The organism is Mycobacterium sp. 1164966.3, assembly GCF_001665395.1.
Classification (GTDB): domain Bacteria; phylum Actinomycetota; class Actinomycetes; order Mycobacteriales; family Mycobacteriaceae; genus Mycobacterium.
Genome location: NZ_LZSG01000050.1, coordinates 1 through 55962 on the forward strand (window position 1 = coordinate 1; position 55962 = coordinate 55962).

Consider the following 55962-nt stretch of genomic DNA (forward strand, 5'->3'; position numbering starts at 1 on the left):
CCGCTGCGCTAGCCGCTCGCCGGGTCAGTCAGGCGCACGCTGCGGCGACGACGTTCCCGCCGGGTTGTTGTTGCAAAGCAGCTTGCCTCGCTGCGTCGACCGAGCCGCCATAACCTATTGCGGATAAGTGAGGGCCGTTGGGGGCTTGCACATTTGCTGGGGCGGCCAACGCGCCACACGCGTGCTCGGTGCCGCGGTGCAGCGACGTGACCGCAGTGCATGTGGAGCTGGTCTTTGCTTGACAATTACTAGCGGCCGAATTCAAGGCGGTTGTCTCATCATTGGCACCACTTGCTGTCCCGCCGGTCTTGCCGTCCGCCGAAACCGCGAGCGCGCCCCAGTCCCCGGCGGCGTATGCCGTGGGCGCCCCGGTGACGGTCAGCGCGGTCACCGCCGCAGCGCCCGCCGCGAAAATTGCGGCGCGAGTGACAAAACTGTTCTCTTTCATGGTGGTTCCTTGCCTGTGCTGAAGATCCCGTAAAGGTGGACATAATGGTCGCTTAGGTTGTTTGGCCTTCTCTGGCCGGTATTTAGCCTTGTGAACCGCAGTCGGGTCGAGGTGGGGCGCGCGTAGTACAGCAAGGACGAACAATCACGAAGACGACCACAAGTCGACAAGAGATGAAATTTCGCTTCGCGCTGACACTCCGCTCTTGCATACTCATTGACACCTCCTTCGAGGTTCAAAGAATGCGCTCGACGAGAGGTCAATCGCCGACGTTAATAGAACTGTTGGGAGCCACTGGGTTTCCCTCATTCTCACACTGCCCACCGCCCCGAGGCGATGGACCCGTAATCCTTTTGTGTTGTGTCCGCAAATCGTATGTCATGATAGGCGGCGAATCAATGATCCATAAGCCGTCTTTGCCAGGTCGCCCGTAATGCCAGGCAGCTTGGGTAGATAGCTGACCTAATGTCTTAGCTCGCTAGCTTATTCCGTTCGTTGCTACGCGACGTCAATGCAATCCAGCAAACATTGAACAGCTATGCTCTGGTTCAAACACACGTCGATAGGATCGAAACCCAGGAAGTGTTGCCCGACTTGTGCACCATTCGCGTGGGTGGGCGTCAATTTGGTTCCCCCGCCGCTTGTTCGTGAATATTGACGTCAGCCCCAGACAAAACGCCGGCCCCCAGTCGGATCGTCGATAAGTCCGAACGGCCTTCCAGGCGCCCGAGGACGATCCGACTCCGAGACGGGCGGCTCCGCTGACCGCGTAACCGAAGCTCCGCGCCGGGGGCGCGCAGCGGGCAGGCCCGCCGGTCCACCGATCCACGCCGACCAGCAAATTCCGGCCCACCGTTTAAACCCCACCGGGGGAGTTGGCGTGCGACGATAAGCGGTGATTACATCGGTAACGGCAGCCTCAGGTAATTAGTTGGGGTCCGCACGTAAGGAGTGGTGGATGAGGGGGAAATGGCTTCGGGAGTGCGCGGCGCGTTGACCAAAACCGTTGTGGCCGCGGCATTCGGACTAGGAATAGCCGTGGTGGGCGCGACCGTTCACGCGAACGCGACGCCCGCAGCCGGCTTCGGCACGCGCGCCTTTTTCGACGATCCTGATCCTGGTTGGCCCACGGGCCCGGATGATCCCCGGTGCGTGACGATGTCCTGGGCAGCCCAGTGTCAGGGTGGCCCCTACGCCTCTCCTCCTCGTCCCGCTGGGCTCGACAATCCTGGTGGTCCCACCGGCCCGGCCGATACAAAATGCATTTCCATGCCCAACGACCCGGTGTGCGCCGGGGGCCCGTACGCCCCGCCGGCGGCAGCCGCCCCTTCGATCGATGCACCACCGGCCGAAACACCGCGAGACCCGTTTGCTGGCGGGCCGCCCGACGAGCACATCGGTGGCGGGCCGCCCGACGAGCACATCGGTGGCGGGATTCCCGACGAGCACATCGGTGGCGGGATGCCCGACGAGCACATCGGTGGCGGTATGCCGGGACATATCGGTGGTGGCGGAATGCCGGGACACATCTAGCTCGATGTTCTAGGTCACTCTCGGCAGTTTGACCCTGTAGCCGCTGGTCACGTACCCTTGGTCAGTTGTCGCCAGGCTGGGCGAATAGCGTTCGGCCGGCGAGCGGGAGATATGGCCCCGCGCCACAAGACCCACCACGCGCCCGGCCCGTTGGCCGCGCGCGAGAAGCTGAGCAGAGTTAAGGCAGGAGCAACGATGGCGACCTACGCAATCGTCAAGACCGGCGGCAAACAGTACAAGGTCGCCGTCGGAGACGTGGTCAAGGTCGAGAAGCTGGAATCCGAGCCCGGAGCCAAGGTGTCTCTGCCGGTCGCGCTCGTCGTCGACGGCGCGAAGGTGACCAGCGACGCCACGGCGCTGGCCAAGGTCGCGGTGACCGGCGAAGTGCTCGAGCACACCAAGGGCCCGAAAATCCGGATCCATAAGTTCAAGAACAAGACCGGCTACCACAAGCGGCAGGGACACCGTCAGCAGCTGACCGTCCTCAAGGTCACCGGCATCAAGTAGCGGGAGGCGACAGACATGGCACACAAAAAGGGCGCTTCCAGCTCGCGTAACGGGCGTGATTCGGCAGCTCAGCGGCTGGGCGTGAAGCGGTTCGGCGGCCAGCTCGTCAAGGCTGGCGAGATCCTGGTCCGGCAGCGCGGCACCAAGTTCCATCCGGGCGTCAACGTGGGTCGCGGCGGTGACGACACCTTGTTCGCCAAGGCGGCCGGTGCCGTCGAGTTCGGGGTCAAGCGCGGACGTAAGACCGTCAGCATTGTCGGGGAGACCGCCGACTAAGCGGCCAGGGGTGTGTGCCTAGCTACACACTTGGCGATTGAGGGGAAGCCCGATGCCTCGGTTCGTCGATCGGGTCGTCATCCACGCACGGGCAGGTTCCGGCGGTAACGGCTGCGCGTCGGTGCACCGCGAGAAGTTCAAGCCGCTGGGCGGTCCGGACGGCGGCAACGGCGGGCGCGGCGGCAGCGTGGTGTTCGTCGTCGACCCGCAAGTGCACACCCTGCTCGACTTTCACTTTCGTCCGCACATCGCCGCCCAGTCGGGCAAACAGGGGATGGGCAACAACCGGGACGGCGCAGCGGGTGCGGACCTGGAAGTGAAGGTGCCCGACGGCACCGTGGTGCTGGACGAAAACGGCAGGTTGCTGGCGGACCTGGTCGGCGCGGGCACCCGCTTCGAAGCTGCCGCCGGTGGCCGCGGCGGTCTTGGCAATGCCGCGCTGGCCTCCCGCGCCCGCAAAGCGCCGGGCTTCGCGCTGCTCGGCGAGCCAGGCCAGGCCCGCGACCTCACCCTGGAGCTGAAGACCGTCGCCGACGCCGGGCTGGTCGGCTTTCCGTCGGCCGGAAAGTCCTCGCTGGTGTCGGTGATCTCGGCGGCCAAGCCCAAGATCGCCGACTACCCATTCACCACGCTGGTTCCCAACCTCGGGGTGGTATCTGCCGGAGAGCACGCCTTCACCGTCGCCGATGTGCCCGGTTTGATTCCGGGTGCGTCGCAGGGGCGCGGCTTGGGTCTGGACTTCTTGCGGCACATCGAGCGCTGCGCGGTGCTGGTGCATGTCGTGGACTGCGCCACCGAAGAACCGGGCCGCGATCCGATCTCCGACATCGATGCCCTGGAGGCCGAACTTGCTTCCTACACACCCACATTGCAAGGGGACGCGGCGCTCGGCGACCTGGCCGAGCGGCCCCGGGCGGTGGTGCTGAACAAGATCGACGTGCCGGAGGCCCGCGAGCTCGCCGAGTTCGTCCAAGAGGACATCGCCGCGCGGGGCTGGCCGGTGTTCCTGGTATCAACGGCGACCCGGGAAGGCTTGCAGCCGTTAATCTTTGGTCTCTGGAAGATGATCTCGGACTACAACGCGCAACGCCCGCCAGTGGTGGCCCGACGGCCGGTGATCCGCCCAGTGCCGGTGGACGACAGCGGCTTCACCGTCGAGCCCGACGGGCACGGCGGTTTCGTGGTCAGCGGCGCGCGGCCCGAGCGCTGGATCGGCCAGACGAACTTCGACAACGACGAAGCCGTCGGCTATCTCGCCGACCGCCTGGCCCGGCTGGGAGTGGAGCAGGAGCTGCTGCGGCAGGGTGCGCATCCAGGATGCGCGGTGACCATCGGCGAGATGACGTTTGACTGGGAACCGCAGACACCCGCCGGCGTTGATGTCGCGTTGTCCGGCCGCGGCACGGACACGCGCCTGGAGAGCAGCGATCGTGTCGGGGCCGCCGAACGCAAGGAGGCCCGTCGCCAGCGCCGTGAGCGGCGCTCATGAACAGTCCTCACCGCGAAGCCATCCGGACCGCGCGCAGCGTCGTCGTCAAGGTCGGCACCACCGCGCTGACAACCCCGAACGGCATGTTCGACGCCCGCCGCCTGGCCGGGCTGGCCGACGCAATCGAAGGACGCATGAAGGCGGGCTCCGACGTCGTCATCGTGTCCTCGGGTGCGATCGCCGCGGGCATCGAGCCGCTCGGACTGTCCAAGCGGCCCAATGATCTGGCCACCAAGCAGGCGGCGGCCAGCGTCGGGCAGGTGGCGCTGGTGAACGCGTGGAGCACGGCGTTCGCCCGCTATGGCCGCACGGTGGGGCAGGTGTTGCTGACCGCGCACGATATCTCGATGCGCGTGCAGCACAACAACGCTCAGCGAACCCTGGACCGGTTGCGGGCACTGCATGCGGTGGCCATCGTCAACGAAAACGACACCGTGGCCACCAACGAAATCCGGTTCGGCGACAACGACCGGCTTTCCGCGCTGGTGGCCCACCTGGTCGGCGCGGACGCATTGGTGCTGCTGTCCGACATAGACGGCCTCTACGGCTCGGACCCCCGAAAGTACAAGGAGGCCAGGTTCATTGCCGAAGTGGGCGGGCCGGCTGATCTCGATGGTGTGGTGGCCGGACAAAGCAGCCACCTGGGCACGGGCGGGATGGCATCGAAGGTGTCGTCAGCGTTGCTGGCCGCCGATGCAGGTGTGCCGGTGTTGTTGGCGGCCGCCGCTGACGCCGCAACCGCGCTGGCTGACGCCTCGGTGGGCACGGTGTTCGCCGCGCGGTCCGACCGGATGTCGGCGCGGCGGTTCTGGGTCCGGTACGCCGCCGACGCCGCCGGTTGGTTGCGGCTCGACGCCGGCGCGGTCCGGGCAGTCGTGGGGCAGCGCCGCTCGTTGCTGCCCGCGGGTATCACCGGGGTATCGGGCGGGTTTTCGGCGGGCGATGTCGTCGAATTGCGCGGACCGGACGAGGCCATGATCGCCCGCGGCGTGGTCGCTTACGATGCAATGGAGCTCGCATCGATGATCGGCCGGTCCACCTCCGAGCTGCCCGGCGAGCTGCGCCGTCCCGCGGTACACGCCGACGACCTGGTGGCCGTCTAAAGCCCGCCGAAGTTCCGCTCCAAGAATTTGTGAAGGATCCTTGAAGCCCTGCCCCTGACCCTTTTCTCAAGCAAGCGAGAAAAGGGAGTCACCATGTGGGCACTCACAACATCCAACGGCCAGCGTGTCGACGGTATCCGCGTTGAGCAAGACGGCCGCGCCGCCGTTCAGATGCTGGGCTACTCCCAACTCATCGGCCCCTACGCCTGGCAGGTGACCGACAACCAGGGACGGCGCTTCGTCGCCGAGCTGCGCAGGGCGCGCTGACCTTTCGGCGTCACTGCGTGGCCGACCTTAGATACAATGCGCCCCAAGCGATTTCGGTCAGTGCGCTGACCAGCTCCGGGTCGTAGTCGGGCGGTTCGTTCGGCAGGTTCTGCTGGCAGGCCCGCTCGACCATCCAGACCAAAGCACTGGCGGTGGTGGCCGCCGGAAGTTCCGAGCGGATCGATCCGTCGGCTTGGCCGGCCTCGATGACCTGTGCCATGCGTCCGGAAATTCCGGTCAGCAGATCGCGATAGGTCTGCGCCGTCGCCGGGTCGTAACCGGCCATCTCGTTGAGCGCGACGAGCACCGGTTGATGACGGCGAAAGCTCGCGACGATCCCGGCCAGCGCGGCGCGCAGGTCGTCCGGATCGTGACGTCCGGCCACGCCCCACCAGCGTTCCCCGCCGCCGACCAGCTCCGCGAACACCTCGGTGGCCAGCCGGCGCAGCAGATGGCCTTTGTCTTCGAAATAGATGTAGAAGCTGGCGCGCGAAATACCTGCCTCGGTGGACAGCCGGTCCACGCTGAGTTCGGTGAAGCTGGTGCCATCGCCCATCAGGCGTTCGGTCGCTTCCAACAGCCGGCGTTCCATCTGCTCTCGCCGCTGTCGGCGGTTGGCCTGCGGCTTGCGGGTGACGGACGGCATTTGCTGAGCATAACTCGTAGATCTACATCTTGACTAGACATCATGTCTAGACATAAGGTCACCAGCATGACCGAGGCGACAGGACTGTCCGGCAAGAGCCGCAGCTACGACCCGATCGACCTTTCCTCGCGTGCGTTCTGGTCGACGACGGCTGACGACCGCGAACGCGCGTTCGCCATCTTGCGCGCCGAACGGCCGGTGAGCTGGCATCCCCCTGTCGAAGACGCGATGCTGCCCGATCCGAACGACCGCGGCTATTGGGCCGTCACCCGTCGCTCCGACATCGTCGCGGTGAGCCGCAACAACGAGGTGTTCGTCTCCGGCAAGGGAGTGATGTTCGAGAACTATCCCGAGGAGCTACTCGAGGCGTCGCAGTCGTTTCTGGCGATGGATCCGCCGCGGCACACCAAGCTGCGCAAGCTCGCCCACGCCGCCTTCACCCCCAGGCAGGTTCGGCGCATCGAAGAGTCGATCAACCAGAACGCCAAGGCCATCGTCGAGGAGCTGCGGGCCGTCGGCGCGGGCGCTGATTTCGTGGAACATTGCGCCAAGGAACTGCCCATCCGGACCTTGTCGGACATGATGGGGATCCCGGAATCCGAGCGCCAGCAAGTGGCGCACGCCGCCGACGCCCTGGTGTCCTTCGAGGACCCGGACTTCCTGAACGGCCGCAATCCCCTCGAAGTCGCTTTCGAGAACCAGGTTTACCTGCATCAAGTCGCCGGCTCGTTGGCCGCACAGCGTCGTGACGATCCCCGTGACGACCTCTTCAGCAGTCTGGTCAACGCAGAAGTCGACGGTGACCGGCTGACCGACGCCGACGTGTCCGCATTCTTCGTGCTACTTGCCGTGGCGGGAAACGACACCACGCGCCAGACCACCAGCCACGCCTTGAAAGCCCTCACCGACTTTCCGAAACAGCGAGACTGGCTGCGAGAGGATTTCGAGAACCGGATCGGAACCGCGGTCGAGGAATTCATCCGCTGGGCCACTCCGGTCATGACCTTCCGCCGCACGGCCACAACGGATTTCGAGCTGGGCGGGCAGACCATCTCGGCCGGTGAGAAGGTGGTGATGTTCTACGCGTCTGGGAACCGGGACGACGAGGCGTTCGACTATCCGGAGCGGTTCGACCTGGGCCGCAGCCCCAACCCGCATGTAGGTTTCGGCGGTGGCGGAGTGCACTTCTGCCTTGGAGCCCACGTGGCCCGAGCGCAACTGCGCGCCATTTTCGGCGAGCTCTTGCGACAGGTGCCAGATATCGAAGCGGGCGAACCCACATATGTCACAGGCAATTTCATCCACGCCATCCGCCGCTTGCCCTGCCGCTTCTAACCCATCTTGGCGGGCACTGGAAGCTCGGGATTTACGCCGAAAGCCTCCGCTCGACGACACCGCGGCCATCGTGATAGCACCCGCGCTATCACATTGAAGACCGCAACATATCCCTGCTTTTTGGTAGCGGAGCGACAGATGTGACGAGCCCGCGACACGTCTAAAACAAAGCGGCCCCGGCAAATTCGGAGGCAAGCAGCGTGAGTAGTTCCGAGCAGCCGCCGTCGACCTTGACCGTGGCCAGGTCGTCGCCGCGGGTGCGGCCGCGGTTGACGATGGCGACGGGAATGCCAATGGCGGCGGCGTGTCGGACGAACCGGTAGCCGGAGAACACCGTCAGCGACGAGCCCGCGACCAGCAGCGCCTCGGCCTGATCCACCAGCGAATAGGCTCCAGCGACAACGTCTTTGGGGACAGATTCGCCGAAGTAGACGATGTCGGGTTTGAGCATGCCGCCGCAGCGAGGGCAGTCGAGGTACCGAAACGAGCTGGTGTCGGCGACGAGGGCGTCGGCATCCGGGGCCACGGCCAGACCCCCAGTGGCTTCGGCGCGCTCGGTGAAGCCCGGGTTGAGTGCCTCCAGCCGTTCGGCGAGCGCGGCCCGGCTCATGGTGTAGCCGCAACCCAGGCAGGCCACCCGCGCGTAGCTGCCGTGCAGGTTGACGACGTTGCGGCTGCCCGCCTTGGTGTGCAGCAGATCGACGTTCTGGGTAATCACACCCGTCACCAGTCCGGCGTGTTCCAGCGTGGCCAGCGCCCGGTGGCCGGCGTTGGGCTGGGTGTCGTCCATGTGCCGCCAGCCGACGTGGTTGCGCGCCCAGTACCGCTGCCGAAACGCCTGATCCGAGGTGAACTGCTGGATCGTCATCGGATTGCTCGGCGGCGAATCGGGTCCGCGGTAGTCGGGAATTCCCGAGTCGGTGGAGATTCCCGCGCCTGTGAGCACGGCGAACCGGCGACCGGCCAGCAGGGCCACCAGTTCCGGCGATTCCGTCACCTGTTCGAGGCTAACGCAGGCAGTCTGCCGCCGTCGTGAGCTCTGCGGACATGTTCTGCTCCATCATCTTCAGGGCGGCCTTGCCCAGCTCGGCGTCGAGATGGGCCACCGTGTCGGCAGGGACCACGACCTGAAAGTGGCGCACGTAGGCATCCAGGGCGGTGTACAGGATGCACTGCTCGGTGACCTGCCCGGTGAGTATCACCCGCTTCGTTTCCAGGCGGCCGAGCAGATACGCCAGCGGCGTGGCGTAGAAGGCGCTGTGGCGAACCTTGGTCAGGAGGCGGCTGCCTTCCGCGGGCACGATCGGCTTGACCAGGTCAGGCCGTGCGCCGTTGACTGCCGCGCGGACGATATCGGAAAACTCGGCGGTGAAATCTCCGTAGTTGTCGTTGACGTACACCAGGTCGACGGACTCGGATTTCCGAGCGCGTCCGACCAAATCGGCCAGCGGATCGATGATCTTGGCGACATTGGGTATCAATTCTTCGGCGTCGTCATGCTCGTACGTGTTCAGCATGTCGATAACCAGGACAGCGGTGTCGCTCATGTTGTGTTGATACCCGACGACCCGGTGTTGACACCAGCCGGGTGAGAATGGAGGGCAATGAATTCCTACAAGGACTTTTACAACGCCTACAGCCAGGGTTTCGTCCGGGTCGCCGCATGCACGCACCACACCACGATCGGCGATCCGGCGGCCAACGCCGCGGCGGTCTTGCGGTTGGCCGGCGAATGCCATGACGACGGCGTCGGGTTGGCGGTCTTCCCGGAGCTGACCTTGTCGGGCTATTCGATCGAGGACATTCTGCTGCAGGATTCGTTGCTGGACGCCGTCGAGCTCGCACTGCTCGACATCGTCGCGGCGTCCAGCGCTCTGCTACCCGTGCTGGTGGTCGGCGCGCCGCTACGTCATCGCCATCGCATCTACAACACCGCGGTCGTCATTCACCGCGGGGCCGTGCTCGGTGTGGCGCCCAAGTCCTACCTGCCCAACTATCGGGAGTTCTACGAGCGACGCCAGATCGCGCCCGGCGACGAGGAGCGCGGCACCGTCCGAATCGGGGAGCTGCAGGCATCGTTCGGCCCCGATCTGCTGTTCGCGGCGTCCGACGTGCCCGGCTTCGTGCTGCACGTCGAGATCTGCGAGGACATGTTCGTGCCGGTGCCACCCAGTGCCGAAGCCGCGCTGGCGGGTGCGACGGTGCTGGCCAACCTGTCCGGCAGCCCGATCACGATCGGCCGCGCCGAGGACCGCTGCCTGCTCGCCCGCTCGGCGTCCTCGCGGTGCCTCGCCGCCTATGTCTACGCCGCAGCGGGAGGGGGCGAGTCGACGACCGACCTGGCATGGGACGGCCAGACCATGGTCTGGGAAAACGGGGTGCTGCTCACCGATTCCGAGCGCTTCCCCAAAGGAGAGCGCCGTTCGGTCGCCGACGTCGACATCGAGCTGCTCCGATCCGAGCGGCTGCGGATGGGAACCTTCGACGACAACCGGCGTCACCATCGCGTGTCGTCAGAGTCGTTCCGGCCCATCGAGTTCCGCCTGGATCCGCCGGCCGGCGACATCGGGCTGCGGCGAAAAGTCGAGCGGTTCCCGTTCGTCCCGGCCGATCCGCAACGGCTGGAACAGGATTGCTACGAGGCCTACAACATCCAGGTTGCCGGACTGGAGCAGCGGTTGCGCGCGCTGGACTATCCGAAGGTCGTCATCGGGATTTCCGGCGGTTTGGACTCGACGCACGCGCTGATCGTCGCCGCCCGTGCCATGGACCGGGAAGAGCGGCCGCGCAGCGACATTCTGGCGTTCACGCTGCCCGGGTTCGCGACGGGCGATCGCACCAAGAAGAATGCGATCGAGCTGTGCCGCGCACTTGGCGTCACGTTCTCCGAGATCGACATCACCGAGACCGCAAAGCTGATGCTCAAGGAGATCGATCATCCCTTCGGGCGCGGCGAAAAGGCCTACGACGTGACCTTCGAGAATGTCCAGGCCGGTTTGCGCACCGACTACCTGTTCCGGCTGGCCAACCAGCGCGGCGGGATAGTGCTGGGCACCGGTGACCTTTCCGAGCTGGGCCTGGGCTGGTCGACGTATGGTGTCGGCGACCAGATGTCGCACTACAACGTCAATGGCGGGGTACCCAAGACGCTGATTCAGCACCTGATCCGCTGGGTGATCTCGTCGGGGCAGTTCGAGTCAGATGTGACCGACGTGCTGCAGTCGGTGCTGGACACCGAGATCACTCCCGAACTCGTGCCCAGCGGCGAAGAGGAAGAATTGCAGAGCAGCGAAGCGAAGGTGGGACCGTTTGCCCTGCAAGACTTTTCGCTGTTCCACGTGCTGCGCTTCGGGTTCCGCCCGTCGAAGATCGCGTTCTTGGCGTGGCACGCCTGGAATGATCCCGATCACGGCATCTGGCCGCCCGGATTCCCAGAGGACAAGCGACCGTCGTACTCGCTCAAAGAGATTCGGCACTGGTTGCAAGTCTTCGTGCAGCGGTTCTACTCGTTCAGCCAGTTCAAGCGCTCGGCATTACCCAACGGTCCCAAGGTGTCTCATGGTGGTGCGTTGTCCCCGCGCGGCGATTGGCGCGCCCCGTCGGACATGTCCGCGCGGATCTGGCTCGACGAAATCGAGCGCGAGGTTCCCAAGGAGTAGGACGGCTCAGGCTCGGCCGGCAGCGATCGCGGCGTCGATCGCTTCGGCATCCGGTGCGCAATTCCCGGCACCTTGCACCAGCGTCGCCAGCGCGCCGGCGGCAGCCGCCCGCCGCAGGGCGTGCAACCGCTGCGCCGCGTCCGAGGTGTGCGGCCAATTGGCGGCCAGGACTCCGGCGAACACATCGCCGGCCCCGGTGGTGTCCACCGCCGTAACCGCGGGAGCGGATACCTCGAATTCGCCGTCGGCGCCGACGTACCGGACGCCGCGCGCACCGAGGGTGACGACCAAATGGGCTGGCCGCCATGGCCATTCGTCGGCCTCGGATTCGTTGACCACAACGACGTCCGCGACGGCCGCGAGCTCGGCCAGCGCGCCGGAATCTTGGCCGGCGGGCGAGGCGTTGACCATGACGACCGCACCGGCGGACCGGGCTTGGCGCGCCGCGGTAAGTGCCGCCGCGACTGGAATCTCGAGCTGGGTCAACAACACCTCGCAATCCCCGATCGCTGCGCGCACATTTTCGTCATCCAAAACGAGTCGCCCGTTGGCCTCCGGGGCCACCACGATCGTGTTCTCGGCGTCGGCGTCCACCACAATGATCGCCGTGCCGCTGGGTCCGGGCACGGTCACCGTCCCGTCGAGTCCAACGCCGTTGGCGAGCAGGTGAGTACGTAACTGCTCGGCGGCGGCATCGTCGCCGAAAGCGCCGACGAACTGGACCTGCGCGCCGGCCCTCGCCGCGGCCACGGCCTGATTGCCACCCTTGCCGCCGGGTGAGTGGGTCAGCGACGACGCCAGCACCGTCTCACCCGGGCGTGGCAGGGTTTCGACGTGCGCCGTCAGGTCCATGTTCACGCTTCCGACCACGCACACCCGTGCCGCCATACGGTCGACGTTAGTGCTAGCACGCGAGGCAACCCGATGTTGTGGCCAGCGATTAGTTTCGCCATGGCTTTCGGTCTGTATCCCCGACACGGGCATCGACCGCATACAGAGGAGAGCACCATGACCGCTACCTACACCTTCGACGTCTTTTCCAGCCTCGACGGCTTCGGCGGTGTCAGCGGCGGCGACTGGGGCGGCTACTGGGGGAAGCAAGGCCCCGAACTGCTCGGCCACCGCCTCGCCGTTTACGAGGAGAAGCAGCGAATGGTATTCGGCGCCAACACATATCGGCTGTTCACGCAAATGCTCGCCGAAAGTTCCGATGAGTCCGAGGTGCATGACCCGTGGGTCACCCGGATGAGGCACCTGCCGGCGACGGTGGTGTCGACCACCCTCGACGGACCTCTCGACTGGCCTGACGCGACCGTCGTGAGTGGCGACGCCGTCGACGTCGTCGCCCGGCTCAAGGAGGAGTCCGAAATGCCGTTGCGCTCGCACGGCAGCCTGTCGGTGAACCGGGCGCTGATGGCGGCCGGCTTGGTCGACCGTATCCAGGTGACGCTGTTTCCCGTGATCACCGGTCAGAACGGCGATGATCCGATCTTCCGCGGTGCGGCCGACTTCGACCTCGAGCTTATCGAGAGCCGCACACTCGACCGCAATATCCAGGAGCTTATCTATCGGCCCACTCTGCATGGGTGAGTCCACCCGAGGCCCGCGAATAACTAATTTGCTGTGGTGTGTGCTTTGACGAAGTTGTTCCGGCGCGCGAATCCGTTTTGCGCAGTAATTTGCGTAGCCATGTTTGAGATTTCCGTCGGTGGTTATGCCAATTCGAGCGCGGTTTTGCCCCGTTCGGGTAACCGCTCGACCCACATGGAGAAGACGAAGGAGCCATCGTGAAGTTCACAACGACTACGGTCAAGACGGCAATCGCTGCCGCGGGAATAGCGGCGGTGAGCGCTTTTACCGCGGCAAGCGCGTCTGCCGCACCGAACATCCAGGGATTTGGCACCCCTGAATCGCTGGTCGACGGGCCAATGGTTACCACTTACACGGTGACCAACCTTGTGCGCAGTAACGTCGCGATCCCCGGCTACACGCCCAAGGGAACGCTTTACCAGGCAGACATCACCGCCAGGTCGGACGGCGGCACTGTCACGCCCATGGTCAGAGACTTCATGGCCCGGGGGCCCAACGGTCAGAACTACAAGCTGATCGACAAAGTCGAGGTTCCTAATGGCCTCAACCCGGCGCCCATCCCACAAGGCAGCGAGTCGACAGGCACCCTGTATTTCGACGTGACGGGCGCACCGCCGAATGGTGTCGTCTACAACGACGGATTACAAGACATCCTGATCTGGACATCAAACGTGCCTGCGGAAGCTTCGCCCAGCCCATCCCCGGGCGCGAGTCCCGCACCCGGCGGGCTTCCTGCGCCGGCTCCAAATAGCTGATCCTCCGATAAATACCTCCCCGTGCCATTGCTTGGTGGCGCGGGGAGGTTTCGTATGCGGGCCGCACGCCTAATGGCGAACGTCAGTTTTCCGCAATCGTGATTATCTTGCGGTCGTCCCGTTAGTCTGCGCGTTATCCGCCTGACGTAGAACAAGCTCAGGCTCTTAAGGGCGCGTAACGGAGAGGAAACCGATTGACATCGGAAGAGCCGACGGACTCAGTTCCTGAAGGCGAGACCACCCCCGTCGGCAGAACGCGCGGCCGTCGGCCTTTGCTGCGGCGGCGTTTCCGGTTCGGCATCCAGTCCAAGATCATGGTGGCGTTGCTGTTATCCAGCATCCTGTCGGTGGCCGTTATTGGCCTTATCGGGGGCGTGTCCGGGCGCAGCGCATTACGGGAAGTCGAGTCCGAGCGGCTGATCGAATTGCGCGAGGCGCAGAAGCGGGGTGTGGAGGCGCTGTTTCGGGAGGTGACGAATTCGTTGATCGTGTACAGCGGCGGGTTCGGCATTGTCGAGGCAACGACGGCGCTCACCGCAGGGTTCGGGCAATTGGCCGGTGCCACGATCAATCCCGCCCAGCAGCACGCGCTCGTCACTTACTACGAGAACGAGATGATCAAGCCGATCAAACGGATAACCGGTGACGCTCTTGATCTGAACGCCGTCCTGCCCAGTTCCAATGCGCAGAAATACCTTCAGGCGTATTACACGGCCGCGCCGAGGACCAACTCGATGCCGGTCGAAGATGCCGGTGACGGTAGTCCCTGGTCGGCGGCCAACGCCCGGTTCGATTTCTACCTGCGCGAAATCACCAGCCGTTTCGACTATCGGGACGCGCTGCTGCTGGACATGCAGGGCAATGTCATCTACTCGGTGCAGAAGGGTCCCGACCTCGGTACCAACATCCTCACCGGCCCCTATCGCGAATCCAAATTGCGTGATGCGTACCAAAAAGCGTTGTCCTCCAACGACGTAGATTTCGTGTGGATCACCGATTTCCAGCCGTACCAACCGCTACTCGACACCCCTACGGCGTGGGTGGTGTCGCCGGTCGGCATGAACGGCAAGATCGACGGCGTCATGGCCTTGCCGGTGCCGATTGCGAAGATCAACAAGATCATGACCGCCAATAAGGACTGGCAGGCCGCTGGCGTTGGCGCCGCAACGGAAACCTATCTGGCGGGGCCCGACAACCTGATGCGTTCCGACTCAAGGCTTTTCCTGGAGGACCCGAAAGCCTACCGGCGCGACGCCATCGCCGCGGGCACCCCGCCCGACGTGGTGGACCGGGCAATCCGATTGGGCGGCACGACGCTGGTGCAACCGGTCGGAAGCGCGGGTCTCCGTGCGGCTCAGCGCGGCGAGAGCGGCGTCGTCGGCGCAATCGACTACACCGGCAACAAAGAGCTCGAGGCCTATGCTCCGTTGGACATACCCCAACTCGGACCTGCACTGGTCGATCCTGGCGACGCGGGACGACTCCAATGCCTTTGCGCGGCTAGGAAGATTCAGCAAGCGGCTCGCGATCGCAGTCAGTGGGATGATCTTTGTCATCTGTGTGGCGTCGATGCTCGTCGCTCAAAGAGCGGTACGGCCCATCCGGCGGCTCGACGAGGGCACCCGAAAGATCAGCTCTGGCGACTACGACATCAATATTCCGGTAACCAGGCGCGACGAAATCAGTGACCTCACAGCGGCTTTCAACGAGATGAGCCGAAATCTGGCGATCAAGCAAGAGCTGCTCGACGAGCAGCGGCGGGAAAACGATCGCCTACTGCTGTCGCTGATGCCGGAGGCGGTGGTCCAGCGGTATCGCGACGGAGAGACGCCGATCGCGCAGAAGCACCAGGACGTCGCCATCATCTACGCCGACGTCGTCGGCCTCGACGAGATGTCCAGCGTTCTGCCGGAGAAAGAATTGGTGGGGAACGTCGACGAGCTGTTCCGGCAATTCGACGCCGCGGCTGAAGCCCTTGGCGTGGAACGGATCCGGACGTTCCACACCGGGTATCTCGCCAGCTGCGGCGTGGTTACTCCGCGACTGGACAGTATCCACCGAAGCGTCGATTTCGCCCTCCAGATGGACCGCATCGTCGATCGCTTCAACACTCAAACCGGCCATCAGCTGGGGCTCCGCGTCGGCATCAACACCGGTGACGTCATCAGCGGACTGGTGGGCCGATCCAACCTGGTCTACGACATGTGGGGCGGGGCGGTGAGCCTGGCTCATCAAATGCGAAGCGGCGCACCACAACTGGGCATCTTTGTCACCTCGCAGGTGTATGAGACGTTGCGGGAGGCGCGGCACTTCACGCCTGCCGGCCAGCTTTCGGTCGACGGGACCGAAAGGCAGATCTACCGCTTGTCGGAGCGGTAATGAACGTATTCAGCTCCTCGTGGTTCTACTGGGCGATCGGGATCGCGATCGGCCTGCCGATAGTACTCATCGCGCTGACCGAATTGCATGATCTGCTGGCCCGTCGCAACCACCGGATGGCCAGGCAGGTAAGACTGCTGCGCAATTACGTGGTGCCACTGGGCGCGCTCTTGTTGCTGCTTGTCAAGGCCTCCGAGATCCCGGCCCGAGAGGGCGCGGTGCGGGCGCTCACGACGGTATTCGGTTTCCTGGTGCTGGTGCTGTTGCTGTCCGGGCTTAACGCAACCGTGTTCGAGGGCGCCCCGGAAGAGAGCTGGCGAAAGAAGCTGCCCGCCATCTTCGTCGACGTGGCGCGTTTCGCGTTGATCGGCATCGGCCTGGCGGTGATCCTGTCGTATGTCTGGGGGGTTCGGGTCGGCGGGCTGTTCACCGCGCTGGGCATCACGTCGGTCGTCATCGGTCTGATGCTGCAGAACTCCGTCGGCCAGATCGTGTCCGGCCTGTTCATGCTGCTCGAGCAGCCGTTCCGGATCAGCGATTGGCTGGACACCGGGACTGCGCGGGGCCGCGTCGTCGAGGTGAACTGGCGGGCGGTGCACATCGACACCGGCAGCGGCATTCGGGTCACCCCGAATTCGATGCTGGCCAGCACTTCGTTCACAAATCTCAGTCGCCCTACCGGCTTGCACAAATTGGCGATCACCACCACCTTCTCGGCTGTCGACCCGCCCGATCAGGTGTGTGCGACCTTATCGCGGGTTGCCCGCACGCTGCCGCAGCTCAAGCCGGGCAGCGTGCCCCAATCGGTCCCGCTCGGCGGGGCCGAGTACCGCACGACGATCGTGCTGGACTCGCCGGCCGACGAAGGCGCCGCGCGCTCAACCTTCCTGCGCTGGATCTGGTACGCCGCGCGGCGCGAGGGGTTCCGTCTCGACGACGCCGATGACGACTACTCGACGACCCAGCGCGTGGAGAGTGCGTTGCGGACCGTGGTAGCGCCCGCGTTGCGGCTCAGCCTCGACGAACAGCGGTCACTTCTGTCCTGCGCGAGGCTTATTCGATACGGCGCCGACGAAGTCGTGGAGGCGGTCGACCAAGTGCCAGAGGGCATGACCTTCCTGGTCGCCGGGCGCGTCCAGCTGACAGCGCGAGCCGACGACGGGTCCGTGGTGCCGTTCAGCACGCTGGAAACGGGCTCGTTCTTGGGCCTCACGGCGCTGACGCGGCAACCGAACCTGGCGACGGCCTACGCGCTGGAGGAGGTCACCGCGCTGGCGATCGATCGCGAACACCTCGAGCATCTCGTGACGCGTGAACCGCTGCTTCTGCAGAACTTCGGCCACATTCTCGACGAGCGGCGGAGCAAAGTGCGGCAGCTGTCCAGGCGTGAACGGGTGGGGTGAAACTCCAGCTCTCGCTTATCGCCGATACCCTGAGTAAATGAGTCTGCAAGCCCCATCCCAGAGCGGGACGGCCCAGCAGCCGAAGCCCGACTTGCGCCAGGAAGTCCACGACGCCGCACGGCGGGCCCGGGTCGCGTCACGCGCCCTCGCGTTGTTGCCGACGGTGGCCAAGGACCACGCGCTGAAGGCCGCCGCTGAGGCGATCGTGGCCCACGCCGAGCAGATACTCGCGGCCAACGCCGAAGATTTGGCTGTCGCCCGCACCGCCGGCACGCCGGCCGCGATGCTGGACCGGCTGGCGCTGAACCCGCAGCGTATCGACGGAATCGCCGACGGTCTGCGCCAGGTTGCGGGGCTGCCGGACCCGGTCGGTGAGGTGCTGCGCGGGTACACCTTGCCCAACGGACTGCAGCTGCGCCAGCAGCGGGTTCCGCTCGGTGTGGTGGGCATGATCTACGAGGGACGGCCCAACGTCACGGTGGATGCTTTCGGGTTGGCGCTCAAGTCCGGCAATGCGGTGCTGCTGCGCGGCAGCTCGTCGGCGGCGAAGTCGAACCAGGCGCTCGTCGAGGTGCTGCGTGCGTCGCTGGTCAGCGAGGATCTGCCGGCCGATGCGGTCCAGCTGCTTTCGGCGGCGGACCGCGCCACTGTCACTCACCTGATCCAGGCCCGGGGTCTGGTCGATGTGGTAATCCCGCGCGGGGGAGCCAGCCTGATCGACGCGGTGGTCCGCGAGGCCCAGGTGCCCACCATCGAGACCGGCGTCGGCAACTGTCACGTCTACGTCCACGAATGCGCCGATCTCGACGTGGCCGAGCAGATCTTGTTGAACTCCAAGACCCGGCGGCCCAGTGTGTGCAACGCCGCCGAGACGCTGCTGGTCGACGCCGCGATCGCCGATCAGGCGATGCCCCGGCTGCTGGCCGCCCTGCAGGACGCCGGGGTGACCGTCCACCTGGACCCCGATGAAGACGCGCTGCGCCGCGAATACCTGTCGATGGACATCGCGGTGGCGGTGGTCGAGGATGTCGACGCCGCGATCGCGCACGTCAACGAATACGGCACCGGACACACCGAGGCCATAATCACCACCAATATGGCTGCCGCCCAACGGTTTACCGACGGCGTCGACGCGGCCGCGGTGATGGTCAACGCGTCGACGGCCTTCACCGACGGCGAGCAGTTCGGCTTCGGCGCCGAGATCGGCATCTCCACGCAGAAGCTGCACGCGCGCGGCCCGATGGGACTGCCGGAATTGACCTCGACCAAATGGATCGCGTGGGGAGACGGCCAGACTCGTCCGGCCTGACGCCCGTATTTAGGAGAATTCGATTGTGAGTGTGCCCGCACGGCCCGCGCCGCTGTTCGCCGACATCGACGACGTCTCGCGACGGCTGGCCGAGACCGGCTACCTGCCGGACACCGCCACCGCGACCGCGGTGTTCTTGGCCGATCGGCTCGGCAAGCCGCTGCTGGTGGAAGGCCCCGCGGGCGTCGGCAAGACGGAGCTGGCCCGCGCCGTCGCCCAGGCCACCGGATCGGGTCTGGTCCGGCTGCAGTGCTACGAGGGCGTCGACGAGGCCCGCGCGTTGTACGAGTGGAACCACGCCAAACAGATCCTGCGCATCCAGGCCGGGTCCGGAGACTGGGAGGCGACGAAAACGGACGTGTTCAGCGAGGAGTTCTTGCTGTCCCGCCCACTGCTGACCGCGATCCGGCGCACCGAGCCGACGGTGTTGCTGATCGACGAGACCGACAAGGCCGACATCGAGATCGAGGGCCTGCTGTTGGAGGTGCTGTCCGACTTCGCCGTAACCGTCCCCGAATTGGGCACGCTCACCGCCGAACGCGCCCCGTTCGTGCTGTTGACGTCCAATGCCACGCGTGAGCTGTCCGAGGCGCTCAAGCGGCGCTGTTTGTTTCTGCACATCGACTTTCCCAGCCCGGATCTGGAACGCCGCATCCTGCTGTCCCGAGTTCCCGAGCTGCCCGAGCACCTCGCCGAGGAGCTGGTGCGCATCATCGGCGTGCTGCGCGGGATGCAGCTCAAGAAGTTGCCGTCCATCGCCGAGACGATCGACTGGGGCCGCACGGTGCTCGCGCTCGGACTGGACACGATTGACGATGCGGTGGTGGCCGCGACACTCGGCGTGGTCCTCAAGCACCAGTCCGATCAGCAGCGCGCAGCGGGGGAATTGAGACTGAACTAATGGCCACCCGCCGTATTCGTCCGACCCGGCCGCTCGCCCCGCACGGGCTGACCGGTCATCTGGTCGGGTTCGTGGAAGCGCTTCGGGGAGCAGGGATCTCAGTAGGTCCGTCGGAGACCGTTGACGCCGGGCGGGTGATGGCCGCTCTCGGCTTAGGCGATCGCGAGGTGCTGCGCGAGGGCATCGCCTGTGCGGTGCTGCGCCGGCGCGACCATCGGGAGACTTTTGACGCCATGTTCGATCTGTGGTTCCCCGCGGCGTTGGGTGCGCGCGCGGTGGTGTTGGACGAGGAGGGGGGCTCGGGTGAAGCGGACGGCGCCCTGCCCCCCGATGACGTCGAGGCGATGCGGCAGATGCTGCTGGATCTGCTCACCGACAACCCCGAGCTCGCCGACATGGACGAGCGGCTGGTCGCGATGATCGCGCGGATCGTGGAGGCTTACGGAAAGTACAACTCCAGTCGGGGACCGTCGTTCTCGTCGTATCAGGCGCTCAAGGCCATGGCGCTGGACGAGCTGGAAGGCAAGTTGCTGGCGGGACTGCTCGCGCCGTACGGCGACGAACCCACGCCGACGCAGGAGCAAATCGCCAAAGCCCTTGCCGCACAGCGAATCACGCAGTTGCGCAAGATGGTTGACGCGGAAACCAAGCGGCGCACCGCCGAGCAGCTCGGCCGTGACCACGTCCAGATGTACGGCATCCCACAGCTTTCCGAGAACGTCGAGTTCCTGCGGGCCTCGGGGGAGCAACTGCGGCAAATGCAACGGGTGGTGGCACCCCTGGCGCGCACCCTTGCCACCCGTTTGGCCGCTCGGCGGCGACGCAGCCGGGCCGGGGTGATCGATCTGCGCAAGACGCTGCGCAAGTCGATGTCCACCGGCGGGGTACCGATCGACGTGGTGCTGGCCAAGCCGCGCCCGGCGCGTCCGGAGCTGGTGGTGCTGTGCGATGTATCCGGTTCGGTGGCCGGGTTCAGCCACTTCACCCTGCTATTGGTACACGCTCTGCGGCAACAGTTTTCGAGGGTTCGCGTATTCGCCTTCATCGACACCACCGACGAGGTGACCCACATGTTCGGCCCTGAGGCCGACCTCGCGGTGGCGATTCAGCGGATCACCAGGGAGGCCGGCGTCTATAGCCGCGACGGACATTCCGACTACGGCAACGCGTTCGCTTCGTTCGTGCAGGCGTTTCCGAATGTGCTGTCGCCGCGCAGTTCGCTGCTGGTGCTCGGGGACGGGCGCACCAACTACCGCAATCCGGAGACCGACCTGCTGGCCCACATGGTTACCGCCAGCCGACATGCGCATTGGCTCAACCCCGAGCCCAAACATCTTTGGGGCAGCGGTGATTCGGCAGTGCCGCGCTACCAAGAGGTGATCACGATGCACGAGTGCCGGTCCGCCAGTCAGCTGGCCACCGTCATCGACCAGCTGCTGCCGGTGTGACGGGACGCAGTGGTCGCCGCCCTCGCCGAGCGTGGGTGCTATGGACGAAAAGTGATCAAAACGCGTACATATCCCCCACGTTCGACGCCATAATCGCGTCGCAGACCCATGCTGATGTCCAACGCATGACTCAGGACGCCAGCTAGTGTGACGCTCTCAAGGGCATCGGGTTTCAGGAGGCGGGGCATGGCGCGGCCATCGGCGTTCAAGTCCGAGGAAACGCGGGCTGCCTACTACAGCCTGTACGACGAGGCGATCAGGCTCTCGGAGGTGCCCGTCAAGGAATCGGACGTCGAAACCTCGTTCGGCACAACGCATGTCCTGACCGCGGGGGACTCGTCGAAGCCGCCTCTCGTGGCACTGCACGCCATGTCGACCAGCTCGACAATGTGGTTGCCGCTGCTTCCTGCCCTGACGGCCGTGCGCCACGTGTGGATGCTCGATACGGTTGGCGACGTTGGTAAGAGCACGGCGAAGAGCGTCCTGTCCTCGCCGGTTCGGGTAGTGGACTGGATTGACGAGGTTCTGGACCGGCTCGGTGTCGAGCGCGCAGCACTGGTGGCGGCCTCGCTGGGTACCTGGATGGCGACGCACTATGCGATGGCGCGACCGGATCGCGTAGAACGGCTCGCCCTCGTCGGCCCCGCAGGCATCGTTAGCCCACAGCACCTCAGCTGGACGTTGCGCGCGATCGTCGACGTCCGCGTTCGGGGGACGCCCCAGACGATCGAGGCCTTCCTCGACTCGCATGGGCCGGCGCGAACCCGCCAGCTCATGCGAACCGACCCTTGGCGTCCGATCATGCAGCAGCTGATCACCGGATTGGCGGCTTTCCGGCGGGGCCTGCGAGAGCCCCGTCCGGTGCATTGCAACCTCGGGCGGCTCGCCGACAGCGGCGTTCCCGTTCTCGTCATCATTGGCCGCGACGAGACGCTGCACGACGGCGCAAGGATGGCAGAACGGTTCCGTCAGGGGCTGCCGACCGCGCAAGTGATCTTGGTCAACGATGCCGGCCACTTCATCTTCATCGACCAGCAGGAACTAGTGGCCGACGAGGTGCGCGCGTTTCTCGCAAAGTAAGGCTTGATCCCGGGCTCCAGTAAGCTGGCACACCATGCAAAAGCAGCTTCGCAGGCTGGGCGTCATGGGCGGGACGTTCGATCCCATCCATTACGGCCACCTGGTTGCTGCCAGCGAGGTGGCTCACCTGTTCAAGCTCGACGAAGTGGTGTTCGTGCCCAGCGGTCAACCCTGGCAGAAGGGCCGCCGCCGGGTCTCGGCGGCCGAGGACAGGTACCTGATGACGGTGATCGCCACTGCGTCGAATCCGCGGTTCTCGGTGAGCCGGGTCGACATCGACCGCGACGGCCCCACCTACACCCGCGACACCCTGCGCGACCTGCACGCGCTGAACCCCGATTCCGAGCTGTATTTCATCACCGGCGCCGACGCGCTTGCCACCATCCTGTCTTGGCAGGGCTGGGAGGAGATGTTCGATTTGGCGCGGTTCATCGGGGTCAGCCGGCCCGGGTACGAACTGCGCCACGATCACATCACCGGCGTCCTCGGTGAGCTGGCCGAGGACGCGTTGACCCTGGTCGAGATACCCGCCCTGGCGATCTCGTCGACCGACTGCCGGCAGCGGGCCGAGCAGCGCCGCCCCCTGTGGTACCTGATGCCCGACGGCGTCGTGCAGTACGTCTCCAAACGCCGGCTGTACCGCAAACCGGAGGGGCAGATAAGTGCGGCGCCGCTGGCCGCGGGGAACAACACATGACAGCCACCCCTGAAGCCATCGACATGGCGACGGTTGCCGCCGCAGCAGCCGCGTCCAAGCTGGCCGACGACGTCGTCGTCATCGACGTCTCGGGCCAGCTGGTCATCACCGACTGCTTCGTCATCGCCTCCGCGTCCAACGAGCGGCAGGTGAACGCCATCGTCGATGAAGTCGAGGAGAAGATGCGCCGCGCGGGTTACAAGCCGGCGCGCCGTGAGGGCGCCCGGGAGGGCCGGTGGACGCTGTTGGATTACCGCGACATCGTCGTACACATCCAGCATCAGGACGAACGCAATTTCTATGCGCTGGACCGGCTGTGGCGTGACTGCCCGGTGGTCGAGGTGGACTTGAGCCCCGACGACGCGGCGAGCGCCCAATGAGAATTCGTCGACTGGTGATGCTGCGGCACGGGCAAACCGACTTCAACGCGGATAGCCGCATGCAGGGACAGCTGGACAGCGCGCTCACCGACTTGGGTCGCGCCCAGGCGGTCGCTGCTGCCGAGGTGTTGGGCAAGCTGCAACCGTTGCTGATCGTCTCCTCGGACTTGCATCGCGCCTCCGACACCGCGTTCATGTTGGGGGAGCGGACCGGGCTACAGGTCTGGGTTGACGAGCGGTTGCGAGAGACCCACCTCGGCGACTGGCAGGGCATGACTCACACTCAGATCGACGCCGAGGCACCCGGCGCCCGGCTAGCCTGGCGCGAAGACGCGACGTGGGCACCGCACGGTGGGGAGAGCAGGGTCGACGTCGCCGCGCGCAGTGTGCCGTTGGTTGCCGAAATCGTCTCACGAGAGTCCGAATGGGGCCTGAACAGCGGGGCGGCCGAACCCGCGCGGCCGGTGGTGCTGGTGGCCCACGGCGGACTGATCGCAGCGCTGTCGGCCGCGTTGCTGAAGCTGCCGGTCGCCAACTGGCCGGTGCTCGGTGGGATGGGCAATGCCAGCTGGGTGCAGCTGAGCGGGCATTCCGACGATGCAGCAGATTTCGAGGCTATCCGCTGGCGCCTCGACGTGTGGAACGCTTCGGCACAGGTGTCCAACGATGTCCTCTGAAAAGCGGGGGTCCTCTGACACCCGCCCCACCCTGCTGGTTTTCGCCGACTCGCTGGCCTACTACGGGCCCACCGGCGGCCTGCCCGCCGACGACCCTCGGATCTGGCCCAATATCGTTGCCTCACAATTGGATTGGGACTTGGAACTGATCGGCCGTATCGGCTGGACCTGCCGCGACGTCTGGTGGGCGGCGACACAGGACCCGCGGGCCTGGGCGGCCCTGCCCAGGGCGGGCGCGGTGGTCTTCGCCACCAGCGGGATGGATTCGCTGCCATCGGTGTTGCCAACGGCGCTCCGCGAACTGATCCGTTACGTGCGTCCGCCGGTGCTGCGGCGCTGGGTCCGCGACGGCTACGGCTGGGTGCAGCCGCGGTTGTCGCCGGTGGCGCGGTCCGCCTTGCCGCCGCACTTGACTGCCGAATATCTCGAACAGACTCGTGGCGCAATCGATTTCAACAGGCCGGGTATCCCGATCGTGGCGTCGCTGCCGTCGGTGCACATCGCGGAGACATACGGCAAGGCGCACCACGGCCGTGCGGGGACCGCGGCCGCGATCACCGACTGGGCGCAGCGCCACGACATCCCGTTGGTGGATCTCAAAGCCGCTGTGGGCGAACACATTATGAGCGGACATGGCAATCCCGACGGCATTCACTGGAATTTCGAAGCGCACCAGGCAGTGGCGGAGCTGATGCTCAAGGCGCTGGCCGAAGCCGGTGTGCCGGAACAGAAATCACGCGGCTGAATAATGACCGTCATTGTGGTCACCGACTCGTCGTCGCGACTGCCGGCCGAGGTGTGCGAAAAGCTGGGGATACGGGTGGTCCCGTTGCATATCCTGCTCGACGGTAGCGATCTGCGCGACGGTGTCGACGAGATTCCCGATGACGTGTACAAACGTCATGCCACCACCGCGGCGGCCACCCCAACTGAACTCTGCACCGCCTACCAGCAGGCGCTGGCCGACAGTGACGGCGATGGCGTTGTCGCGGTGCATATCTCGTCAGCGCTCTCAGGAACCTTCGGCGCTGCGGAGCGAACTGCCGGCGACCTCGGCCCGGCCGTGCGGGTAATCGATTCCAAATCGGCTGCGATGGGCACCGGTTTCATCGTGCTGGCTGCTGCGCGGGCGGCCGCCGCCGGCGGCGACCTGGACACTGTCGCGTCCGCCGCCGCTGCGGCAACTGAGCGCAGTCACGCGTTCATTGTTGTGCACCGGCTGGACAACTTGCGGCGTAGTGGGCGGATCGGCGGGGCCCAAGCGTGGCTAGGCACCGCACTGGCGCTCAGGCCACTGTTACGCGTCGACGACGGCAAACTCGTTCTGGCCCAACGGATACGCACCGTCAAACACGCGACGGCAGTGATGATCGACCGGGTCTGCGAACTGGTCGGCGACGGTCCGGCGGTTCTTGCCGTGCACCACGTCGCGAATCCGGACGGCGGTAACGAAGTTGCGGCGGAACTGGCCCGACGACTACCGGCGTGCGAGCCGGCGACCCTCACTCCGCTGGGTCCGGTGCTGGCGGTGCATGTCGGCGCTGGAGCCCTCGCGGTCTGCGTGGATGTCGGCGCCTCGGCTTGACAAAGATTCCGGTGCGTAGACCTCGCCCCATTCGATCAACGCGCGCAACACCGGAACCAGCTTTTCTCCGGCCGCACTGAGGCGGTATTCCTCACGCTGCCGCGAGTTGGGCTCTTGATAGGCGACGCGGTGCAAGATGCCGGCGTCGACTAGGCGCGCCAGCTTGGCTGACAGGATTCCCTTCGATGCGCCCAAGTGAGCCTGTAGGTCATTGAAGCGCGAAATGCCCACCGCTACGTCCCGCACGATGAGTAGGCTCCACCGGTCGCCCAATAATCGCATCGATCGCGTTATCGGACACCTCGCGGAATCCGTGCTCGCGAAGTCCACGCTCATCAAAACGGTTGCCTTTCTGCTTCCGCGCCAAGTGTTGGCTTCCTCACCATCTAGGTTCTATTCTAGAACTTAGATGCTAGTGTGTGCGACAGAACCTCCGGGAGGACACGTGACCGACCAATCGAGCGCCGAAACTGACGCCGCGCGCGCTTTACGAAAGTTCAAGCGGGAAAGGCTCATCGGCCGATATCTCGCCAACCCGGCCATCGCGATGCTTGGACGACTCGGGGTCCGGACCACCTTTGCCACCCAACTGGAGACCACCGGACGCAAAACCGGCACCACCCGAACGGTGCCCGTCGCGGCCACCTTCGACAACACCGGCGCTTGGGTGATTTCACAGCACGGAAGACGCTCAGGATGGGCGCACAACGTCGCCGCTCAACCGGCTGTCCGGATCCGGCAGGGCGACCGGTGGCGGTCCGGCGTCGCTCGATTCGTGCCGGAAGACGACGTCCCCCAGCGGGTGCGGACGTTTGCTACCTCACGGCTTTTTGCACCGTTGGTCGTCGCGACCTTTCGGGCACTGCAATCCGACCCGATCAGCGTCCGCATCGACTTCAGCGACTGACTTCGTCAGCAACTGATCGAGGTATCCGCCTGCGCGGCTTCGCTTTACACCTGAGCGTGAGCAGTCTGGCTTGTCGCGGTCACGTTCGGATGAGCGTTGTCGCCGCGCGGATGCACCACCTTCGGCCACCAGAACCAGCGGCCTAGCAGTGTGGCGATCGACGGCATCAGCAAGGTGCGCACGATCAATGTGTCCAGCAAAAGACCGATGCAGACGGTGGATCCGAACTGTCCGAGCACCCGCAACTCGCTGCCCAGCATCGCGGCCATGGTGAACGCGAACACCAAACCCGCGGCGGTCACCACGCCGCCGGTGCCGGCCATCGATCGAATGGTCCCGGTCTTCAGTCCGGCGTGGATCTCTTCCCTGAACCGAGAGACCAACAACAGGTTGTAGTCGGAGCCGACGGCCAACAGGATGATCACCGACAGCGCCATCACGATCCAGTGCACCTTGATGCCGAACAGGTCCTGCCAGATGAGCACGGACAGACCGAAGGACGCGGCGATCGAGCTCGCTGCCGTGCCGACGATAACCAGCGCCGCAACGACACTACGGGTGAGCAGCAGCATGATCATGAAGATCAGCGTGAGCGCCGATACCACCGCGATCATCAGGTCGTATTTGGCCCCGTCGTGCATGTCCTTGAACGTCGCGGCGGTACCGCCGAGAAAAACCTTGGCGTCCGACAGGGAGGACTGTTTCAGTCCCTCCTGAGCGGCCGTCCGCTCCGAGTCGACGCGCGAGATCCCTTCCGGCGTCATGGGATCGCCTTGGTGCGTGATGAAGAACCGCGCCGACTTGCCGTCCGGCGACAGGAACATTCGCAAACCCGTTTGGAAATCCGGGTTTTGGAAGGCTTCCGGCGGGAGGTAGAAGAAGTCGTCGTTCTGCGAGGTGTCGAAGCTTTGGCCCATGACAATCGCGGTATTGCTCATGGCCTCCATCTGGTCGATCATCGCCTTGAAAGTCTGATACAGCGTCAGCGTGATGCCTTTTGTCGACTTCAGCGTCGCAATCATCGTCGGGACCAAGTCCAGCATCTCGTGGGTGGCCACAGCTGTGCGCTTGATGTCAGCCGTGAGCTTGTGGAACTGCTCGGCAAGCTGGTCGAACCCGTCCAACGAGTCGAACAGTGAGCGCAACGACCAGCAGATCGGAATGTCGAAGCAGTGCTTCTCCCAGTAGAAGTACGACCTGATCGGCCGCCAGAAATCGTCGAAGTCGGCGATGTGGTCCCGTAGCTTGTCGGTGATTTCCGAAGTTTCCGCTGTCGTCGCCGCGCTGTCGTCAGCGGCATTGGAAAGATCTTGGGTCACTTCATACAAGCGTTGTGTGTAGTCGATCTGGTCCTGCAGCAAGTCGGCCATTCTGAGGATGTCGGCCATGCGGTCCTTCAAAAAGGCCATGTTCTGCATCGTCGTCTGGCTCTGCATGCTGTTCTGAAATGGTATGGAGCTGTGCTGAATTGGAATGCCCAGCGGCCGGGTGATGTCCTGGACCATGGCGATGCCGACGACGCGGATGACGTTTTTGGCCACCCGGTCCAGGACCAGCATGTCGGCGGTGTTGCGCATGTCGTGATCGGCCTCGATCATCAGCATGTCGGGGTTCATCCGGGCCTGGGAGAAATGCCGGTCCGCGGCCGCTTGCCCCAGGTTCGACGGGGCACTCGTGGGCAAGTAGTAGCGGTCGTTGTAGCTCGTCTTGAAGCTCGGCAGCGCGACCATGCCGACCAGCACGACGGCCGCGCTGACCGCCAGAATCGGTGCGGGCCAACGCACCACCGCCGTGCCTATCCGGCCCCAGAGGCGACCTCGCTTGGCGGCCAGCGTGGATTCGAAAAGGCTCAACTTGCTGCCCAAAAAGACTATGGCGGGTCCCAAGGTGACCCCGGCCAGCACCACCACCAGCATCCCGATGGCCACGGGCGCGCCCATGGTGTTGAACCACGGCAACCGGGCGAAGCTCAGGCAGTAGGTCGCACCCGCGATGGTCAGGCCCGACCCCAGCACGACGGGGGCCACACTGCGAAACGTCGTGTAATACGCGGTTTCTCGGTCCTCGCCGGAGCGCCGTGCCTCTTGATATCGCCCGACCAGGAAGATCCCGTAGTCCGTGGCGGCCGCGATCGCCAGCATGGTCAGGATGTTCGCGGCGAACGTGGTGAGCCCGAATGCGTTGTTATAGGCCAGAACCGCGACGACGCCGCGTGCACACAACAACGCGACGAACGTCATGAACAGCTGAATCAATGTGGTGACGATCGATCGGTAGACCAGCAGCAACATGATCGCGATCGCGCCAAGGGTGAACAACGTGATCTTGGCCAGGCTGGCGTTGCCGATGACGTGCATGTCGTCGCTGAGGGCGGCCGGGCCCGTCACGTAGACGTCCAAACCGGCCGGTGGCTTGTTCTTCTCGATAACCTTGCGGACAGCCTCGACCGAATTGTTGGCCTGGGTGGTGCCTTGATTGCCGGCCAGGTTCAGCATGACGTATGCGCCCTTGCCATCGGCGCTTTGGGCGCCCGCCGCCGTCAGCCGGTCTCCCCAGAAGTCCTGGATGTGCTGGATGTGCTTGTGATCCTGCTGCAGCTGACGAATCAGGTTGTCGTAGTAGCGATGTGCCTCGTCGCCCAGTGGCCCCTTACTCTCCAGCACGATCATCACGGTGCTATTGGAGTCGAACTCCTTGAAGTTGTGGCCCAGTCGCATCATCGCCTGCATCGACGGGGCGTCCAGTGGGGCCATCGGCGCGGAATGCGCCTCGCCGACGACCTCCAGGGTGGGGACGGCGATGTTGACGACGACCGTGACGAACACCCAGATCAGCAAGATCGGCAGGGCGAAGATGCGGATCATGTGCGGGATGAATGGCCGGTGCGGGCGTCCGGCGGGTTCGACGCGGCTCCCGGTTCGGATGGGCCCGGTGTCTTCGGTGTCCGTTTCCAGGTGACTTCTGCTATTCAGATCGCTCATGCCGACTTCACCAGGCAGAAGATTTGGGGGTTGACGCCGTCGGAGTTTCGCTCTTCCCGGACCACGCCGTCGACGGTGATGCGGCAGCCGATCCGGCTGCCGTCACCTTGCACCATGATGTTGGCGCTCACCGACGGCAGCGTCGTGGAGACGGTGGCGGACCACGGCAGCGGTGCGGCGTTGATCTGGTGGGTGTTGGCGTTCTCGTCCCAATAATTCAGGTTCGCGGTGGATCCGGCGGGGCCGAAGACGTCGTAGCGGACGACTTTGGGGTTGAACTGCACGATCTTGATCCCGGCGCCGGCGCCGGCGTTGAGGTCCTCTGAGCCGAAGATCCGGTGCAGCCGCGTCACGACCAGCCCTGAGACGGCAAGCACGGCCACCAACACCAGGGGTATCCAGGCTCGCTTGGCCAAGCGGCCAATTCGACCGGTAATCCGACCAGCCATCTCACCGCCTCCCGCTTGCGATCCTGGTTTGTAACGCGCCGCCTCAGAGCTTGCTTCCCGAGGCAGGCGTAGCGCTGCCCGGCAGAATCTTTGTTTGGCTAAGAATCGTAAACCTTAGTGCACGAAAGCGTTCCTCCGGGGTGTCGCCGTGTGGCCAACGCCACCCGGTTAGCTCGCGACCCGGCCGGTGACCGGCGGCAGGTCGGCGAGCGTCACGATCCCGGGGGCGGCGGCGACCACCGTCGGCACAGCGTTGGTGACCGGCATGGCGGTGTAGATCATGCCCAGGCCCATGAACCCGGGTTCGGTCCAGTCCTTGGGCGGTAGACAGTGCAGCACCGTGCGCATGTTGGGCAACCCGAACACCTGGATGACGTGGCCGTGCTCGAGCGGTTTGGGCGGGACCACGTGGTCGCCCATGGTCCAGTTGAACCCGACGCTGACGACGTTGCGATCGCCGGCCCAGCCGCGGTGGTAGCCGTACACGCTGCCCACGGTTCCCGCCGGAATCTTCATGAATCCCAGGTCGGAGTCCGCGGTGGCGGCGGTAAAGGTGACGTCGAAGGTCATCCTGTCCAGCTTCGCCCCGATCGCGTCGGCCATCATCGCGGCCGACTCGGCGAAGACCTCGCTCTCCCGCCGCACGCTCTCGGCCAGTCCAGGCGTGTCGGGGTCCTGCGAAAATCCCATCGCCGTCTGGGTTTCCGCCGATTCGTAGGTCGAGCAGTCCACCGATTCGGTGATCCGGATCTCGTCGACGCGCTCGCACGAGGCGCTGAGCACCATGCCGACCATGTTCGTCATGCCCGGGTGCGCGCCGCTGCCGAAGATCGTCGAGCCGCCGCGCCGGCAGGCTTCCGCAATTCGTTGCCGGTCCTGCGGCGTCTGCTTGCCGCCGGTAATCCAGGCTGCGCTGGTGCACACATTCACTCCGGATTCCAGCAGGCGTACCAACTCATCGATATTGGGCCACAACGGGTTATAGCAACATGCGTCGGGCCGCAGGGCGAGCAGCGCGTCGATGTCGCCGGTGGCCTTCACCCCGGTCGGCTCCGGCCAGCCCGCCAGTTCGGCGGCGTCGACGCCGACCTTGTCCGGCCCGTGCGCATAGACCCCGACGAGTTCCATGTCAGGCCTGCCGATGATGGCGTGCAGGGAGCGCCGGCCGATGTTGCCGGTGGTCCACTGGATCACCCGCAACGGACGGTCTGTGCCGACTGAGGTTGAAGGCGTCATCGAGTGCTCCTTACCGCAACAGTTTGGTCAGCTACGCACGCCCGATGACGGGAAACGCAATCTGTGTTCCACTTCGGCCCTTGATCTCGACCTGCTCGGGTGGACCCCAGACGTATTTCGTCTCGGCGGCGGCATGCACGGTGGCGGTGGTCATCACCGGTGCGCGCCCGCCACGTCCGGCGATACCGGCCAGCCGAAAGGCGACATTGGTGGCGTCCCCGATCACGGCCTCCACCGTCCTGGTCATTGCGGCGAGCGCGGCCCTGCCCTGTACCACCGCCCAGCCCATCCGGATCGGCGAGCCGTTCGGCTCACGAAGCGGCAGCCCGGGCGCGAGTTCCTCGACCTTCTGGTTCGCGGCTAGCGCGAAGTCGATCGCGAGCTCGTTGGCATTGGGTAACGCCCGTAGCCCCCAGACCGCGTACAGCGCGTCGCCGGCGTAGTGGTTGAGGGTGCCGCGGTGGGCGCGCAGGACGCGGCCCAACTCGGTCCAAAGGTAATTCAGGCTCTCCGCGATCACTTTGCTGTCGGTGACTTCGGAGATCGTCGAGTAGTTGGTGATGTCGCCGACCACCATCACCATGATCTCCTCGGTGATCCGGGTCATCGTGTACTCGCCGGTGTTCTCCTGGACGGTGTTGAACCGGTCCGACCGGAATCTCAGCGTGACGTCGCCGATCCGGATCTGGTCGTTCGGCCTGATGGGGACGGGTACGGCGCGTTCGAGCCGCGCGCCGTTGAGCAACGTTCCATTGGTGCTGGTGTCGATGATGAAAGCCTGGTCGGTGGCTAGATCCAAGCGGATTTCGAGGTGGTTGCGGGAGATACCGGGATCGTTGATCACCAGTCGGCGGTGTTCGGCGATACCCGGGCAGACGCGGCCGACGAAAAGTTGATCGAAAATCGGCACGATGCGCGCGCCGTCCTCTGCACGCATGATCAGGTCGGCCAGCGGCTCCCCGCGCGACCTATTGGCGTCCACGGCTAACAACCTAGCCCGCCGACGATGCGCGCCGTGAAGCGGCGGGAGGAGGAGGTGGGCAATCGAATCCTGCCCGCCGACGTTGCGCGCCGTGAAGCGGCGGGAGGAGCTTAACGAACCAGTGCCGGCTGTGCGTCCAGAGCCGCCCGGGTCGCGGCCCGGCCAGCTTCCAGGGCGGCGTCAAGTTTCTTGAAATCCATCGGGCCGATCGCAGTGACATCCGGCTCGATGACGGCGGCGATCTGCGGGTCGAGCAAGTTCACCGCCGAGCCGGCAAGGTCGACGGTCCGAAGCAACGTCTCCTGAAGCGGCGGCAGGGCGACTTCCGAACCGGTCAGCAACCGCCGAACCACCCCGGGCAGCGGAACGATCGCCGGCAACAGCCCAAAGCCCTTGGACGGCACGAACTTTTGACGCAGGTCGACACAGATGACTTGGCCGTCCGGATCGGCGCACATCACATCGGCGGGGAGTTGGTTCAACAGGCCTCCGTCGACGAGCATTTGTTCGCCTTGCAGTACCGGCGGCATCAGACCGGGGATCGAGATCGACGCGCGCACGGCGAGCGCCAGCGGACCGCGTCGGTGAACGATTTCATCGCCGGTGATCATGTCGGCGGACACGGAGAAGAAGTCGTGCGGTAGATGTTCGATCAAGGTGGTGCCGACGAAGTTCTCGAGGAGGCGATCGATGCGTTGACCTCGGGTGAAGGCCACCGCGGGAAGCGTGTAGTCGCCGAGGGGGTTGCCCTGTCCCAGGTACTTGCGCGCCGCCGCGATCGCCTCCTGGGCATCCATTCCTACCGCGAAGGCCGCGGCGGCGATCGCGCCGGCACTCGTTCCGCCGAACCGGTCGATGACGACACCGGCCCGGGTGAGCTCTTCGTAGACACCGAAATGCGACAGCCCTCGAGCGCCGCCGCCCGCCAGCACCAGACCCAAAGATCGGCCGGCGATCCTGCGGGCCAGAGCGCCGATGCCGTCGTCGTCGGCGCGGTGGTGCGAGATCGGATTCAGCACATCCCACCAACCCGGATCCGGTTCATGCCCGCACGCCAGCAGATGCACCGGCCGTCCGTGGGTGACAAGCGAATCGAGGCCGCCCGACGGGTGTTTTTGAGCCAGCAGGAACACCAGTCGGTCGCTTTGCGCCGCAACATATCGTCGCCAGAGGTGGCCTGAGCCTCGTTCGGCTACCAGCAGCACCCAATCGTTGCTTCGTTCCGCCCGATCAAGAGCTTCGCTGAACGCCTCTACGAGGTCGCCGTAGTCGTGGACTTCTGCGGTCGTCTCGACGGGCGGAGCCAGCACGGCCGTCTTGCCATGAGCGCCTAGCAGTTTCGCGATCTTGTCAACGATCGGGGCGGCCACGGCGTCACCCGTCGACAGCATGCCGATGACCCTGGGTCGCTGAGAGATCTCCGCCGCTCGCGACCTTTGCAGCATGCCCGCCATTGCCCGCAGCATCACCGATTGCAGTTGCGGAGTGGTTGCGAGCACCTCGGTGAAGGTGTCAGCGGCGATCCGCCAGACCTCGCCGTCGCGAACGGCCCGCACGCCGGCAGATCGCGGGGCGCCCGCGATCACGCCCAGGTCCCCGATGGAATCGCCCGATCCCATCTCGCGAAACACCTGGCCGTCGACGCCGACGACCGCGAACCGCCCCGAGGCGACGATGTAGATGGCGTCCGACGGGTCTCCCAGCCGAAAGAGCCACTCGTCGGCGAAGATGTGGTGGCGACTGACCGCGCCGGAGAGTTGATCGAGTTGGTCGTCGTCGAGGTCAGCGAGAAGCGGAACCTTGCGCAGCGCAGCTCGTTTGTCGGCGGCACGCAGGGGGGCCCGGCGGCGTTTGGCGCTCAATCTGCTGCTCCTTTGGGTCGCTGGTACTTAGTCGCTTTTGTCGCTTAGTCGCTTTGTCGCTTAGTCGCTTTGTCGCTTAGTCGCTGATGTCGAACCCGGCGATGACCTTGATGGGGCGGATCCGGACTGCCACCTCGCCAGGAACCGCGTTGCGGCGGCCGAACTCCTCAGCGCGGTCGGCGCCCATGTACCGCGCGCCGGTTCGGGTCGCGATGTTCAGCACGTCCCGGGGGTCGTCGGTTATCGTCGCCGTCCCCTGCACCTGGACGAACGAATACGGTGGATGCGGGTCGTCGACACAGATTGCGACTCGCGGATCACGCTGCAGTGCACGGCCTTTCGGCGTATGACGCTCGGTGGTGAACACCAGCTGGCCATCCTCCACCACGAACCACACCGGGGTGACCAGCGGCCGGCCGTCCGACGCGAGGAAACCCAGCATCCCGGTTCGGGTCCCGGCCGAGAGGAACTCGACGACTTTGTCGGTCAGCTCGGCCATGTATTAAAGCCGTGCCAGGTCGTAGTCACCGACGTGGTCGATCAACACCTGCAGGTGATCTTGTGACGAGCCCAGCGTGTGCTCGATCGCGGTGAGTCTGGCTGCGTAATGACCGACCGGATATTCCGCGGTCATGCCGATACCGCCGTGCAGCTGAATCGATTCCTGCGCGATATGCCGGCCCGAGCGGCCGATCTGCAGTTTGGCACGCGAGGCGATCAACGGGTCGAGGTTGCCGTCGGCGATCGACATCGCCGCGTACAGGTTCATGCTGCGGGCCATCTCCAGCGAGACATACATGTCGGCGGAGCGTTGCGTCAGCGTCTGGAACTTGTTGAGCGTGACGCCGAATTGCTTGCGGGTCTTGAGGTAATCGGTGGTCAAACGCAGCGCTTCCTCCATCGCCCCGACGGCTTCGGAGCACAACGCCGACTGGATGCGAATGATGGCGTGGCCGATGGCATTTGACGCGTCTTGTCCATCGCCAAGGGGTTCGGCGGGCGTGCGGTCCAGGTCGATCTGCGCGCCACGCTGTCCGTCGAATGTCGGGTACGGATGGCGGGTTACGGATTCCGCGTCGACGAGAAACAGCGCGGGGCCGCCGTTCGGCAATGCCGCGCTGACCACCAGCGTGTCGGCGCAATCGCCAGCCAGCACTGGGTTCTTTCGTCCAATCAACAGCCACGAATCACCTTGTTGCTCAGCGGTAGTGGTGAGCTTTGCTTCGGCCTTGCGGTGTCCGGGCTCCAGGTGGGCGAAGGCCAGCAGCCGTTGTCCGGCGGCGACTTCATCGAGCAGCTCCTTCTGCGCTTGACTGCCGTGGTCAGCGATCAGCGAACCGGGACCCAACGCGGCGTGCACGACGGGTTCGGGTGCCAGCCGTCGCCCGATTTCGGTGAGCACGACCATGATCTCGATCTGGCCCGACTCGTCCGGGTCGAATCCAAGGCCGAGAATCCCGATGTCGGCCAGCTGGCTCCAGACCTCGCGGCTCCAGCCGAGTTCGGTGTCGATGACCTTGTTGCGGCTCTCCGGATCATAGCTGCGCGCAAGGAGGTCACGGGTGGTATCGCGGAGCAGGGCCTGCTCGTCACTCAACTGAAAGTCCATGACTGCCTCACAATCCGAGAATGGTGGACGCGATGATGTTGCGCTGCACTTCGTTGCTGCCGCCGTAGATCGACGTCTTGCGGTAGTTGAGGTAGCGCGGCGCACTTGCTTGTGCCCAAGGGGGAGAACCGATCTCGTCGCCGTCCACCGGTAGCGCGTCGGGTCCGGCTACCTCGACGAGCAACTCCGTGGCCACCTGCGTGAGCTGACTGCCGCGCAGTTTCAGCACTGATGACGCCGGATTGGGTTTACCGTTGGCCGAGCTGGACACCACGCGAGCCTGGGTGAGTTCCAGTGCCAGCAGCTCGTTTTCGGCTTCTGCGAGGCGCGCCGCGAACAGTGGATCCTCGAGCACGCCTGTCTCCGCGGCGTGCCTTTTCACCTCCGCGAGGCGTACTTTCGTGTGGCCTACCCGGGCGATCCCGGTGCGCTCGTTGCCCAGCAGGAACTTCGCGTACGTCCAGCCCTGGTTCTCTTCTCCCACAAGCTGATCGGCCGGGACCCGCACGTCGGAGAAGAACACCTCGTTGACCTCTTGGCCACCGTCGATCGTCTTGATGGGTCGCAGCGTGATGCCGGGCGTGTTCATGTCCATGAGCAGGAACGAGATGCCGGCCTGGCGTTTGGGTGCCTGCGGGTCGGTGCGGACCAGACAGAAGATCCAGTCCGCGTACTGGCCGAGGGTTGTCCACGTCTTCTGCCCGTTGACGACGTAGGTGTCGCCGTCGCGGGTGGCGGTGGTGCGCAGCGAGGCGAGGTCGGAGCCGGCTTCGGGCTCGGAGAATCCTTGGCACCACCAGATGTCCATGTTGGCGGTCGACGGCAGGAAGCGTTGCTTGATCTCCTGGGACCCGAATTCGGCGATCACCGGGCCGACCATCTTGACGTTGAAGTTCAGTGGTTCGGGGACGCACGCCAGTTGCATTTCGTCGGTCCAGATCTGGTACTGGGTGGGTGTCCAGTCCTTGCCGCCCCATTCGACCGGCCAGTTCGGCACCGCGAGGCCGTGTTCGTGGAGGATCTTGTGGCTGGTGACCATCTGGTCGCGGCTCAACGATGAGCCCTGACGTACCAGCTCGCGGAGTTCTTCGGGAATCTTCGTGGTGTAAATGGTGCGAAGCTCGTCGCGGAAAGCGGCTTCCTCGGCTGTGAGCGCCAGTTTCATGGGTTCCATCTTGGCTCATCCCGCGTCGAGCCCTTCCACAGCCTCGGGTTAGTCCACAGGCAGCGTTTGCGGGGCCGTCGATCGGGGCTGATGTGGCGGCGGCCGCACCTACGGTCGGCCCATGCGAACAGAACTTCCCGCGCAGCGGCTGCAGCGCCGATTGAGTGCCGATCCGGAGGCCGACGACACGGACGAGCCGGAGGCCACCAACGAAGAGGACCAGAACTCGTTGCTGCCACGTTGGCTTCCCGACGCGTCCGGTAGCTGGGTCGACAAGGTGCGTGCGGATCCCGGCCGCGCGGGTGCCATTGCCTTGGCCGTAGTGGCCGCCATCGCCGTGCTGGTCACCGTGTTCACCGTGCTGCGCGACCGGCCTGCGCCGGTGATGTCGGCGAAGCTGCCTCCGGTGCAACCGGCGTCATCGGCGAGCCCCAGATCTTCTGCCAGCCCGAGCGCCGCCGCGGACGGGCCGGTGGTGATCAGCGTGGTCGGCCTAGTGCACAAGCCCGGACTGGTCACCCTGACACCGGGCGCGCGGGTCGCCGATGCGTTGCAGGCAGCGGGCGGGGCCGTCGACGGCGCCGACACTATCGGGTTGAACATGGCCCGCCCGCTGGGCGACGGCGAACAGATCGTGGTCGGGCTGGCTCCGCTGTCGGGACAGCCAAGGGCACTCGGCAGCTCGGTGAGCCCAGGCTCGGCGGCCCCGCCGGCATCCGCGCCGCCGACGAACACCACCAAGCCGAAGCGGGGTGAGGTGCTCGACCTCAACACCGCGACCATGGAGCAGCTGGATGCTCTGCCCGGGGTGGGGCCGGTCACCGCTGCGGCGATCGTGGCGTGGCGGCAGGCCAACGGCAAGTTCACCAGTGTCGATCAGCTCGCCGAAGTCGACGGCATCGGTCCGGCGCGGCTAGAGAAACTGCGTGCCCTGGTCCGTGTCTGACGCCGGTGGCTTACCACGGCGAGCCGGGATCGGCGCGACTCGATCTGCGCCTGGCGCCTGCCGCGCTCACGAGCTGGATAATGACCGCGGCCGGCGTCGTGTGGCCGGTGGGCCCGGTGCTCGCGTGGTGCTGCTTGCTGCTGGCCATCGCCTCGGTTTTGGCGTGGTGGCGCGCAGTGCGGGGGGCACGGATTGCGGCCATCGGCGCCGGCTTGGCGGCGGTTGGTGTCGTAGGCGCCGGGTTCGGGCTCGCGATCTCGTTGCGTGCCGATGCGGTCGCTCGCCACCCAATCACCGCCGCGTTCGGTGCCGCCATGCCGGTGACCGTGACTCCCAGCGAGAGCGCGGTCTCCCTGGGAAGCGGCCGACTGATGTTTCGTGCCACGTTGCAATACCTGCGCGATGACGAAATATCAGGTCGCGCAGTGGTTTTCGCCAGAACCTCGGATTTCGGGGACATCATGGTCGGCCAGCCGGTCCGGTTCACCGCGCGGATCAGCCCGCCAAAGCGCCATGACCTGACAGTCGCGGTGCTCATCGCCACGGGCCGGCCGGCGGTGGGCCAAGCCAGTGCGGTGCAGCGGGCCGCTCACGCCGTTCGTGGCAGGTTCGCCGCGGCCGTCCGAGACGTGTTGCCCGCCGAGCAGGCCGCGATGCTGCCCGCTCTGGTCCTTGGCGACACTTCGGCTGTCACCGCGACGACCAACCGCGACTTTCGCGCGGCGAGCATGACGCACCTGACAGCGGTATCGGGCGCCAACGTGACGATCGTGTGCGGGGCCGTGCTGTTCTCTGCCCGCCTGATCGGCCCGCGCTTTGCGGTGCTGCTGGCCGCCGCGGTGCTGGTGGGGTTCGTGATCGTCGTGCAGCCGACGGCCAGCGTGCTGCGCGCAGCCGTCATGGGCGCCATCGCGCTGACCGGGATGCTGTCGTCTCGCCGGCGTCAGGCCATTCCGGCGTTGTGCACCACGGTGCTGCTGTTGATGGCTGTCGCGCCGCAGTTGGCGGTCGACATCGGCTTCGCCTTGTCCGCGCTGGCGACGGCCGCTCTGGTGGTCATTGCGCCGATCTGGTCGCACCGCCTGGTCGCCCGCGGCTGCCCCAAACCGTTGGCGGACGCACTTGCGGTCGCGTTGGCCGCGCAGGTGGTGACCGCTCCCTTGGTCGCCGCGATCTCCGGCCGGTTCAGCCTGGTTGCCGTGGTGGCCAACCTTGCGGTCGCGGCCGTCATACCGCCGATTACCGTCCTCGGCACCGCGGCGGCCGTCTTGTGCGGGCTGTGGCCCGCCGCCGCGCAGCTGTTGATCCGGTTCACCGGTCCAGAGCTGTGGTGGGTGTTGAGAGTTGCTCATTGGGCGGCGGGCATGCCCGGCGCGACGGTACCCGTCCCGAAGGGCGTCCCTGGTGTGCTTCTTGTCGGCGGTGTCACCGCGCTGGCGATGGTGCTGTGGCGGTGGCGGTGGTTTCGCGTTGCGGCGGGTGCGGCAGCCGCGACGGCTGTCGTATGCCTGGCGGCCTGGTGGCTGTCGGGCTAGAAGGCGGCAGCAAGAGTGCAGCTCAAGAGCGCTAGCATGATATCGTTTGTGCATGGCGCAGATACTCATACGGCAACTCGACGACGACACTAAAGCAAAGCTGCAACGGCTGGCCCGCCAGCACGGCCGCAGCACTGAGGAGGAAGTCCGGGATATTCTGCGGAACGCTGTCCGGAATGTCGACGATCCACCTCAGCGGCTGGGGTCCCAAATCGCGTCGCGCTTCAGCCGGGTCGGACTGAGTGGCGAGATTCCAGAGGTGCGCGGACAGTCCGCGCAACCCGCGCAGTTCGAGTCATGATCCTGCTGGATACCAACGTGCTCTCCGCACTGATGCGGACCACACCGGATCCTGTCGTGCTTGACTGGCTCGACACCCAGCCAGCCGAATCGATCTGGACTACAGCCATAACGGTTTTCGAGATCCGTTTTGGCATAGAGCTTTTGGAGCGCGGACAGCGTCGCAAACAGCTCGATCAGGCGTTCAGCAAAATGTTGACCGACGATCTCAACGGACGCGTTCAATCCTTTGACCAAGTGGCCGCTGTCGCCGCGGGGACCATTGCGGCTACCCGACAACGCGCCGGCCGAGTCGTTGAGATGCGCGATGTCCAAATCGCCGGAATCGCGGCCTCACGTCATGCGACTTTGGCGACTCGCAATACTCGTCACTTCGAAGGAACGGGCGTCGAACTGATCGACCCATGGACTTGACCGGCCTGCCTGAGATCGGTTTGGCAATGCCTCAGGTCCGACGGCAACGGACACGTGCTCAAGCGACCGGAAGACTGGCGGCCTACACCGGGGGCGCTCGGGGTCTCCGCTGTGCCGGCCCGACAGCCTCTGGCAGTACCACGGCGCCTGGCACGTCTTGTCTGCCGCGGCCGCGGAATGGGCGGCGTTGGCGATGGGGCCAGTCCCCCGATCGGCGTGCACCAGCGTGAATAGCCCGCACTGCCGCAGATGAGTCTGGTTAACCTCGGCTGCGCCGCAAACGTCGAGCCAACTGCGAGGCAGAATCAAATCATGAAGCCAGCCGGTGTACACCATGTCGCCATCTGCGTCGCCGACGCACAAGAGGGACTCGCTTTTTATCGCGACGTGCTCGGTATGACCCAGCTGCCGCGCCCCGACCTCGGCCCGGGGCACTGGCTCGACGCCGGCGGCCAGCAGGTGCACCTGATGGAATCCGACACCCAGCCCCCGGGCGCGAATCACTTCGCGATCCGCGTCGACGACGTCGACGCAGCCGTCAGCGATCTGCAGCAGCAGGGCGTCGAGGTGCACCGCGTTCCGCTCACACCCGGCGCGGGGCACCAAGCCTTCCTGCACGATCCGTTCGGCAACTTGGTCGAGCTGAACCAGCCGGAATAGCTTGCAGCACACCGCGAAGCGGCTGCAAGGTCATTTCGCAGGCTGTTGCGACGGCGCGCGCATGGTGTCGAGCCCGTCTACGGCTGTCGCGGAAATCGTGCTCCGTACCATGTAGCGCGGCTCCCGCGCCGGCCACGGACGGCCGCGATGCATGGTCGCACGGTTGTCCCACATCACTACGTCGCCCTTACGCCACGAGTGCAGATACCTCATACCGGGGCCGGTCGCCGCCTCCGTCAGCTCGGCCAGCAACTCCCGTGCCGCTTTCCGCTCGATGCCCTCGATCGCACAGGTATGCGATGCCATGTACAGTGCCCGGCGGCCATTGACCGGGTTCTTCCACACAAGACGCCAGCATTGCGGTGGGAGCGCCTCCCTCTCCGCCGGTCCGGCGAGGTCGGGCGCGATCTTGCCGCGCGAATAGGCGTAGTCGTGCCAGGCGAAGGAATTTTCCAGCCGTCGTTGCAACGCCGGATCCAGGCGCTCGAAGGCGAGCCGGGTGGAGACATACTCGGTCTCGCCCCCGCGCTCCGGAATGATGCGCGACGACAGCACCGAGGCGAGCGCCGGCACCCGCTTGAACGAACTATCGGTATGCCACAGCTGGTTCGCCTTGTTCTCCAAGGCAAGCCGGTTGTCTGCCGGCACCACGTTGCCCCTCTCGTCGAGGGTCTTGAGGATCACCAGGTTGGTGCCGTAGCCATCCGAAGCCACCTTGGTGACCTCGAGCGGGCCGAAGCGGCGCGAGAAGGCGAGCTGAGCTTCATCGCTGACATCCTGGTCGCGAAAGACCAGAACCGAATAGTCCTCGAACGCTGCGCGCACTGCCACGTAGGCGTCCTCCCGTGCCGCGACATCGTGGATGGTCACTCCGCGCAGTTCTGCGGCAAAGCCCGGACCTAACGGCACGATTTCCATCGGCGCTCTCCGTCACATTCCGGTTTTGAGCACGACTCTCCACCGAAAACGACGCCCCCGCAAACAAGTCGAGCGCGGGCTCGAAGCCTCGTGAGTTAACGGTGGATCGCAGCCTCACGAAAATCTCCGTCAGACCCGCGTGACACGATCGTCGGGTGAGTGAGGTTTCGCCGTTGCACTTGGTCCTGGGAGACGAGGAACTGCTGGTCGAGCGAGCCGTGGCAGAGCTGCTCAAGTCCGCGCGCGAGCATGCCGGCGTCGACGACGTGCCCGTCAACCGCATGCGGGCCGGCGACGTCACCACCTACGAGCTGGCCGAGCTACTGAGTCCGTCGCTGTTTGCCGACGAGCGCATCGTCGTGCTGGAGGCCGCCGCAGAGGCCGGCAAGGACGCGGTCGGGGTCATCACGTCGGCTGCCGCCGACATCCCGCCCGGCACCGTGCTGGTGGTGGTGCACTCGGGGGCCGGGCGGGCAAAAGCCCTGGCCGGCGAGCTGCAGAAGCTCGGCGCAACCGTTCACCCGTGCGCGCGGATCACCAAGCCCAGCGAACGTGCCGACTTCGTTCGCAAGGAGTTTCGTTCACTGCGGGTCAAGGTCGACGACGAGACGGTGACCGCGCTGCTCGACGCGGTCGGCTCCGACGTGCGCGAACTCGCCTCGGCGTGTTCTCAGCTGGTCGCCGACACCGCCGGTGACGTCGACGCTGATGCGGTACGGCGCTATCACAGCGGCAAGGCCGACGTGAAGGGCTTCGACATCGCCGACAAGGCCGTCGCCGGCGACGTGGCAGGAGCCGCCGAGGCGCTGCGCTGGGCGATGATGCGCGGGGAACCGCTGGTGGTTTTGGCGGATGCGCTGGCCGAGGCCGTGCATACCATCGGCCGAGTGGGTCCGTTGTCCGGCGATCCTTACCGGCTGGCGGCGCAGGTCGGCATGCCGCCATGGCGGGTGCAGAAGGCCCAGAAGCAGGCCCGGCGCTGGTCGCGCGAGACGGTCGCAACCGCGATGAAAGTGGTGGCAGAACTCAACGCCAACGTCAAGGGAGCCGTGGCGGACGCCGACTACGCCCTGGAATCCGCGGTCAGAAAGGTCGCTGAGCTGGCCGCAAACCGCAGCTGACGGTCAGCCGAGCTTGTTGAGGGTGCGCGCCAGCGCCGACTTCTTGTTGGCCGCCTGGTTCTTGTGGATCACGCCCTTGCTGGCCGCCTTATCCAGCTTGCGATTGGTCGACACCAGTAGTTCGGTGGCCTTGTCTTTGTCGCCGGCGTGGGCGGCTTCACGGAACGCGCGCACAGCGGTGCGCAGCGAGGACTTGACCGACTTGTTGCGCAGTCGGGCCCGCTCGTTGGTGCGGTTGCGCTTCTGCTGCGACTTGATGTTGGCCACGCGTCTGTGTTCCCGTCTGTTCCTGCGTTGATTCGGCGACTTGACCGGGCTCTCCGTGATCTGAAATGCCCGTTTGCGACTGCCCAGGTTATCAGTCGGTTACGTTTTCTCCCAAAAGGGGAACTCGTGGCCTGCCCCATCGTCGATCTGAGGCAGCATCTGACAGGTGAGTCTTCCGAACCAGCTTGAGGAGACCAAGCAGGGGTCGCGCGGCGCTGCGCGTGCCCGTTCGGAACGCATCTTCGACGGATACAACACGTCGGACTCCTACTCGATGGCGTTCGACGAGATGTTCGATGCCCAGGGCGGCGTCCGGGGGCCCTATAAGGGCATCTACGCCGAACTCGCTCCGTCGGACGCCTCCGACCTGAAAGCCCGGGCTGACGCACTGGGCCGCGCGTTCATCGACCAGGGCATCACCTTCTCGCTGTCGGGGCAGGAACGGCCTTTCCCGCTGGACCTGGTGCCCCGGGTGATCTCGGCATCGGAGTGGACGCGGCTGGAACGCGGCATCACCCAGCGGGTCAAGGCCCTCGAGATGTACCTGGACGACATTTACGGCGACCAGGAGATTCTGCGCGACGGCGTGATACCGCGGCGGCTGGTCACCTCGTGTGAGCACTTTCACCGCGAGGCGATGGGCATCGTGCCACCCAACGGCGTGCGGATCCACGTCGCGGGCATCGACCTGATCCGCGACGAACGCGGCGACTTCCGAGTGCTCGAGGACAATCTGCGCTCGCCGTCGGGCGTCTCGTACGTCATGGAGAACCGGCGCACCATGGCGCGCGTCTTCCCGAACCTGTTCGCCACCCACCGGGTTCGTACCGTCGACGACTACTCGTCGCACCTGCTGCGGGCATTGCGCAACTCGGCGGCGACCAACGAGGCCGACCCCACAGTTGTGGTGCTCACCCCGGGTGTCTACAACTCGGCCTATTTCGAGCACTCACTGCTCGCCCGGCAGATGGGCGTCGAGCTGGTCGAAGGCCGCGACCTGTTCTGCCGTGACAACCAGGTGTACATGCGCACGACCGAGGGCGAGCGTCAGGTCGACGTGATCTACCGGCGCATCGACGACGCTTTCCTGGACCCGCTGCAGTTCCGGGCCGACTCGGTGCTCGGGGTGGCCGGTCTGGTCAACGCCGCGCGGGCCGGCAATGTGGTCATTTCGTCTGCGATCGGCAACGGCGTCGGCGACGACAAGCTCGTCTACACCTATGTGCCGACGATGATCGAGTACTACCTCGGTGAGAAGCCGGCGTTGGCCAACGTGGAAACCTTCCGCTGCTGGTTGGACGACGAACGCGAAGAGGTGCTGGACCGGATCCGCGAATTGGTGCTCAAGCCGGTCGAGGGCTCCGGCGGGTACGGGATCGTGTTCGGCCCGGAAGCCTCTGAGAAAGAGCTGGCGGCCGTCACCAAGAAGATCCGCGACGATCCGCGCAGCTGGATCGCCCAGCCCATGATGGAACTGTCCACGGTGCCGACTCGCATCGAAGGCTCGTTGGCGCCGCGCTACGTCGACCTGAGGCCGTTCGCGGTCAACGACGGCAACGAGGTATGGGTGCTGCCCGGCGGGCTGACGCGGGTGGCGCTGGTGGAGGGCTCGCGGGTGGTCAACTCCAGTCAGGGCGGCGGCTCGAAGGACACCTGGGTGCTGGCGCCGCGCACTTCGGTGGCCGAGCGTGAGCTGGGCGCCGCGGAGGTGGTGCGGTCGCTGCCGCGGCCCATGCCCGAATTGGCACCGGACGGTTCGCACGCCACGCAGCAGCCGACCCAGCACCAGCTGCAACAGCAGGAGATCGACTAATGCTGGCCCGCAACGCCGAAGCGCTGTATTGGATCGGCCGCTACGTCGAGCGCGCCGACGACACCGCCCGCATTCTGGACGTCGCCGTACACCAACTGCTCGAGGATTCCAGCGTCGACCCCGACCACGCCTCCCGGCTGCTACTGCAAGTACTGGGCATCGAGGCTCCGGACAAGCCGCTGAACGTGTGGTCCCTGACCGACCTGGTGGCTTTCAACCCGAACACCCAGGGCGGGTGCTCCATCGTCGACGCGATCTCGGCAGCGCGGGAAAACGCAAGGTCGGCAAGGGAAGTCACGTCCAGCGAGACCTGGGAGTGCATCAACACCACCTACCACGCGCTGCCCGAACGCGAACGTGCCGCCAAACGTCTTGGGCCGCACGAGTTTCTGTCGTTCATCGAAAGCCGGGCGGCGATGTTCGCGGGCCTGGCCGACTCCACCCTCTCCCGTGACGACGGCTACCGCTTCATGGTGCTGGGCCGCGCGATCGAGCGGGTGGACATGACCGTGCGCCTGCTGCTGTCCCGGGTAGGGGACAGCGCGTCCTCGCCGGCGTGGGTGACGCTGCTGCGCTCGGCGGGTGCCCATGACACGTACCTGCGCACCTACCGCGGGGTGCTCGACGCTGGCCGGGTGGTCGAGTTCATGATGCTCGACCGGCTGTTCCCGCGTTCGGTCTACTTCTCGTTGCGGCTGGCCGAACACAACGTCGAGGAGCTGCTGCACAATCCGCAGAGCCGGATCGGGGCCACCACCGATGCGCAGCGGCTGCTGGGTCAGGCCCGCAGCGAATTGGAATTCGTCCAGCCGGGTGTGCTGTTGGAATCGCTGGAGAACCGCTTGGGCGCGTTGCAGAGAACCTGCCGCGACGTCGGAGATGCCTTGGAGCTGCAGTACTTCCATGCCGCACCCTGGGTTGCGTGGTCGGATGCCGGTCAGCGCGTCCGATCGTTGACCACGCCGGGGGAGTCCTGATGTGGCGGATGCGGGTGGTGCACACCACCGGATATGCCTACAAGTCGCCGGTGACGGCCTCCTACAACGAAGCTCGGCTGACGCCGACGTCCAACAACCGGCAGAACGTCATCCTCAACCGCGTCGAAACCATCCCGGCCACCCGGTCCTACCGCTACACCGACTATTGGGGCACTGCCGTAACGGCTTTCGACCTGCACGCGCCGCATACTGAGCTGACCGTGACGTCTTCGTCGGTCGTGGAAACGGAACGCCCGGAACCGCCGACGGCCAAGACCAGTTGGGAAGAGCTGCAGTCCATGGCCGTGATCGACCGGTTCGACGAAGTGCTGCGACCCACCGACTACACCCCGACAAGCAAACGCGTTGCGGCGGTGGGGAAGCGGATCAGGAAGTATCACGACCCCACGGAAGCCGTTGTTGCCGCCGCTCGCTGGGCACGCGGCGAGCTCGACTACCTTCCGGGAACCACCGGCGTGCAATCGTCCGGGCTGGATGCGCTGCAACAGGGCAAGGGCGTCTGCCAGGACTTCGCGCACCTGACGCTGATTCTGTTGCGCGCCATGGGGATTCCCGGACGCTACGTGTCGGGGTACCTACACCCCAAACGCGACGCCGTCGTCGGGAAAACCGTTGACGGCCGCAGCCACGCCTGGATCCAGGCCTGGACCGGCAGCTGGTGGAATTACGATCCCACCCATGGCACCGAAATCACCGAGCAGTACGTGAATGTCGGCGTCGGCCGCGACTACGCGGACGTGTCGCCGTTGAAGGGCATCTACTCCGGGCAGGGAGCGACGGACCTGGAGGTAGTCGTGGAGACCACCCGGCTGGCCTGAATGGTGAACAGGGCTGGATCCCGGCCGACCGGACCCGCACTGGTGGTGCTGTCGGGCTCGTGCGTTGGATTGCTGTTCGGCGGAATTGGGGTCGGCGTCGCGCTCGGCGGTGTAATGCCGCTGCCGTATGGGCCGCTTCCGCCGATCCAGGAGTATGTGCGCGACCACCCGGTCGCGGTGCAGACCATCGCAGTGGCGATGTTCGCGTCGTCGGTGCCGCTGGCGGGCTACGCGGCCGCGGCGAGCGCCCGGCTTCGGCAGCTCGGCGTCACCGGCCTGCGACCGACGATCGCGTTGACCGGCGGCATTCTGGCGGCCGGGTCGCTGGCACTTGCCGGCTTGGTGGGCTGGACGCTGACGCGGCCAGAGGTCAGCGGCGACACCGCGTTGGTCCGGGCGCTCTACATCTTGGTGTTTCTGATCGGCGGCCCCGGGCATGTCGTTGCCCTGGGTGTGCTGGTCGCCGCGATGGCGGCGGCTGGGTTGACGCCGAAACCGGTGGCGCGCATCGGCCTGGCGATCGCCGCACTCGCCGAATCGGCGACGGCGGTGCTGATGTGGACGCGCTTGGGCGTGATCCTTCCGGTTGCCCGGGTTTTGGCGTTGGGGTGGCTGGTGGTGGCCGGCGCTTCATTGGCGCGCGACGACCTCGACGCGATGTAGGTCGTCGCCGAGCTCGATTCGGCCGCTGAACTCGGCCGCGGCCAGCGCCCGCCACTGCTCTTCCTGCCCGGGCACGATGGCGGGCACGTAGTGCGTCATGACCAGCGTGCCCACCCCCGCGCGGGCCGCCGTCGCTGCCGCTTCCTGCACCGACGAGTGGTAATCGCACACGTCCTTGACCCGCTGCTGGGGCACATGGATGAGGACGTCCTTGCGAATCACGGTGTGCACCAACGCGTCCGCACCAGCAGCCAGCTCGTCCAGGCCGGCGCAGGGCACGGTGTCACCGGCCAGCACCACCGAAGCGCCGTCGGCTTCGATCCGAAACCCGATGGTGGGCACCACCGGCCGATGATCGGTGGGAGTCACCCGGATGGTCACGCCGTCGCGGTCCCACACTGTGCCATCGGTGTACTCGTGGACCTCGACCGGCGGCGGCGCGTTCAGGTCGGCGTGGTGGGCGATCCGGTAGCCGATGTCATGGCCGAACGCCTTCAGCGTGGCGTCTACGGTCTCCGCGGTGCCGGGCGGCCCGATGATCTGCAGCGGTGCAGGATCAGGCGCGAAGTTGGTGACCCAACCTGTGATCAGCACGTCGCCGAGCTCGGCGATGTGGTCGCTGTGCAGGTGCGTGAGCAGCAGGGCCGACAAGCCGGCGGCGCCCACGCCGACCGCCGCCGCCCGCTGCAACACACCACGCCCACAATCCACCAGGAACACCTGGCCGCCTGCGCGTACCAGCGTCGACGGTCCGGCGCGGTTCGGGTCGGGGATGGGACTGCCGGTTCCGAGCAGGGTGATCTCGATCATGGGACTCATCCTCGCAACTCGTGCCGCCCCGGGCCTGCGCCTACGGTCACAATTGGCTATGTGTTCTTTCTTGGCGCGTGAGTTAGCCGTAGCCTGGTGTGAAGCAGATCACCACCGGCGGGAGGCCTGAATGCGGATCGCGGATGTCTTGCGGAACAAGGGCGCGGCGGTGACCACGATCAACCCCGACGCGACGGTCCGCGAACTGCTGGCCGGCCTTGCCGAGCAGAACATCGGCGCCATGGTGGTGATCGGCCCGGAAGGTGTCGTCGGCATCGTCTCGGAACGTGATGTAGTACGGCAGTTGCACACTCATGGGGCCAGCGTGCTGTCCCGTCCGGTGTCCAAGATCATGACCAGCGCGGTCGCCACCTGCACCAAAGCCGACACCGTCGACAGCATCAGCGTGTTGATGACCAAGAACCGGGTGCGCCATGTGCCGGTGCTGGACGGCAAGAAGCTCATCGGCATCGTCAGCATCGGCGACGTCGTCAAGACGCGAATGGAAGAACTCGAGGCCGAGCAGCAGCAGCTGCAGTCCTACATCACTCAGGGCTAGCCCGGCTCGGTCGACGGCTTGTGAAGTCTTGGCTTTGATTGTGAAGCGAGGGCTTCGGCTGTGAAGCCTGGGCGGAGATCTGGGCGAAACCCCGCCCTGTTTTCACCCGCAAAGCCCAGGATTCACGCTGAAAGCCCAGGATTCACACCGCAAGCCGAAGGCAAATGAACAAAGACAAGCCCGTCAGCGCCAGGCATAGTCGGCGCGTAGCCGCGCGGCGACCACATCGAAGACTTCGCGCTCCAGAATCGCGCCTTCCCGGCGGATGCTCTCCTCTGGCACGTCGAGCACCCGGTCCAGCCGGACCCAGCTTTCCCTGCCCTCGTAATCCCAGTTGCCACTACCGATCCCGACCCAGTTTCGGTCGCTGTCGTGGCGTTCCTGACTGGACACCATCAGCCCGAGCAGGACACTGCGGTCACGGCCGACGACCAGCACGGGCCGGTCTTTGCCGCGGGTCGGATCCTCCTCGTAGACCACCCATGTCCAGACGATCTCGCCCGGATCGGCCCTACCGTCCAGATTGGGTGCGTACACCAATTTTCGGGCCCGCTGTGCGGTGGGAAAGCTGGTCTTGCTCACCGGCCGCCCCGTGGTGATCTCGGTCTGTGGCTGCGGTGTGACGGCGGAGATGACGTTGACGGTGACCTTGACGACTTGCTGGAGTTCGCGCAGGACAGCCTGCGAGGTCTGCAATTGACGGGCAAGCTTGGGAACCCTGTTGGACACCAGGTTCTCGGCGAACTGCTGCAACGTCTTCCACTGAGACTTGCGAGCGGACGACATATTCGCAGCATAGACGTGAGCGGTTGGATGCCGTCGTGTCCCAGATAGGCTGGACAGGCCGAACGCACCGTCAGTCCAGGAGATTCCCATCAGCAGTTTCGCCGACAAGACCTTCACCGCGCCGGCGCAGATTCGGAACTTCTGCATCATCGCTCACATCGACCACGGCAAGTCCACGCTGGCCGACCGGATGCTGCAGCTGACCGGTGTGGTCGACGAGCGGTCGATGCGCGCCCAGTACCTGGACCGGATGGACATCGAGCGCGAACGCGGCATCACCATCAAGGCGCAGAATGTGCGGCTGCCCTGGCAAGTCGATGAAACCGACTACATTCTGCACCTGATCGACACCCCCGGCCACGTCGACTTCACCTACGAGGTGTCGCGGGCGCTGGAGGCCTGCGAGGGAGCGGTGCTGCTGGTCGACGCTGCTCAGGGGATCGAGGCGCAGACCCTGGCCAACCTTTACCTCGCGCTGGACCGTGACCTGCACATCATCCCGGTGCTCAACAAGATCGACCTGCCCGCCGCCGACCCGGACCGCTACGCCGGTGAGATCGCCCACATCATCGGCTGCGAGCCCCACGACGTGCTGCGCGTGTCCGGCAAAACCGGCGAGGGCGTGGCCGACCTGCTCGACCATGTGGTGCGCGAGGTGCCGCCACCGCAGGGCGACGCCGACGCACCCACGCGGGCGATGATCTTCGACTCCGTCTATGACATCTACCGCGGCGTGGTGACCTACGTCCGCGTGGTGGACGGCAAGATCAGCCCACGCGAGCGCATCGCCATGATGTCCACCGGAGCCACCCACGAACTGCTCGAGGTCGGCATCGTCTCGCCCGAGCCGAAGCCGAGCGAGGGTCTCGGCGTCGGGGAGGTGGGCTATCTGATCACCGGTGTCAAAGACGTTCGTCAGTCCAAGGTGGGTGACACGGTGACGACGGCCCGCAACGGCGCGAAGGCGGCGCTGACCGGCTACCGCGAACCCAAGCCGATGGTCTATTCGGGGCTGTATCCCGTGGACGGCTCCGACTACCCCAACCTGCGCGACGCCCTGGACAAGCTGCAGCTCAACGACGCTGCCCTGACCTACGAGCCGGAAACGTCGGTGGCGCTCGGCTTCGGGTTCCGCTGCGGCTTTCTCGGCCTGCTGCATATGGAGATCACCCGCGAGCGGCTGGAGCGCGAGTTCGACCTGGACCTGATCTCGACCTCGCCGAACGTGGTCTATCGCGTACTCAAAGAGGGCCGAGGCGACGAGGTCGCTGAAATCCGCGTGACCAACCCGTCGGACTGGCCCGAGGGCAAGATCCGCACGGTATACGAACCCGTCGTGAAGACCACTATCATCGCGCCCAGCGAATTCATCGGCACCATCATGGAACTCTGTCAGTCCCGGCGCGGCGAACTCGGCGGCATGGATTACCTCTCGACAGAGCGAGTGGAACTGCGCTACACCATGCCGCTCGGCGAGATCATCTTCGACTTCTTCGACTCGCTCAAATCGCGCACCCGCGGCTACGCCAGCCTCGATTACGAGGACGCCGGCGAGCAGGAGGCCCAACTCGTCAAGGTCGACATCCTGCTGCAGGGCGAGGCCGTCGACGCGTTCAGCGCGATCGTGCACAAGGACTCGGCCTTCGCTTACGGCAACAAGATGACCACCAAGCTCAAGGAACTGATCCCGCGTCAGCAGTTCGAGGTGCCGGTACAGGCGGCTATTGGATCGAAAATCATTGCGCGCGAAAACATTCGGGCGATCCGCAAAGATGTGCTGTCGAAATGCTACGGCGGTGACATCACCCGCAAACGCAAACTTCTGGAAAAGCAGAAGGAAGGCAAGAAGCGGATGAAGACCATCGGGCGGGTCGAGGTGCCGCAGGAAGCGTTCGTCGCCGCGCTGTCCACCGACGCCGCGGGTTCTCGGCGAACAGACGCAAAAGCGCCCAAAACATAGCGTTTTCCGGTGCTTTTGCGTCTGCTCGGCGTAATAGGTGACCTACACGGGCGCGTTGGCGGGCTGGAATGTCCCGGAGCTGTCGGCTTCCTCTTCCGCCCGGATCACGTGGACGACCGCGTTGATCAACGCCAGGTGGGTGAACGCCTGGGGGAAGTTGCCGAGATGACGGCCCGTACGTGGCTCGATCTCCTCGGCGTAGAGGTGCAGCGGGCTGGCGTAGGCCAGCAGCCGCTCGCACAGCCGCTTGGCACGCGTCACCTCACCGATCTCCACCAGCGCCGACACCAGCCAGAACGAGCAGATGGTGAACGTGCCTTCCTCGCCCGACAGCCCGTCGTCGGTCTCCTCGACGCGGTACCGCAGCACCAAGCCTTCCTCGGTGAGTTCGTCGGCGATGGCCAGCACGGTGTTGCGCACCCGCGGGTCGTCGGGCGGCAGGAACCTCGTCAGCACCACCAGCAGCAGCGAGGCGTCCAGCGCGTCGTCGCCGTAGCGCTGGGTCAACACGCCTCGGGAATCGACCCCGTGCTCGAGGATGTCGGCCTTGATCTCCTCGGCGATCTTTCGCCACTGCTGCGCATAGCTGACTTCGCCTTGACGTTCGGCAAGCTTCGCGCCGCGGTCCAGCGCCACCCAGCACATCACCTTCGACGACGTGAAGTGCTGCGGCTCCCCGCGCACCTCCCAAATTCCGCGGTCGGGCTCGCGCCAGTGCTTGATCGCCTCCTCGACCTGCTTCTTCAGCACCGGCCACAGCGTCTCCGGGACTTGCTCGCGCGATTTGGCGTGCAGGTAGAAGGAGTCCAGGACCGAGCCCCAGATGTCGTGCTGGTCCTGGTTGTAGGCGCCGTTGCCGATCCGCACCGGACGCGCGTGGTCGTAGCCGGACAGATGATGCAGTTCCTCTTCGACCAGGCTGCGCTCGCCACCGACGCCGTACATCACCTGCAGCGGATGTCGTTCGCCGTTGTTGGCGCCGGACACGTCGGCGATGAACGCGAAGAAGTCGTCGGCCTCGCGGTCCAGTCCCAGCGTGTAGAGCCCCCACAGCGCGAACGTCGAATCGCGAATCCACGCGTAGCGGTAATCCCAATTGCGCACTCCGCGCGGCGTTTCCGGGAGCGACGTGGTGCTGGCCGCCAGCAGCGCGCCGGTGGGCGAATACGTCAGCCCCTTGAGGGTGAGCGCGCTGCGCTGCAGGTACGCCCGCCACGGGTGATCGGGGAAGTTGCCGATGTTGATCCACTGCCGCCAGCACTCGGTGGTCTGCCACATCTTGTCGGCGGCCTCTTCGTAGGTCTGCGGCGGCGGATGCTTGGTCCAGCTCAGCGCGACGAAGATGTCGTCGCCCTCTTTCATCCGGGTGCGGGCGCGCGCTTCGCGCCCCTCCAGGCCGATGCGCAGGTTGGTGGTCAGCCGCAGCGCCGGGTGATCGTCGGGTTGCTTGCCGGCGCGGGCGACGGCCTCGCCGTAGGCGTTCGCCGAGTATTCCCAGGTGGCGCCGATGCGGTGGTAGTCGAACGCCGGCTCGCAGCTCATCATCAGCTCGACGGTGCCGCTGACGCAGCGCACTGTGCGGAGCAGGATGTGCTCGGCGTCCCAGTCCATCGGGGTGCGCCGGTGCGTTCGCGATCGCCGGTCGATGTCGTGCCACTTGCCCATCACCAGCGCGTCGCGCACGATCAGCCACCCGGTGTGGGTCTGCCAAGTGGTCTCCATGATCAGGCTGCCGGGCAGGTAGCGCCGCGCCGACGGCACCGAGACACCGTAGGGGCCCAGGCGGAAATGACCGGCGCTGCGGTCCAGAATCGCACCGAACACGCTCGGCGAGTCCGGACGCGGCACGCACAGCCACTCCACGGAACCGGCCGGCGATATCAGGCAGGTGGTCTCCCAGTCCGACAGGAACGCGTAATCGGCGATCGGCGGAAACGGGTTGCGCAGTGCCGAACTCGATGTGTAGGGCGTGGGCAAGCTGAAGTCGACGGCCGGAGAAGGGGCTGGCGTTACCGCTTCAATCTCGCTGACCTCTGAAGGGGCCGCCGGGTCGGCTGGCTGGTCGGCGGGTTGAGCTTGCAGGACCATCCCGACATCATCATCTGTCGACGTGCCCGGCGTCCATCCTTTGCGCGACTCGGTCTATCCTGCACGCCTCGCGTACTCGGGCGCGTGCTCGGACAGCGGGCCGATCGCCACCATGTAGCCGACGAATCGCCGTAACGCCGTCGATCTGCCCACCGCCCGTACTGCGCGGGGCGGCGGCCGGTCTCTACCGTCCACCGCGACGGCGACCACGTTCGCATGGATCGCGCGCTGCGCGGCCTGCAGGATCGCGGTCGGCACCCAGCGGCGCACCTGTACCCGGGCCAACTGCCGGGTGGATACGCGCCCGGCCCGCAGCGGGCCGGCCAACGTCCGCGCGGCGGCGACGGCGTCGGCGACCGCCAGGTTGATGCCGACGCCGCCGACCGGCGACATCGCATGAGCGGCATCGCCGATGCAGAGCAGCCCGTCGCAATACCAACGACGAAGCCGATTGAGTTGCACGTCAAGCAGTTTCACGTCGTCGAACGAACTCAACGTGTCGACTCGGTCGGCCAGCCAGGGCACCATGTCGACCAGCACGCGGCGCAATGCCTCGATGCCCGCCGACCGCAGCTCGGAGTCGGTCCCCTTCGGAATGATGTAGGCGATCTGGTAGTAGCTGCCCCGGTCGATCAGGATGGCGCCGTGCCCGGCGCGGAATGTGCCGGCAAGCCCGGGCGGATCATCGGGCCGGCGAAGTAACCGGAACCACCAGACGTCCATCGGCGCGCCGAACACTCGCGGTTTCAGACCGACGGCCGAGCGCACGGTCGACGAGCGGCCGTCGCAGGCCACCGTCAGCTCGGCGCGCATCTCCTTGACGGTGGCGTGGGGACGGCCCTCCGCGTTGTCGCGGTAGGTGACGCCGACGACCCGGTCGCCGTCGCGAATCACGCCGGTCACCTCGGTGCTGCGCAGCAACCGGAAGCTGGGCTCCGCGTCGGCGGCAGCGGCCAGCAACTCCAAGAAATCCCACTGCGGCACCAGGGCGATGTGTTGATGAGCTCCCGGCAATCGGGTCAAGTCCAGATCCACGGGTTGGCCCTGCAGCCGCATCCGGGCGGTGTCGATCAGACGGTGTGGAATCTGGGCGAACCGCGCACCCAAACCGAGTTCGTCGAGTAGGCGCAATGTGCTGGCGTGCACGGTGTCGCCGCGGAAATCGCGGAGAAAATCCGCGTGCTTTTCCATCACGGTGACTTTTACTCCGGCGCGGGCCAGCAGCAGGCCGAGCATCATGCCCGCGGGTCCGCCGCCGACGACGAGACACGTCGTGCGCTCGGCAGGCGGCATTGGCCGATCTTGACACATCGGAGTTCCGCCGACGGCTTTCTGGTGCCCGGGGTATGAGCAGGATTAGGGTGAGGCCGGTGAACGGGTTCCTGAGTTGGTGGGACGGGATCGAGCTGTGGCTTTCCGGGCTCGCCTTCGTGCTGCAGGCCATCCTGGTCATGCCCATCGTGCTGCTGCTGGCCTACATCCTGGCGGTGGTGCTGGACCGCCTGCTGGGCAGGGGCATTCAATTGATGCGCCGGGCCCGCCACGCCGACGAGGCGCTTGGATAGTCAGCATGCCTCGGTCGCACGTGACGTTGGTTCTCGTCACGCTGGTGGTGCTGGTGGTGGTCGCGTGGCTGCTGACGCACTGAGCCGACAAGAAGAAGGCGACCAGCGAATTCTGTTAGGCTTCCGGCCATGCACGTAGCACTGGGCGCTGTGCGCCGCCAGGCTTACGCGCTCGGCCACCGAAGCGGGACCGAGCGGGTTCGCGCTGTGTGCGACCTGCACTGTTGTCGCTGACCGAATCGCCCGTGCGCGGTACGGCGTGGACTTCGTGAATCCTTTCAGCAGTTCCAGACGCCTCCCGTAGCAACGGGGACAGCCGTTTGAAGGTCCCGCACTGGAAGGTCGTCAATGCCGCTGACGTTCAACATCGGAAGTTCACCGCGCCCGCGGCGCACTTCTGGGTTCGCGGTCGTGCTCGCGCTGGTCATCGGTGTCGTCTCGGCGTGCAGCGGCGGGGCCAGCGACGTGGTCGGCGGCGGCGGGCCGGCGGGTGCGAACACCAGCATCACCTTGGTCGCCTATTCGGCTCCGGAACCCGGATGGAGCAAGATCATTCCCGCGTTCAACGCCTCCGAAGAGGGCAAAGGCGTGCAGGTGATCACCTCGTATGGGGCCTCGGGCGACCAGTCCCGAGGCGTCGTAGACGGCAAACCGGCAGACCTGGTGAACTTCTCCGTCGAGCCCGACGTCACCAGGTTGATCAAGGCCGGAAAGGTTGCCAAGGACTGGAACACCGACGTCACCGGGGGCATCCCATTCGGCTCGGTGGTGACATTGGTGGTACGCGCGGGTAATCCGAAGAACATCAAAGGCTGGGATGATCTGCTGCGGCCCGGTGTGGAGGTCATCACGCCGAGCCCGCTGAGTTCGGGATCGGCGAAGTGGAATCTGCTTGCTCCGTATGCGGTTAAAAGCGAAGGCGGCCGAAACAGCCAGGCAGGGATTGACTTTGTGAACAAGTTGGTGCGCGAACACGTCAAACTGCGTCCCGGATCGGGACGAGAAGCCACCGACGTTTTCGTCCAGGGCAGCGGAGACGTGTTGATCAGCTACGAGAACGAGGCCATTGCCACTGAGCGACAA

At 65.5% G+C, this 55962-nt stretch carries 54 protein-coding genes and 2 pseudogenes (1 of these 56 only partly in view); 36 read left to right on the forward strand and 20 right to left on the reverse strand.

Annotation, left to right across the window (positions count from 1 at the left end; genetic code table 11):
• Window positions 1–28: 28 nt before the first annotated feature.
• On the reverse strand, window positions 29–448 hold the full coding sequence (locus A9W99_RS26205; protein ID WP_082930105.1) for a DUF4189 domain-containing protein: 420 nt from the start codon (window positions 446–448) through the stop codon (window positions 29–31).
• Between the two features lie 1269 nt (window positions 449–1717).
• On the opposite strand from A9W99_RS26205, the gene A9W99_RS19370 reads away from it, so the two are divergent.
• The 6 genes from A9W99_RS19370 (at window position 1718) to A9W99_RS26680 (ending at window position 5623) form a co-directional block, all read left to right on the forward strand.
• On the forward strand, window positions 1718–1981 hold the full coding sequence (locus A9W99_RS19370) for a hypothetical protein (RefSeq protein WP_067381827.1): 264 nt from the start codon (window positions 1718–1720) through the stop codon (window positions 1979–1981).
• Between the two features lie 195 nt (window positions 1982–2176).
• Window positions 2177–2488: a 50S ribosomal protein L21 gene (gene rplU / locus A9W99_RS19375; protein WP_067381987.1), complete on the forward strand. Its 312-nt coding sequence runs from the start codon at window positions 2177–2179 to the stop codon at window positions 2486–2488.
• A 15-nt stretch (window positions 2489–2503) separates the two neighbouring features.
• Complete coding sequence (rpmA, locus tag A9W99_RS19380) at window positions 2504–2764, forward strand: 50S ribosomal protein L27 (protein WP_067381831.1); 261 nt, start codon at window positions 2504–2506, stop codon at window positions 2762–2764.
• Between the two features lie 52 nt (window positions 2765–2816).
• Window positions 2817–4253, forward strand: a complete 1437-nt coding sequence (obgE, locus tag A9W99_RS19385; protein ID WP_067381832.1) for a GTPase ObgE — start codon at window positions 2817–2819, stop codon at window positions 4251–4253.
• A complete protein-coding gene (gene proB / locus A9W99_RS19390) occupies window positions 4250–5356 on the forward strand; it encodes a glutamate 5-kinase (RefSeq protein ID WP_067381834.1) in 1107 nt (368 codons plus the stop codon). The genes obgE and proB overlap by 4 nt, the downstream gene beginning before the upstream one ends.
• 93 nt (window positions 5357–5449) lie before the next feature.
• Window positions 5450–5623 carry a hypothetical protein gene (locus tag A9W99_RS26680; protein WP_156623190.1) on the forward strand — a complete coding sequence of 58 codons (174 nt, stop codon included), beginning with the start codon at window positions 5450–5452 and terminating at the stop codon, window positions 5621–5623.
• A 10-nt stretch (window positions 5624–5633) separates the two neighbouring features.
• Here the strand turns inward: A9W99_RS26680 and A9W99_RS19395 are convergent, their stop codons facing one another.
• Window positions 5634–6269, reverse strand: coding sequence for a TetR/AcrR family transcriptional regulator (locus A9W99_RS19395; protein WP_067381841.1), 636 nt, complete (start codon window positions 6267–6269; stop codon window positions 5634–5636).
• Window positions 6270–6335: 66 nt separating this feature from the next.
• Between A9W99_RS19395 and A9W99_RS19400 the strand changes: the two genes are divergently transcribed.
• A complete protein-coding gene (locus A9W99_RS19400) occupies window positions 6336–7604 on the forward strand; it encodes a cytochrome P450 (protein ID WP_067381843.1) in 1269 nt (422 codons plus the stop codon).
• Between the two features lie 160 nt (window positions 7605–7764).
• Here A9W99_RS19400 and A9W99_RS19405 read toward each other — a convergent pair whose 3' ends face one another.
• Window positions 7765–8601, reverse strand: coding sequence for an NAD-dependent protein deacetylase (locus tag A9W99_RS19405; RefSeq protein WP_067381846.1), 837 nt, complete (start codon window positions 8599–8601; stop codon window positions 7765–7767).
• A gap of 10 nt (window positions 8602–8611) precedes the next feature.
• Window positions 8612–9151, reverse strand: coding sequence for a cysteine hydrolase family protein (locus A9W99_RS19410; RefSeq protein ID WP_067381849.1), 540 nt, complete (start codon window positions 9149–9151; stop codon window positions 8612–8614).
• 57 nt (window positions 9152–9208) lie between these two features.
• Here A9W99_RS19410 and A9W99_RS19415 point away from each other — a divergent pair, with 57 nt between their 5' ends.
• Window positions 9209–11263, forward strand: coding sequence for an NAD(+) synthase (locus A9W99_RS19415; RefSeq protein WP_067381852.1), 2055 nt, complete (start codon window positions 9209–9211; stop codon window positions 11261–11263).
• Window positions 11264–11269: 6 nt separating this feature from the next.
• Here A9W99_RS19415 and A9W99_RS19420 read toward each other — a convergent pair whose 3' ends face one another.
• A complete protein-coding gene (locus tag A9W99_RS19420) occupies window positions 11270–12151 on the reverse strand; it encodes a PfkB family carbohydrate kinase (protein WP_067381854.1) in 882 nt (293 codons plus the stop codon).
• A 120-nt stretch (window positions 12152–12271) separates the two neighbouring features.
• Here A9W99_RS19420 and A9W99_RS19425 point away from each other — a divergent pair, with 120 nt between their 5' ends.
• From A9W99_RS19425 to A9W99_RS19485, 13 genes and pseudogenes are all read left to right on the forward strand, one after another.
• Window positions 12272–12853 carry a dihydrofolate reductase family protein gene (locus A9W99_RS19425; RefSeq protein ID WP_067381857.1) on the forward strand — a complete coding sequence of 194 codons (582 nt, stop codon included), beginning with the start codon at window positions 12272–12274 and terminating at the stop codon, window positions 12851–12853.
• Window positions 12854–13050: 197 nt separating this feature from the next.
• Window positions 13051–13608 (forward strand): MPT63 family protein, encoded by a 558-nt coding sequence (locus A9W99_RS19430; RefSeq protein WP_067381860.1) that lies wholly within the window; start codon window positions 13051–13053, stop codon window positions 13606–13608.
• Window positions 13609–13802: 194 nt separating this feature from the next.
• Window positions 13803–15987 (forward strand): annotated as a pseudogene (locus A9W99_RS19435) (adenylate/guanylate cyclase domain-containing protein).
• A complete protein-coding gene (locus tag A9W99_RS19440; RefSeq protein WP_067381863.1) occupies window positions 15987–17390 on the forward strand; it encodes a mechanosensitive ion channel family protein in 1404 nt (467 codons plus the stop codon). Before A9W99_RS19435 ends, A9W99_RS19440 begins: the two are co-directional and overlap by 1 nt.
• Before the next feature lie 37 nt (window positions 17391–17427).
• On the forward strand, window positions 17428–18699 hold the full coding sequence (locus A9W99_RS19445; protein WP_067381865.1) for a glutamate-5-semialdehyde dehydrogenase: 1272 nt from the start codon (window positions 17428–17430) through the stop codon (window positions 18697–18699).
• A gap of 25 nt (window positions 18700–18724) precedes the next feature.
• Window positions 18725–19600, forward strand: coding sequence for a MoxR family ATPase (locus A9W99_RS19450; protein WP_067239146.1), 876 nt, complete (start codon window positions 18725–18727; stop codon window positions 19598–19600).
• Complete coding sequence (locus A9W99_RS19455; RefSeq protein ID WP_067381868.1) at window positions 19600–21048, forward strand: VWA domain-containing protein; 1449 nt, start codon at window positions 19600–19602, stop codon at window positions 21046–21048. The genes A9W99_RS19450 and A9W99_RS19455 overlap by 1 nt, the downstream gene beginning before the upstream one ends.
• 186 nt (window positions 21049–21234) lie before the next feature.
• Complete coding sequence (locus tag A9W99_RS19460; RefSeq protein ID WP_067381871.1) at window positions 21235–22128, forward strand: alpha/beta fold hydrolase; 894 nt, start codon at window positions 21235–21237, stop codon at window positions 22126–22128.
• Window positions 22129–22162: 34 nt separating this feature from the next.
• Entirely contained in the window at window positions 22163–22825 is a 663-nt protein-coding gene (nadD, locus tag A9W99_RS19465) for a nicotinate-nucleotide adenylyltransferase (RefSeq protein WP_082930106.1), read from the forward strand.
• Window positions 22822–23205, forward strand: a complete 384-nt coding sequence (gene rsfS / locus A9W99_RS19470; RefSeq protein ID WP_067381874.1) for a ribosome silencing factor — start codon at window positions 22822–22824, stop codon at window positions 23203–23205. Before nadD ends, rsfS begins: the two co-directional genes overlap by 4 nt.
• On the forward strand, window positions 23202–23882 hold the full coding sequence (gene gpgP, locus A9W99_RS19475; RefSeq protein ID WP_067381877.1) for a glucosyl-3-phosphoglycerate phosphatase: 681 nt from the start codon (window positions 23202–23204) through the stop codon (window positions 23880–23882). Before rsfS ends, gpgP begins: the two co-directional genes overlap by 4 nt.
• Window positions 23872–24627 (forward strand): diglucosylglycerate octanoyltransferase, encoded by a 756-nt coding sequence (octT, locus tag A9W99_RS19480; protein ID WP_067381880.1) that lies wholly within the window; start codon window positions 23872–23874, stop codon window positions 24625–24627. Before gpgP ends, octT begins: the two co-directional genes overlap by 11 nt.
• 3 nt (window positions 24628–24630) lie before the next feature.
• Complete coding sequence (locus A9W99_RS19485; protein ID WP_067381882.1) at window positions 24631–25467, forward strand: DegV family protein; 837 nt, start codon at window positions 24631–24633, stop codon at window positions 25465–25467.
• Here the strand turns inward: A9W99_RS19485 and A9W99_RS27845 are convergent.
• Window positions 25360–25803 (reverse strand): helix-turn-helix domain-containing protein, encoded by a 444-nt coding sequence (locus A9W99_RS27845; protein ID WP_082930107.1) that lies wholly within the window; start codon window positions 25801–25803, stop codon window positions 25360–25362. The genes A9W99_RS19485 and A9W99_RS27845 overlap by 108 nt on opposite strands.
• A gap of 109 nt (window positions 25804–25912) precedes the next feature.
• Here A9W99_RS27845 and A9W99_RS19490 point away from each other — a divergent pair, with 109 nt between their 5' ends.
• Window positions 25913–26374 (forward strand): nitroreductase family deazaflavin-dependent oxidoreductase, encoded by a 462-nt coding sequence (locus tag A9W99_RS19490; RefSeq protein WP_067381885.1) that lies wholly within the window; start codon window positions 25913–25915, stop codon window positions 26372–26374.
• Between the two features lie 44 nt (window positions 26375–26418).
• On the opposite strand, the gene A9W99_RS19495 is transcribed toward A9W99_RS19490, so the two are convergent.
• From A9W99_RS19495 to A9W99_RS19530, 8 genes are all read right to left on the reverse strand, one after another.
• Complete coding sequence (locus A9W99_RS19495) at window positions 26419–29355, reverse strand: RND family transporter (protein ID WP_067381888.1); 2937 nt, start codon at window positions 29353–29355, stop codon at window positions 26419–26421.
• Window positions 29352–29804 (reverse strand): MmpS family transport accessory protein, encoded by a 453-nt coding sequence (locus A9W99_RS19500; RefSeq protein WP_082930109.1) that lies wholly within the window; start codon window positions 29802–29804, stop codon window positions 29352–29354. The genes A9W99_RS19495 and A9W99_RS19500 overlap by 4 nt, the downstream gene beginning before the upstream one ends.
• Before the next feature lie 168 nt (window positions 29805–29972).
• Window positions 29973–31040, reverse strand: coding sequence for a dihydrodipicolinate reductase (locus A9W99_RS19505; RefSeq protein ID WP_067381894.1), 1068 nt, complete (start codon window positions 31038–31040; stop codon window positions 29973–29975).
• Window positions 31041–31071: 31 nt separating this feature from the next.
• Window positions 31072–32022 carry an adenylate/guanylate cyclase domain-containing protein gene (locus tag A9W99_RS19510; RefSeq protein WP_253870080.1) on the reverse strand — a complete coding sequence of 317 codons (951 nt, stop codon included), beginning with the start codon at window positions 32020–32022 and terminating at the stop codon, window positions 31072–31074.
• Between the two features lie 110 nt (window positions 32023–32132).
• Entirely contained in the window at window positions 32133–33884 is a 1752-nt protein-coding gene (locus A9W99_RS19515) for a cyclic nucleotide-binding and patatin-like phospholipase domain-containing protein (protein WP_067381897.1), read from the reverse strand.
• A 76-nt stretch (window positions 33885–33960) separates the two neighbouring features.
• Window positions 33961–34383 (reverse strand): PPOX class F420-dependent oxidoreductase, encoded by a 423-nt coding sequence (locus A9W99_RS19520; protein ID WP_067381901.1) that lies wholly within the window; start codon window positions 34381–34383, stop codon window positions 33961–33963.
• A gap of 3 nt (window positions 34384–34386) precedes the next feature.
• Complete coding sequence (locus A9W99_RS19525) at window positions 34387–35493, reverse strand: acyl-CoA dehydrogenase family protein (RefSeq protein WP_067381904.1); 1107 nt, start codon at window positions 35491–35493, stop codon at window positions 34387–34389.
• 7 nt (window positions 35494–35500) lie between these two features.
• Complete coding sequence (locus A9W99_RS19530; RefSeq protein ID WP_067381994.1) at window positions 35501–36658, reverse strand: acyl-CoA dehydrogenase family protein; 1158 nt, start codon at window positions 36656–36658, stop codon at window positions 35501–35503.
• 121 nt (window positions 36659–36779) lie between these two features.
• Here A9W99_RS19530 and A9W99_RS19535 point away from each other — a divergent pair, with 121 nt between their 5' ends.
• The 5 genes from A9W99_RS19535 (at window position 36780) to A9W99_RS19555 (ending at window position 40513) form a co-directional block, all read left to right on the forward strand.
• Window positions 36780–37604: a ComEA family DNA-binding protein gene (locus A9W99_RS19535; RefSeq protein WP_067381907.1), complete on the forward strand. Its 825-nt coding sequence runs from the start codon at window positions 36780–36782 to the stop codon at window positions 37602–37604.
• A gap of 80 nt (window positions 37605–37684) precedes the next feature.
• Complete coding sequence (locus A9W99_RS19540) at window positions 37685–39139, forward strand: ComEC/Rec2 family competence protein (RefSeq protein ID WP_082930113.1); 1455 nt, start codon at window positions 37685–37687, stop codon at window positions 39137–39139.
• Between the two features lie 52 nt (window positions 39140–39191).
• A complete protein-coding gene (locus A9W99_RS19545) occupies window positions 39192–39440 on the forward strand; it encodes a ribbon-helix-helix protein, CopG family (RefSeq protein WP_067381909.1) in 249 nt (82 codons plus the stop codon).
• Entirely contained in the window at window positions 39437–39853 is a 417-nt protein-coding gene (locus A9W99_RS19550; RefSeq protein ID WP_067381912.1) for a type II toxin-antitoxin system VapC family toxin, read from the forward strand. Before A9W99_RS19545 ends, A9W99_RS19550 begins: the two co-directional genes overlap by 4 nt.
• Window positions 39854–40165: 312 nt before the next feature.
• Window positions 40166–40513 carry a VOC family protein gene (locus tag A9W99_RS19555; RefSeq protein ID WP_067382000.1) on the forward strand — a complete coding sequence of 116 codons (348 nt, stop codon included), beginning with the start codon at window positions 40166–40168 and terminating at the stop codon, window positions 40511–40513.
• A 30-nt stretch (window positions 40514–40543) separates the two neighbouring features.
• Here A9W99_RS19555 and A9W99_RS19560 read toward each other — a convergent pair whose 3' ends face one another.
• The gene (locus A9W99_RS19560; protein WP_067381915.1) at window positions 40544–41431 is read right to left on the reverse strand and encodes a TauD/TfdA family dioxygenase; all 888 of its coding nucleotides are present in this window, start codon (window positions 41429–41431) and stop codon (window positions 40544–40546) included.
• Window positions 41432–41586: 155 nt separating this feature from the next.
• On the opposite strand from A9W99_RS19560, the gene holA reads away from it, so the two are divergent.
• Window positions 41587–42552: a DNA polymerase III subunit delta gene (holA, locus tag A9W99_RS19565; protein ID WP_067381918.1), complete on the forward strand. Its 966-nt coding sequence runs from the start codon at window positions 41587–41589 to the stop codon at window positions 42550–42552.
• Window positions 42553–42555: 3 nt separating this feature from the next.
• Here holA and rpsT read toward each other — a convergent pair whose 3' ends face one another.
• A complete protein-coding gene (gene rpsT / locus A9W99_RS19570) occupies window positions 42556–42819 on the reverse strand; it encodes a 30S ribosomal protein S20 (protein ID WP_067239089.1) in 264 nt (87 codons plus the stop codon).
• 166 nt (window positions 42820–42985) lie between these two features.
• Here rpsT and A9W99_RS19575 point away from each other — a divergent pair, with 166 nt between their 5' ends.
• The 4 genes from A9W99_RS19575 to A9W99_RS19590 are packed head-to-tail and all read left to right on the forward strand — an operon-like array spanning window position 42986 to window position 47111.
• Window positions 42986–44632 (forward strand): circularly permuted type 2 ATP-grasp protein, encoded by a 1647-nt coding sequence (locus A9W99_RS19575; protein ID WP_067381921.1) that lies wholly within the window; start codon window positions 42986–42988, stop codon window positions 44630–44632.
• Entirely contained in the window at window positions 44632–45609 is a 978-nt protein-coding gene (locus tag A9W99_RS19580) for an alpha-E domain-containing protein (RefSeq protein ID WP_067381924.1), read from the forward strand. Before A9W99_RS19575 ends, A9W99_RS19580 begins: the two co-directional genes overlap by 1 nt.
• Window positions 45609–46448, forward strand: coding sequence for a transglutaminase family protein (locus A9W99_RS19585; RefSeq protein WP_067381927.1), 840 nt, complete (start codon window positions 45609–45611; stop codon window positions 46446–46448). Before A9W99_RS19580 ends, A9W99_RS19585 begins: the two co-directional genes overlap by 1 nt.
• The gene (locus A9W99_RS19590) at window positions 46449–47111 is read left to right on the forward strand and encodes a hypothetical protein (protein ID WP_082930110.1); all 663 of its coding nucleotides are present in this window, start codon (window positions 46449–46451) and stop codon (window positions 47109–47111) included.
• Here the strand turns inward: A9W99_RS19590 and A9W99_RS19595 are convergent.
• Window positions 47079–47921 carry a ribonuclease Z gene (locus A9W99_RS19595; protein WP_067381930.1) on the reverse strand — a complete coding sequence of 281 codons (843 nt, stop codon included), beginning with the start codon at window positions 47919–47921 and terminating at the stop codon, window positions 47079–47081. The genes A9W99_RS19590 and A9W99_RS19595 overlap by 33 nt on opposite strands.
• A gap of 130 nt (window positions 47922–48051) precedes the next feature.
• On the opposite strand from A9W99_RS19595, the gene A9W99_RS19600 reads away from it, so the two are divergent.
• Window positions 48052–48480: a CBS domain-containing protein gene (locus A9W99_RS19600; RefSeq protein WP_067381933.1), complete on the forward strand. Its 429-nt coding sequence runs from the start codon at window positions 48052–48054 to the stop codon at window positions 48478–48480.
• Window positions 48481–48663: 183 nt separating this feature from the next.
• On the opposite strand, the gene A9W99_RS19605 is transcribed toward A9W99_RS19600, so the two are convergent.
• A complete protein-coding gene (locus tag A9W99_RS19605; protein WP_067382006.1) occupies window positions 48664–49266 on the reverse strand; it encodes a type II toxin-antitoxin system PemK/MazF family toxin in 603 nt (200 codons plus the stop codon).
• Window positions 49267–49289: 23 nt separating this feature from the next.
• Here A9W99_RS19605 and lepA point away from each other — a divergent pair.
• Window positions 49290–51226: pseudogene (lepA, locus tag A9W99_RS19610) on the forward strand (translation elongation factor 4).
• Between the two features lie 42 nt (window positions 51227–51268).
• Here the strand turns inward: lepA and A9W99_RS19615 are convergent.
• A complete protein-coding gene (locus A9W99_RS19615; protein ID WP_067381939.1) occupies window positions 51269–53314 on the reverse strand; it encodes a glycoside hydrolase family 15 protein in 2046 nt (681 codons plus the stop codon).
• Window positions 53315–53368: 54 nt separating this feature from the next.
• Window positions 53369–54607, reverse strand: a complete 1239-nt coding sequence (locus tag A9W99_RS19620) for an FAD-dependent oxidoreductase (RefSeq protein WP_067381941.1) — start codon at window positions 54605–54607, stop codon at window positions 53369–53371.
• Between the two features lie 68 nt (window positions 54608–54675).
• Here A9W99_RS19620 and A9W99_RS19625 point away from each other — a divergent pair, with 68 nt between their 5' ends.
• Both A9W99_RS19625 and A9W99_RS19630 read left to right on the forward strand, forming a co-directional pair.
• Complete coding sequence (locus A9W99_RS19625; RefSeq protein ID WP_156623195.1) at window positions 54676–54879, forward strand: hypothetical protein; 204 nt, start codon at window positions 54676–54678, stop codon at window positions 54877–54879.
• Between the two features lie 348 nt (window positions 54880–55227).
• Window positions 55228–55962: the 5' portion of a sulfate ABC transporter substrate-binding protein gene (locus A9W99_RS19630; protein ID WP_067381944.1), read on the forward strand. It continues 321 nt past the right edge of the window; only the first 735 of its 1056 coding nucleotides appear in the window; the start codon lies at window positions 55228–55230; the stop codon falls past the right edge of the window.

What these genes read in the sequence shown, in the direction of transcription:
- A9W99_RS26205 (WP_082930105.1), bottom strand. Translation starts at nt 448, where the DNA reads ATGAAAGAGAACAGTTTTGTCACTCGCGCCGCAATTTTCGCGGCGGGC.
- A9W99_RS19370 (WP_067381827.1), top strand. Translation starts at nt 1,718, where the DNA reads ATGCCCAACGACCCGGTGTGCGCCGGGGGCCCGTACGCCCCGCCGGCG.
- rplU (WP_067381987.1), top strand. Translation starts at nt 2,177, where the DNA reads ATGGCGACCTACGCAATCGTCAAGACCGGCGGCAAACAGTACAAGGTC.
- rpmA (WP_067381831.1), top strand. Translation starts at nt 2,504, where the DNA reads ATGGCACACAAAAAGGGCGCTTCCAGCTCGCGTAACGGGCGTGATTCG.
- obgE (WP_067381832.1), top strand. Translation starts at nt 2,817, where the DNA reads ATGCCTCGGTTCGTCGATCGGGTCGTCATCCACGCACGGGCAGGTTCC.
- proB (WP_067381834.1), top strand. Translation starts at nt 4,250, where the DNA reads ATGAACAGTCCTCACCGCGAAGCCATCCGGACCGCGCGCAGCGTCGTC.
- A9W99_RS26680 (WP_156623190.1), top strand. Translation starts at nt 5,450, where the DNA reads ATGTGGGCACTCACAACATCCAACGGCCAGCGTGTCGACGGTATCCGC.
- A9W99_RS19395 (WP_067381841.1), bottom strand. Translation starts at nt 6,269, where the DNA reads ATGCCGTCCGTCACCCGCAAGCCGCAGGCCAACCGCCGACAGCGGCGA.
- A9W99_RS19400 (WP_067381843.1), top strand. Translation starts at nt 6,336, where the DNA reads ATGACCGAGGCGACAGGACTGTCCGGCAAGAGCCGCAGCTACGACCCG.
- A9W99_RS19410 (WP_067381849.1), bottom strand. Translation starts at nt 9,151, where the DNA reads ATGAGCGACACCGCTGTCCTGGTTATCGACATGCTGAACACGTACGAG.
- A9W99_RS19415 (WP_067381852.1), top strand. Translation starts at nt 9,209, where the DNA reads ATGAATTCCTACAAGGACTTTTACAACGCCTACAGCCAGGGTTTCGTC.
- A9W99_RS19420 (WP_067381854.1), bottom strand. Translation starts at nt 12,151, where the DNA reads ATGGCGGCACGGGTGTGCGTGGTCGGAAGCGTGAACATGGACCTGACG.
- A9W99_RS19425 (WP_067381857.1), top strand. Translation starts at nt 12,272, where the DNA reads ATGACCGCTACCTACACCTTCGACGTCTTTTCCAGCCTCGACGGCTTC.
- A9W99_RS19440 (WP_067381863.1), top strand. Translation starts at nt 15,987, where the DNA reads ATGAACGTATTCAGCTCCTCGTGGTTCTACTGGGCGATCGGGATCGCG.
- A9W99_RS19445 (WP_067381865.1), top strand. Translation starts at nt 17,428, where the DNA reads ATGAGTCTGCAAGCCCCATCCCAGAGCGGGACGGCCCAGCAGCCGAAG.
- A9W99_RS19455 (WP_067381868.1), top strand. Translation starts at nt 19,600, where the DNA reads ATGGCCACCCGCCGTATTCGTCCGACCCGGCCGCTCGCCCCGCACGGG.
- A9W99_RS19460 (WP_067381871.1), top strand. Translation starts at nt 21,235, where the DNA reads ATGGCGCGGCCATCGGCGTTCAAGTCCGAGGAAACGCGGGCTGCCTAC.
- nadD (WP_082930106.1), top strand. Translation starts at nt 22,163, where the DNA reads ATGCAAAAGCAGCTTCGCAGGCTGGGCGTCATGGGCGGGACGTTCGAT.
- rsfS (WP_067381874.1), top strand. Translation starts at nt 22,822, where the DNA reads ATGACAGCCACCCCTGAAGCCATCGACATGGCGACGGTTGCCGCCGCA.
- gpgP (WP_067381877.1), top strand. Translation starts at nt 23,202, where the DNA reads ATGAGAATTCGTCGACTGGTGATGCTGCGGCACGGGCAAACCGACTTC.
- octT (WP_067381880.1), top strand. Translation starts at nt 23,872, where the DNA reads ATGTCCTCTGAAAAGCGGGGGTCCTCTGACACCCGCCCCACCCTGCTG.
- A9W99_RS19485 (WP_067381882.1), top strand. Translation starts at nt 24,631, where the DNA reads ATGACCGTCATTGTGGTCACCGACTCGTCGTCGCGACTGCCGGCCGAG.
- A9W99_RS27845 (WP_082930107.1), bottom strand. Translation starts at nt 25,803, where the DNA reads ATGAGCGTGGACTTCGCGAGCACGGATTCCGCGAGGTGTCCGATAACG.
- A9W99_RS19495 (WP_067381888.1), bottom strand. Translation starts at nt 29,355, where the DNA reads ATGAGCGATCTGAATAGCAGAAGTCACCTGGAAACGGACACCGAAGAC.
- A9W99_RS19500 (WP_082930109.1), bottom strand. Translation starts at nt 29,804, where the DNA reads ATGGCTGGTCGGATTACCGGTCGAATTGGCCGCTTGGCCAAGCGAGCC.
- A9W99_RS19505 (WP_067381894.1), bottom strand. Translation starts at nt 31,040, where the DNA reads ATGACGCCTTCAACCTCAGTCGGCACAGACCGTCCGTTGCGGGTGATC.
- A9W99_RS19520 (WP_067381901.1), bottom strand. Translation starts at nt 34,383, where the DNA reads ATGGCCGAGCTGACCGACAAAGTCGTCGAGTTCCTCTCGGCCGGGACC.
- A9W99_RS19525 (WP_067381904.1), bottom strand. Translation starts at nt 35,493, where the DNA reads ATGGACTTTCAGTTGAGTGACGAGCAGGCCCTGCTCCGCGATACCACC.
- A9W99_RS19530 (WP_067381994.1), bottom strand. Translation starts at nt 36,658, where the DNA reads ATGAAACTGGCGCTCACAGCCGAGGAAGCCGCTTTCCGCGACGAGCTT.
- A9W99_RS19535 (WP_067381907.1), top strand. Translation starts at nt 36,780, where the DNA reads ATGCGAACAGAACTTCCCGCGCAGCGGCTGCAGCGCCGATTGAGTGCC.
- A9W99_RS19540 (WP_082930113.1), top strand. Translation starts at nt 37,685, where the DNA reads ATGACCGCGGCCGGCGTCGTGTGGCCGGTGGGCCCGGTGCTCGCGTGG.
- A9W99_RS19545 (WP_067381909.1), top strand. Translation starts at nt 39,192, where the DNA reads ATGGCGCAGATACTCATACGGCAACTCGACGACGACACTAAAGCAAAG.
- A9W99_RS19550 (WP_067381912.1), top strand. Translation starts at nt 39,437, where the DNA reads ATGATCCTGCTGGATACCAACGTGCTCTCCGCACTGATGCGGACCACA.
- A9W99_RS19555 (WP_067382000.1), top strand. Translation starts at nt 40,166, where the DNA reads ATGAAGCCAGCCGGTGTACACCATGTCGCCATCTGCGTCGCCGACGCA.
- A9W99_RS19560 (WP_067381915.1), bottom strand. Translation starts at nt 41,431, where the DNA reads ATGGAAATCGTGCCGTTAGGTCCGGGCTTTGCCGCAGAACTGCGCGGA.
- A9W99_RS19580 (WP_067381924.1), top strand. Translation starts at nt 44,632, where the DNA reads ATGCTGGCCCGCAACGCCGAAGCGCTGTATTGGATCGGCCGCTACGTC.
- A9W99_RS19585 (WP_067381927.1), top strand. Translation starts at nt 45,609, where the DNA reads ATGTGGCGGATGCGGGTGGTGCACACCACCGGATATGCCTACAAGTCG.
- A9W99_RS19590 (WP_082930110.1), top strand. Translation starts at nt 46,449, where the DNA reads ATGGTGAACAGGGCTGGATCCCGGCCGACCGGACCCGCACTGGTGGTG.
- A9W99_RS19595 (WP_067381930.1), bottom strand. Translation starts at nt 47,921, where the DNA reads ATGATCGAGATCACCCTGCTCGGAACCGGCAGTCCCATCCCCGACCCG.
- A9W99_RS19600 (WP_067381933.1), top strand. Translation starts at nt 48,052, where the DNA reads ATGCGGATCGCGGATGTCTTGCGGAACAAGGGCGCGGCGGTGACCACG.
- A9W99_RS19605 (WP_067382006.1), bottom strand. Translation starts at nt 49,266, where the DNA reads ATGTCGTCCGCTCGCAAGTCTCAGTGGAAGACGTTGCAGCAGTTCGCC.
- A9W99_RS19615 (WP_067381939.1), bottom strand. Translation starts at nt 53,314, where the DNA reads ATGGTCCTGCAAGCTCAACCCGCCGACCAGCCAGCCGACCCGGCGGCC.
- A9W99_RS19620 (WP_067381941.1), bottom strand. Translation starts at nt 54,607, where the DNA reads ATGCCGCCTGCCGAGCGCACGACGTGTCTCGTCGTCGGCGGCGGACCC.